Origin of the sequence: Brumimicrobium sp., from assembly GCF_048268645.1 — a bacterium.
In the GTDB taxonomy this organism is placed as follows: Bacteria; Bacteroidota; Bacteroidia; order Flavobacteriales_D; family Crocinitomicaceae; genus Brumimicrobium; species Brumimicrobium ulvae.
Genome location: NZ_JBLWVE010000016.1, coordinates 1 through 57,671, shown reverse-complemented (window position 1 = coordinate 57,671; position 57,671 = coordinate 1). Strand labels below are relative to the sequence as shown.

The following is a 57,671-nucleotide window of genomic DNA, read 5'->3' as shown; positions in this document are numbered from 1 at the left end:
GAATAAATAATTACGTTTCTTCCACTATCACGATCCATTAAAACGGACATATAGATTTCAGACGGCTCACTTTCACCAGGATAGTATACATCCTCAGCGATCATCACTTTATTCACTTTTTTAGCTACACCGTTTGTTTGTGCAGTTTCTAAATGTCCTCCTAAGATTCCCTTTACAACCTCTTCAACTTTATCGATTCCTTTGGCTAAAACTACTCCGTGTGAACCTGTCTCTTCGATGATTCCTTTTCCACGACCTCCAGCGTGAATTTGTGCCTTAACAACATACCATTCAGTACCTGTTTTCTCTGTTAACTCTTTTGCTTTGCTTACAGCATCTTCAACCGCGTCAATCACTACGCTTTCTTGAATTGCAACTCCAAAACTCTTTAAAATCGATTTTCCTTGATATTCGTGTAAATTCATTATTTTACATTATTAATTTCGGCACTAAAGTAATCTTATTTAATACAATTTTCAAGCATAACTGCTAAAAAGTAATAAACAACTCAATATAAATTCTTTATACCTTTAAATACCTAAAAAGTACCATTAAACAAAAAAAGTCCACCTGTTGCTGATGGACTATTATCAATATTATTCTAATTCCTAGCGCTTAGCTAACTTATCACTAGAAACTGTAAGTCTTTTTCTTCCTTTACGACGACGAGCAGCGAGTACTCTACGACCATTTTTTGTAGCCATACGACTACGGAATCCATGCTTATTTCTTCTCTTACGTTGTGATGGTTGAAACGTTCTTTTCATGACCTATTTTATTATAATTTAAAAATTCTCTTTCCGTTTAAGGATGGCAAAGGTAATTCTTTTTTGATTTAAACAAAACTCAAATGCAAAAATATTCTTTTTTTAATCGTTATCCACACTTCTTCCATTAACTTTGCAATCCAATTTACATTTTATACTGTACAAAGAATGCTTAAACCAAAAAATAAAAAGAAGGACCGTGTAAAACTTAGCAAAGAATCAGTTCAAAAAGCGAAACGCATCTTTAGTTATTTAAAGCCTTATCGTTTATACTTTTTTATTGGCTGGATCTTTTTAGTACTCTCCTCTTCTGCAGGATTGTTTTTCCCCTACTTGTTAGGCCAGCTTTTAGGAAGTGACCTACCTTCTGAAACCGGTACCCCAAGCAATCAAGAACTTTTAGAAGGGATTGACTTGAACAACATCAATAGTGTTGCCTTAGCTTTATTGGTTTTATTGGTCATTCAAAGCGTGTTCTCTTTCTTTAGGGTAGTTATTTTTACCCAAGTCACAGAAAAAACAATGAGAGACATCAGAAAAGATGCCTTCGATAAATTGGTTTACATGCCTATGGATTTCTTCAATAAAAACAAGGTTGGTGAACTAACAGGTAGAATTGCAGCTGATATTACCCTAATTCAAGATACGCTTAGAACTACCATCGCTGAATTCTTTAGACAAATCATCATTATTATTGGTTCCATTATTTTCATTACAATCGTTTCTTGGAAACTGGCGCTAATTATGCTAGCGACCGTCCCGGTAATGGCCTTAATCGCAGTAATATTCGGTCGATTCATTAGAAAGTTAAGCAAAAAAGCACAAGATTATTCTGCTACTTCAAACGCTATAATCGAAGAAAGCTTAATGGGCATCACTAATGTAAAAACCTTCACCAATGAAGCTTTTATGATTGCTAAATACAGAAAATCAATCGAAACGATTAAAAAGTTAAATATTAAAAGTGGAAACTGGAGAGGTCTCTTTATTTCATTTATTATTACATGTCTTTTTGGTGCAATTATTTTTATCATCTGGCAAGGACTCCACATGACAGTTGGTCCTGACGCAACATTAGACAAAGGAGATTTCTTTTCATTTGTTATGTTTACTGTATTCATGGGGGCCAGTATCGGGTCTATTCCTGATTTATATGCAACAATGCAAAAAGCAGTTGGAGCAACAGAACATTTAATGAATATTATTACTGAAGAAACGGAAGAAATGATCCATAAAGGAACAAAAACAACTCCAATACACGGTGATGTTGCATTCAATGATGTTTCTTTCTTTTATCCGCAAAGAAAAGATTTTAAAGTACTCGACCATCTTACGTTCTCAGCAAAGAAGGGAGAGAAAATCGCCTTCGTTGGAGCTTCTGGAGCAGGAAAAACAACCATAGCTTCCATACTTCAACGTTTTTACTCTCCAACTTCAGGAACTTATACCATCGACGGAACTGATGTGAGTGAATTTTCATTGAATCACTTAAGAAGCCACACTGCTCTAGTACCTCAAGAGGTCATTTTATTCAGCGGGAGTATAAAAGATAATATTCGTTTTGGAAAACAAGTCGCTACAGATGAGGAAATCATTTCTGCAGCCAAAAAGGCCAATGCCTTTGACTTCATCTCTTCTTTTCCTGATGGATTCGAAACAGAAGTTGGTGACCGTGGAATTCAACTTTCGGGTGGACAAAAACAAAGAATAGCCATTGCGCGAGCAATATTAAAGGACCCAACAATTCTTATTTTAGATGAGGCTACTTCTGCTTTAGACACGGAATCAGAACGATTGGTTCAAGACGCTTTAGACAACTTAATGGAAAACAGAACTTCTTTCATTATCGCCCATCGCCTATCTACCATTCGTAAGGTAGATACAATACTGGTGATGGAGCACGGTAAGATTGTTGAAAAAGGGACACATGACGAGTTGATCAATAAAGTAGATGGAGTTTATGCAAACTTAAATGAAATGCAGCTAAACTAATCACATGTACACTTTGAAATTCAAAGCTTTAATCGTATACTGGCTGTTCAGTGGATTAATAATATTCTTGATATTCTGAATAACCTTTTTATATTTGTAATGTTAAATGCTAAAGCAACAGACAACTTAATGCAATGAGAAATTACTTATTATCTCTCAGCTTATTGATTTCAAGCCAATTATTTGGACAGATGAGTTCCAACTTTAACTCTTCGAAAAATTGGTCAATGAATAAGCATGAGGTCTTCTTCGCTGTTGGACCTACCTTCTTTTTAGGAGATTTAGGAGGACTAAACAAAGAAGGAACACAGAAGTCTATCGTAGATCTTGATTTTTCAAGTACAAGGATTGGTGGCGGACTAGGTTACCGATTTAGATTTCACCCAAGATGGGCCACTTCAACACAATTGTATTTTGCTTTAGTTGATGGAAAAGATTCTAATACTGATGAAATTATTCGCCGAAGCAGAAACCTTTCCTTCCGCTCCCCTATCTTAGAGTTAAGTCAACGCTTAGAACTAATTATCTTAGCCAACGAAAAGGTGGGGGCCAGATACAACATACGTGGATTAAAAGGAATGCGCCCAAGAGCAGATGTACTCTATGTTTTTTCAGGAATTTCTGGGTTCTATTACAACCCTCAAACACAAATCAATGGGAAATGGACCAACCTTCGCCCCTTAAGAACCGAAGGCCAAGGACTACCTGGAGGCGCAGATGAATATGGAATGTTTAGTTTAGCGATTCCCTTTGGTGTCGGCTTTAAATTTGGTATAGGTCAATTTTGGAGACTAGGCATGGAAATTTCCTACAATAAAACATTTACTGACTATATAGATGATGTGAGTACCGTTTACTATAGCCCAAGCACATTGGCTTCTGAAGTTGGTTCTGACGCTGTATATGCAGCCAATCCAGCCATAGAAAATCATTCCTGGTTTGGGGAGGGAATGCAACGTGGAAATTCTGAAGATAAAGACGCTTATCTTTTTGCGAATATTGTACTTACTAGAAACATTACTTATCCTAAACCAAAACGTGGTTCAAGGGTAAAATGGAAAGGAAGAACAAAATTTTAATCGAATATAAAATAATATTAAGGTGAGCGAATGGCTCGCCTTTTTTTATTCCTATTTTTGTCAAAACATTTATGCTATGTACGCTTTAATTAAACGCATTTTCTTTCTTTTTGACCCAGAAAAGATCCATCATTTCACCTTCAAATTAATCAAGTTTACCTTGTCCATTCCAGGGATGAAATCTCTGTGGAAAAAATGGTACGTTGTAGAAGATAAAAAATTAGAGAGAAAATTATTTGGATTAACTTTTAAAAACCCTGTTGGACTTGCCGCTGGGTTTGATAAAAATGGAAAACTATTTAATGAATTAGAATATTGTGGGTTTGGTTTTATAGAAGTAGGTACTGTAACGCCACTTGCACAAGAAGGGAATCCAAAAAAACGCCTGTTCCGTTTAACTGAAGATGAAGCGATCATCAATAGAATGGGTTTCAACAACGATGGATTAGAAACCCTAGTTGAACAGCTAAAAAAACGAAAAACAAAACTAATCATCGGTGGTAATATTGGTAAAAACAAAGTCACACCAAATGAAAATGCCGTTGATGATTATGTGGCATGTTTCAACGCACTTTATCAGCATGTGGATTACTTCGTAGTCAACGTAAGTTCTCCAAACACTCCTAATCTAAGAGCATTGCAAGACAAAGCTCCTTTAACCGCCTTATTGAAAACTTTAAAAGACCTCAATCAAACCAAGGAAATTCAACGTCCTATTCTATTAAAAATTGCACCAGATTTAACCGACAGTCAACTGGATGATATCATAGACATCGTAGCAGAAACAAAAATAGAAGGCGTTATTGCAACCAACACAACTATCGACCGATCTGGATTAAAAACTGAAAATGTCGAAGCAATAGGAGCTGGAGGAGTATCAGGAAAGCCATTAACCAAACGTTCTACAGAAGTCATCCGTTACCTGCACGACCAATCCAACGGTAGTTTTCCTATTATTGGTGTTGGTGGAATTCATTCAGCGAAAGATGCCTTGGAAAAAATTGAAGCAGGCGCCTCGTTACTCCAAGTTTATACTGGTTTTATCTATGAAGGTCCTAAATTATTAAGAGAAATCAATGAAGCGCTGTTAAAATAATAAGCTTTTCTTATATTAGTAAAATGGAAGAATTAAAAATTATAGAGTGTCCTCGTGATGCAATGCAAGGTATCAAGGAGTTTATTCCCACAACAACAAAGATTTCATATATCAATGAACTTTTAAAAGTAGGATTCGATACGATTGATTTTGGAAGTTTTGTTTCGCCTAAGGCTATTCCCCAAATGAAAGACACAGCAGAGGTGCTTAAACACTTAAACCTATCTAATACCCGTTCGAAGTTGTTGGCCATCGTAGCCAATGAAAGAGGTGCCCAAGATGCTGCTCAATTTGAAGAAATCAATTATTTAGGATACCCCTTTTCTGTTTCAGAAACATTCCAACAACGCAATACCAACACCTCTATTGAAGGTAGTTTAGGGAGATTAGAAAGTATTCAAGAAATAGCAGTAAAATCCAATAAAAAATTAGTGGTCTATCTTTCAATGGGCTTTGGTAATCCCTACGGTGACCCATGGAATGCTGAAACTGTTTTAAAATGGGCTTCTCGATTAAACAATGAAATGGGGATCGAAATTTTATCACTTTCTGATACTATCGGAGTTTCGACTGCTGGGTCAATTACCAGTATTCTCAATGGAATAACTCCAGAATTGCCCAATGCAGAGATTGGTGTTCACCTTCACACAACACCAGACACTTATCACAAAAAAGTCAAGGCAGCCTATGATGCTGGATGCAGACGATTTGATGGTGCAATTAGAGGGTTTGGAGGTTGTCCAATGGCCAAAGATGACTTGGTAGGAAATATGCCTACTGAAAAAATGGTGGCCTATTTTACAGAAAACAACATTCGCACAAATATTGACAATGGAGCTTTAGAAAGAGCTGTGCAACAAAGTAATTACGTTTTTTAAGCTTTATGATATGAAGAATATATTTTTAATGATTACATCTTTATTTTTTATCCATACAGCGATAGGAAAAGAAACAACTGCATATGAATTATCAAACTTCGAATCCCTCGTTGTAATTGGTAATTTCCCCGTAGAGGTTGTACAGTCTGATCGAAAAGAAGCCATTGTGAACAAACACAGCGATAAAGTAGATCTAAACAACCTTTCTTTTTCATACACCAACAAAGTTCTTACAATAAAATACAGCGGTAGCTTTGTTGAAACAATTGACTTACACATCATCATCTACACTCCTTCACCGATTGCTAATGTTGAAGCAAGAAGAGGTGCTGAGATTAGAATTAATGAAGCTGGTGATTTTGAATCTAACGTTAGTTACAAAGTGGATTCTGGCAGTAAAATGCTTATTGAAAACATCAATGCTCCAACGGTTAAGGCTGAAATCACAAAAGGAGGATCAATTCGCATTACAGGAAAAACAGAATTATTTGAACCTACTGTAAAAACGGGAGGTATAATTGCTGCCGTGCGCTTAAAATCAAAAGAAGTCATCGCAAACATTACTTTTGGTGGCGAAATTATCTGCGGGCCGACAAAAATTCTAAACGCTAAAGTTACCAGCGGCGGAACTATTAACTATACTGGAAATCCTGATATTACTCAAAAAATCACACTAGGAGGTACAATTGAAAAGATATGATATTAAGACTTATTTCTGTTTTTAGCGTGTTTTTTATTTTTGCCTGTAGCAATGACAGCGCAGAAAAAAGTGAATCAACTCCCCCTTTAAATAAAGAAAATACCGAGGGAAATATTTCTGATGGGGAGGAAGTTTCCACGACAGGAGACTCCACTACTGATACAATAAAAGTAGAAACCTTATTTAACGCCTCAGGTTTCGATGACAAAAAGTATTATGAACTCTTAATCGAAACCCATTTATGTAATCCCAACTTTGATGCTTCTGCACAAGATGGCACAACACCTTGCAGTGCTAAATTCTTCGAGTTTCATCCATACAATCACAAAAGAAGCATTGAAGATGCATTTCTGTTGCAAGTCAAAGCGGGAGTTAATAATTATCCCTACCGACGCTTATTGATTTTCGTAAGAGAAAAAGGCAAACTGGTTTTAATGAATGGAATTGTTGGTTACTTGGTTGAACGCATAACTACTCCAAATGAAATTGACGACCTAATCGTTGCTATTTTTGACGATTTAGGAAACGATAAATTCGATCGTTATGATGTTCTGATCAGATACAAAGAAGGTAAATATCACTTTGTAGAAGCCGTTGGTGATTTACATGGAACATTTGATACACCTGATTTAAAACAAAGGGCCTCAAAGGCAATTCTTGAACGTATCAATGAAAAGGAACTGATCTTTTGAGAAGCTTTATTTTTATCATATCATCCATACTGCTTTCTGCCTGTATCAATGAATACACCTTAGACTCAAATTTCCCAACTCACCATATTCATTCCAATAGTGCAAAAGTATGGGTCCTTAATAATACCGATGATTTAAAGTCAAAAAAGGTTTCAAAACTGAAGGCCTACAGAAAAACATATACTTTTTATTTAAACGGCACATTTAGAGAACAAGAACTCATCCATTTAGGAAGTGATGCTGGTCTTGTTGGTCATTACAGAATAGAAAATGATCATAAAGACCGCTCTAAACTAATCCTTGACTTCAAGGACAGCCCATCAGAATATTACGAAATAATAAAAATCACCAACACTTATCTTGAGCTTAAAAGTACTGGTGAGAACCCAGAGACTTGGCGTTTTAAAACCCTAAAACCTCCTGTATTATGATTTTAATTATCGATTGTGGTTATTCATCGATTTATAAATTGGAGGATTTGGTAGATCAATACAGCGATTATACTACAGTCTCTATTTACGATATTCAATACGAAGAAATTCAAAAGTTAAATCCTAAAGGAGCTATTATTTCTCACGCACATATTTCAATTCACGAAACCAACGTAGAAAAATATATTGAGAAAATAAAGGAAGTTTTAAAACTTGAGATACCTGTACTGGGAATTGGAGTCGGACACCACTTATTGGGCGTTTGTTTTGATGCGCGTCCTGCTTATGAACCCTACCGAAATGAACTTGTGGACATTGGGCTTTTAGAAACTGAAGGACTTTTTGACAAGCTCCCCTACGAAGTACAATTGATCAAAGACAATGCAGGCACCATTTCCATCCCTCCTGGATTCCAACTTTTAGCCAGTTCAGATTACAGCATTAATGAAGCCATGAAAAAACATGATGCGCCTATTTACGGAGTACAATTTCTACCTGAGGTTTCCGGAAATTTAGGGGCAGTCATTATGGATAACTTTGTGAATATTTCTATGGGGAAAGCAAATTGATTCCAACTTATTTTTAGAACTTAGCAATTATGTTATTAAATCGCTTGTGGATCGGATTGTTTATGTCAGCATTGGCTGTTGGATTAGGAAAACTAATCTTCTTTGGTGATTTAATGATTTTCAAGGAAATGGTCAACGAGCTATTCGCCAGTGCTGAACTTGCTTTTAAAATTGCTCTGTTCTTAACTGGTGCGCTTTGCCTTTGGATGGGGATAATGGAAATCGGTGAAAAAGGTGGTGCAATTCGCATTTTAACAAGATTGGTTTCTCCATTATTTGGAAAATTATTTCCTGACATTCCAAAGGATCATCCTGCCGTTGGTTCGATGATGATGAATTTCAGCGCCAATATGCTTGGATTAGACAATGCTGCTACTCCTCTTGGACTAAAGGCGATGGGACAGTTGCAAGAGCTTAATCCAAAGAAAGACACTGCTTCTAATGCACAAATCATGTTCCTGGTCATGAACACCTCTGGGTTAACCATTATTCCTGTGAGTATTTTAGCCTACCGTAGTGGAGCTGGATCTACTTCCCCCTCGGAGGTCTTTTTACCAATTCTTATTTCTACTTTTTTCGCATCACTGGTTGGATTAATGGTGGTGGCCTACAAACAAAAAATCAACTTACTGAATAAAGTTATTCTTGGATATTTAGGAACACTGACCGTACTCATCGTAGGATTATTGGTTTGGCTATACAACAATCCTGATTGGGTTGAACCGGTCTCCAATGTCGGCGGAAATCTACTTTTATTCTCAGTAATTATCACCTTCTTGATACTAGGTATTCGAAAGAGAATCAATGTCTACGAAGTTTTTATTGACGGTGCAAAAGGAGGTTTCGACGTGGCCATTAAAATCGTTCCTTATTTGGTCGCTATTCTTGTTGCAATTGGTGTTTTTAAAGCTTCTGGAGCCATGGAAATACTTTTTGATGGTGTTCGCTACCTCTTAAAACTTGCCCATGTGGCCAACACTGAATTCGTAGAAGCTTTGCCGACTGCATTTATGAAACCCTTCAGCGGAGGTGCTGCACGTGGAATGATGTTAGAGACATTTGCAACCCATGGTGTTGACTCCTTCATTGGTAAAATGGCGGCTACTTTCCAAGGATCAACCGAAACAACATTTTATGTTTTAGCAGTATACTTTGGTTCTGTGGGCATTAAAAAAACCCGTTATGCTGCTGGTGCAGGATTAATTGCAGATGCTGCTGGAATTATAGCGGCTATATTTATCTCATTCTTATTTTACACCTAATGAGAAAAAAGCTAGATCAACTCAAGCCAGAAGATGCAATTCCATTATTGGTAAGACTCAAAACGCTTATTCTTGGAAAAAATAAACCTGATGGATTTACACGGTTGATGTTTACCTCCTCTTTGTTCTCGTGGTTGTTACTTACGATTTGGAATGCCGTGAGCTACTTTGTGTTGTTAACTTCTGACATTATTGAAGAGAATAAAGGCTTTTCGGTTAAAGATGTGATTATCAAAAACGGACAAAACCTCGGATTTAACGGAGAGGAATTTCTTTCCTCTATCACCACGTTTTATTTCAACAGCCTATTTGTTTGGCTATTCATTTTCTTCGGATTGGTATTGATGTATCGTAAAAAACGAATTTACACTTTAGTGGTTTTAGGCGGATTGGCATTTCATTTTATCTATATGTTTTTCGTTCTCGGTTTTCAGTATTTCATTGAAGACGTTTCCTTTTTTGATAAAATTCTCTACGGTATTTTAATTGTCGTTGCAATGATTCATTCATTATTAATGAGCAAAGAAAAAAATGCTGTATTAAATGAGGAAGATGAGATTGCGGATTACAATTAATCCCCCAAACTCCATTCAATAAATGCATTCATAACATTCTTCCACTCTCCATTTTTATAATCTGGTTTTCCATCAACTAATGGAAAAAAGTTATGTTCTAATCCAGGATAACGTTTCACAACATAATTCATTTTGCCTTGTTCGATAAAATATAATGGAATCATGTCTGAGTTTACACAACCAATATCTTCGGAGCCGTAGACAATATAAACTGGTATTTTCAATCCTGCCAATTCATGAAGAGATGATTTCGAAAACGACCTCCAAGAAGTTAAATGTGGCCTTGCTTTTAAAGAATCATCATTGTGCACACGGGCATAAAATGCATAACGATTGGCTTGCAAAGAATCAGCTTCCTCCCAAGTAATCTCACCTTTTTCAGCACGGACCCTAATTCTCCGTAAAATCTCATGCATCCTTGGTTCATAACTATAGGCTGATAATCCCAAATGCGTGACATGCTCATTATCATCTGCAAGTGCAACTGCTACTCTACTGCCTTGAGAATGACCAAAAACTACAATTTTTGAAGTATCAACATAATCCTCATTCATCATAAATTCAATCACTGTATTTGCTCTTCTCACATAATTCTCAAGGTAATCCGCCAATGAAAACTCATCTGTTGGATTTCTTCTTCCAGAATTTCCAATATAAAAGTATTGCTCTGAAAGCTCTTCAATTTTTGGAACTAATGGAGTTTTGGGCATTGAAATAACGGCCACATGATAATGTTTTTTCATGTTTTCTAAATCGAAATTTCCAAATTGAAGTGGTGCTATTCTATGGTTTCCAAAATCGACAAACAATGGAACGGGCAAAGAACCTTGACAGAATAATAACAATGGTTTTTTAACATTTAAAACCGTATCAGCAATCACGAAATCTATAGTATCATTTTCTTGTTCAATACGAAAAGAAGTATAATCTGTTCCTACTACTCTAGTTTGAGACAATGAATAAGGGATTGAAACTAGAAAAGTTAAAAATAGTATTACATTTTTCATGAATAATTAAATTTACAATGATGTAACTAAATTAATCATTCTTTCTTTACTGTTGGTATTTACCTAATCCAAAACTCTAATTGAACAAACATTTCTTATTTTTGTAATGATATAGATTTTTTAAACATTTAACTTTAAATCCTTGATCGATAAAGCCAATTACTGGTTTTACCAAATGCGATTATTTTAAGGTTAAATACAAGCCCAAATTTGAATGGTTCTAACAACTGAGAATATTTTATTGATTGGTTCCCTCCTGCTTTTTATTAGCATTGTTATTGGAAAAACTTCCTCTAGATTTGGAGTGCCTACCTTATTATTATTCTTAACAATAGGGATGATTGCTGGATCGGACGGACTTGCAGGAATTAAATTTGACAATCAACAAATTGCTCAGTTTATCGGTATAGTATCTTTGAACTTTATTTTGTTTTCAGGTGGACTAGACACGAACTGGAATACCGTAAAACCAATTGTAAGAGAAGGAGTTGTACTTTCTACCCTTGGAGTCTTACTGACTGCTGTTTCATTGGGGCTTTTTGTGCATTGGTTAACCGATTTTACAATTTATGAGAGTCTTCTTTTAGGGTCTATTGTTTCTTCTACTGATGCCGCCGCTGTTTTCTCTATTTTACGTTCAAAAAGTATTGCACTAAAAGCCAACTTACGTCCAACCCTTGAATTAGAAAGCGGAAGTAACGACCCTATGGCTTATGTTTTGACTATCTCTTTCCTGACCCTCGTTATAAATCAAGACCAAAGTTTAGTGTCCATCCTTCCCATGTTTCTCTTACAAATGATCCTTGGTGCAATTGCAGGATTTGGATTTGGAGTCTTAAGTAAATACCTCATTAACAACATTAAACTTGGTTTCGAAGGACTTTATCCTGTCTTGGTAATCGCTTTAATGTTCATCACCTTTTCTGCAACCGATTCTTTAGGTGGAAATGGTTTCTTAGCCATTTATATTTGCGCCGTGTATCTAGGTAATCAAGATTTAATCAACAAAAAAACCATCTTAAAAATGTACGATGGATTAGCGTGGTTAATGCAAATTATTTTGTTCTTAACACTTGGATTACTCGTCTTCCCTTCTGAAGTTATGCCGTTTATGGGAATAGGGTTATTGATTTCTTTATTCCTAATTTTTATTGCTCGACCTTTAGCTGTCTTCATTAGTTTGATTCCGTTTAAAATGAAATTAAAACGACGTTTCTTTATTTCATGGGTCGGACTTCGAGGCGCTGTTCCAATCGTTTTTGCCACCTACCCCCTAATTGCAGGTATCGATAAAGCAGATATGATGTTCAATATCGTTTTCTTTATTTCTGTGACTTCCGTATTATTGCAAGGAACGAGCTTAAGTCTTGTTGCGAAATGGCTAAAAGTAGACTTACCTGAAGATCAAAAAATTGTTACAGAATACGACCGATTTATTACAAATTCCCCTAAATCTGTACTGCATGAAGTCCATGTCACCGACAACTGTATTGCCATTGGAAGTAAAGTTGTTTCTTTAGGTTTCCCCAAATCTGCGGTGATCGCCATGATTAAAAGAAATGACCATTTCATTACTCCTGATGGATCTACCATTATTGAACCCAACGATATATTGGTCGTGCTTTCAGATCATGAGAAAGATTTCGATCAAATCAGCAATTGTCTTAAACAAAAAATCGTTGAAGTTCGATAGCTTTAAACAGCTTTTTTTGTGTAGTAAATGCTTTTATTTTACAAGCAAAACTAAACACCACCGTTTAACTTGCCATAGCACATGAATTGTCCGAATTCAATGCCTAAATGTCGATAGAAATGACTACATTTGAATCATTAAATTTTGAATATGTCAGACGATAAAAAAATCATTTTTTCAATGATGGGTGTGAGTAAATCTACCCCAGCAGGAAAACAAATAATAAAGGATATTTCATTGTCCTTTTTCTATGGAGCGAAAATCGGAATTATCGGTTTAAACGGTTCTGGTAAATCAACTGTAATGAAAATCATTGCAGGAATTGATAAATCTTTCATTGGAGACTTAACTATTTCTGATGGATACACTGTAGGTTATTTACCGCAGGAGCCTGAATTGGATCCAAGTAAAACAGTAAAAGAGATTGTAATGGAAGGGGTTCAGGAAACTGTTGATATCCTTAAAGAATATGAGGAAATCAACAATTCGTTTATGGACGAAGAAATCTTGAATGATCCAGATAAAATGGAGAAACTAATTGCTCGACAAGGTCAGGTTCAGGATCAAATCGATGCTGTTGACGCTTGGGAATTGGACGCACAACTTGACAGAGCTATGGATGCATTGCGTTGTCCTCCTGACGACCAGTCTGTTGAACACCTTTCTGGAGGTGAACGCCGTCGTGTGGCCTTGACAAGATTATTGTTACAAAAGCCAGATATCTTATTGTTAGATGAGCCTACCAACCACTTGGATGCAGAGTCAATTCACTGGTTGGAACAACATTTACAACAATATAAAGGAACTGTAATTGCGGTAACTCACGACCGTTACTTCCTTGATAATGTAGCAGGATGGATTTTAGAACTTGACCGTGGGGAAGGAATTCCATGGAAAGGAAACTATACATCTTGGTTGGAGCAAAAATCTAAACGTTTAGAACAGGAAGAAAAACAAGAGTCTAAACGTAAGAAAATGTTAGACAGCGAGCTTGAATGGGTACGTATGAATCCTAAAGGACGTCATGCGAAGAACAAAGCGCGTCTGAGCAACTACGACAGGTTAATGGCCGAAGATGCTAAAGAAAAAGAAAAGAAATTAGAAATTCCTATTCCTAATGGACCACGATTAGGAAACAATGTGATCGATGCTGTTAACGTAGCTAAATCATTTGGAGACAAACTCTTATATGACGATCTTAACTTTAGCCTACCCCCTAACGGGATTGTAGGTATAGTTGGTCCAAATGGTGCTGGAAAAACAACCATTTTCAAGATGATTATGGGTGAACTAGAACCAGATGCTGGAGAATTCAAAGTAGGAGAAACAGTGAAATTAGGTTATGTCGATCAAGCACATGAAGATTTAGATCCTGAAAAAACTATTTATGACGTGATTTCCGGAGGAACAGACTTAATTGAAATCGGAAATCAAAAAGTAAATGCAAGAGCCTATATGTCAAAATTTGCATTTTCAGGTTCTGATCAAAGCAAAAAAGTAGGTGTGCTTTCTGGTGGAGAAAGAAATCGTTTGCACTTAGCCATGACGTTAAAAACAGAAGCCAACGTACTCCTTTTGGATGAGCCTACCAACGATATCGATATCAATACACTACGTGCTTTAGAGGAAGGAATCATGAATTTTGCTGGTTGTGTCGTTGTTGTTTCTCACGACAGGTGGTTCTTAGATAGAATTTGTACGCATATTCTAGCATTCGAAGGTGACTCTAAAGTCTATTCCTTCGAAGGAAGCTTCTCTGAATATGAAGAAAACAAGAAAAAACGATTAGGTGACCACACACCAAAACGACTAAAATACAGAAAATTAACAGTAGACTAGGGAAGTTATAAAGTTTGGAAGAGTTATCAAGTTGTCAAATTTGCATTAGTTAAGTGTAAAACTTGATAACTAACAAACTTTCTAACTAACAAACTTGATAACTAACAAACTTGATAACTAAAAAAAACAAAACATATGTCAAACGAAGTAAGAGCACTAGAACCTAAAGCCATTTGGGAAAACTTTGCTGATTTAAACGAAGTACCAAGACCGAGTAAAAAAGAAGAACGCGTGATTCAATTCATGGTGGATTTCGGGAATAAATTAGGTTTAGAAACAGCAACCGACAAAATTGGAAATATCATTATAAAAAAACCTGCAACAGAAGGAATGGAAGACCGTCAAACGGTAATTCTTCAATCTCATGTTGATATGGTACATCAAAAAAATAACGCTACTGAATTTGATTTCGATAAAGAAGGAATCAAAATGATAGTTGACGGTGATTGGGTAAAAGCTGATGGAACAACACTTGGGGCTGATAATGGTATCGGTGTGGCTGCAATCATGGGACTTCTAGCGAGTTCAGACATTCCACACCCTGCATTAGAGGCAATGTTTACAGTTGATGAAGAAACTGGAATGACCGGGGCTAAAGAACTAGACCCTTCTTTTTATGAAGGTACTATTTTGTTGAACCTTGACACTGAAGACGATGATGAAATTAGTATTGGTTGCGCTGGAGGTATTGATACCAACACAAGCTATGAATACGAAACGGAAGATTCAAAATCGGATGTTGTAACTTATAACGTTGAATTGAAAGGACTAATGGGTGGACACTCTGGAATGGACATCGACAAAGGAAGAGGTAATGCCAACAAAATGATGGCAAGATTACTTGTTGAATCTCCAGTACAAATTATGTTGCATGACATGAATGGCGGTGGACTACGTAATGCTATTCCTAGAGAAGCTGTTGCAACTATTTCTGTTGATTCAAATGATTCAGCAAAGTTCGAAGGGCATGTTAAAACAATGGCTGAAACCTTTAAAGTTGAATATGCTCCGGTAGAAACTAAAATCGATTTAAGCGTAACAAAAACTGAAACACCAAGTAAAATGGTGGCTAATCATGACAAAGAAGCAATACTCTTTGCATTAAATGCTGTATTCAATGGGGTGTTTAAAATGAGCTTAAACTTCGACAACCTTGTGGAAACCTCTAGTTCATTGGCACAAGTAATCATCAAAGATGGTAGGTTTGAGACTAAATCTTTACAAAGAAGTAGTGTTGAAACAACTAAAGACGACGTCGCTAGAACAATTAGAAGTGTATTCGATCTACTGGGTGCCGATGTCGAACAAACTGGAGATTACCCAGGATGGGAACCAAATCCAGACTCTTCGATTTTAAAAACAATGCGCGAAATGTATGAAAAACGTTTCAATGAAAAACCAAATGTTATGGCTTGTCACGCAGGATTAGAATGCGGTATTCTAGGAACACACTTGCCTAATGTTGATATGATTTCATTTGGACCTAATATTCGTCACGCTCATTCTCCTGACGAATGTGTTCAGATCAGTTCTGTGCAGAAATTCTGGGGTTTCCTTTTAGAGGTTCTTAAAGAGACACCTAAAAAGACGGCTTAATCTGATGAAAGAATTAAATTAATGAGTAATCAACAAGAATTAATTGATTTAGCTAACATGAGAATGCCTTTTGGAAAATTCAAAGGGCTTCTCCTTGTTGAAGTTCCCGAACCTTACTATGTTTGGTATAACTCAAAAGGATTTCCTAAAGGAAAGCTGGGCAATCAAATGCAGTTAATGTATGAAATTAAAGTGAACGGATTGGAACATCTTATTCGTCCATTAATTAGGAAGTAATATTTTACTGAATATTTTCTTCAGAAATTTCAATAGAATGTCCACAGTCGAAATGACCTAGTGGACATTTTTTATGCCCATGAAAACCACAAGGTCGACAATCTAAATTTTTGGTTGTTTCAATTACCCTTGCGTTTTCAGCAAGCGGACCAAACCCAAACTGAGGAACAGTAGAACAAAAGAAGGCACGTGTTGGTGCATTCATCGCAGAAGCAATATGAAGCGGGCCTGAATCATTCACATAATTCATACGTGCATCTTTCATCAATGCTGCGCTTTGCAATAAACTTAATTTACCCGCTAAATTTTGAACTCCTTTCGGAAAGGCTTTTTGAATATCACCACATAAATCAATATCAGTTGGACCTCCTAAAAGTTTCACCTCCCCTCCCTTCTCTAGTAACAATTCAATTAACGTCGTCCATTTTGAGGTCGGCAGCTTTTTGGTTTCCCAAACAGACGCAGGCGCAAGACAATAATAATGACCCGACTTATATTTTTCAACTTCTTCAAAATCATCCTCTGAAGGATACATTTCTGGTCGAAGTAATGAATGGGCATTATGGTGTGCTATAAGCTTTAAATTTCTTTCCACTTCATGGGTTCCGTCCTCTAATGAATGCGGAGCTGTAATCGAATACATACCCGAAAATGCATTCTTGTCAAAGCCTACTCTACTTTTCGTTTTTGCAAATTTCGTCATCAACCCTGCATTCGCATAACGCTGTAAAGTTATAACTTCATCGTAGTTATTCTTTCGAATGCCTTTGATGGTCTTTAACAAACTCTTGTACTTCCCTTCTTGTTTATTCCAAACAAAAACATGATTGATTTTAGGATTATTCGCTAATAATGACTCGTTTCCCTTCCTTACAACTACATCAATCTTTGCCTCAGGATAAATTCTATTCAATTCTGAAATGATAGGCGTTGAAAGAATGACATCTCCCAAAAATGCGGTCTGTATGATTAAAAATCTTTGCACAGCTCAAAGATAATAAACTCATGCAATAGTCAACATATGCCATTTAAAATTAAACCTCCCCCTCCTTTTGCATTTATACTTTTTTATGAAAATTCTTTCTTTAATTCTTTTATAGGCTTCTATTTCTTTTATCTTAAAGCAGAGCCTATTGACTTTAGGCGTCATGACAGAATATCATGATAGATTGACACCCGTTTGCTAGCGTAGTCATGACAAGGCTTAGAAACCTAAATGCTATTCCAAATTAAAGAAAAAACTCAGTAAAATGAAGCTTTCTGGAGATTAGAATGGTTGTTGCACAATAAAGGAAAATTAAAATAACAAATAATAAAGTACATGAAATTATTAGTAATCGGTGGTGGAAATATGGGGCTAACCTATTCAGAAGGGATGTCTCAATCTCCATTATTGAACCGTAGAAAATTAATGATTCAGGATTTAAGTCCTGATACACTAAGTCGATTAAGACAGAATCCAGACTTTGAAGTATACGCCAATTTAGAAGACTGTCTACCCAAAGCAGATATTGTCTTTATAGCTGTAAAACCTTACCATTGTGTCGAGCTTTTTGAAAAAATGAAAGGCATGATCAATGACCAACAGGTTTTTGTTTCACTTATGGCAGGAGTCACCATTGATTTTATAAAAGAGCAATTGGATGTTTCAAAAGTAGTAAGAACAATGCCCAACCTACCAGCCAAAGTTGGTAAAGGAGTTACTTCATTTACGGCTTCTAAAAATGTATCTAGAGTTGAACTTCTTATGGTTAGAAACTTGCTTGATACAACTGGAGCGTCAATTCATGTAGCTGATGAAAGTTTTATCGATAAATCAACGGGAATTTCAGGAAGTGGACCAGCCTATGTGTTCTATTTTATGAATTCAATGCTTGAAGCAGCGAAGAAAATGGGATTCTCAGACAACGATTCACGGGTATTGGTAAGCTCTACATTTGAAGGTGCTGTTACACTCTTCAATGAATCAGATATTTCTGCTCAAACTTGGATGGAAAGAGTTGCTTCTAAAGGAGGAACAACACAAGCCGCTTTAGATTCAATGGAAGACAACAATGTCGAAGAATTGATAAAAGAAGCAGCATACGCGGCATTCAATAGAGCAGTTGAACTTGGAAAAGATCCAGAATAATAACACATCACTTTTATAATCAATCAGTAAATAATAAACACAAATTAAGTTTTGCAAGAATTCAAAAAAAGAGTAGTAATAAAAGTAGGAACAAACGTAATGACCAACAAAAACAACCGAATCGTTGGTCCAATTTTAAAAAATCTAGTCAGACAAATCGCCTATCTGTACGAACGTGATATTATCACAATCCTGGTTTCTTCTGGTTCCGCAATTGCCGGAAAGGAAGTATTAGGAGACTGTTCGGCAGTAGATCCAACCACACGTCGTCAGGTGTTTTCATCGGTAGGTCAGCCCAGATTAATGAGACACTACTATTCAATGTTTCATGACTTTGGAATGCGTTGTGCACAGGTACTGGCCACAAAACGTGACTTTGCTCCTGGTGTATACAGAGACAATATGATCAACTGTTACGAGGCATTATTGGACGAAGGAATCGTACCAATTGCCAATGAAGACGATGCCGTTTCACTCACCAAGTCTATGTTTACAGACAATGATGAATTGGCCAGCTTAGTCGCAGAATTAGTTGATGCAGATATGCTCATCATGTTAACTGATACAGATGGACTTTACACAGGGCATCCTGATGCTGATGACTCCGAATTATTACACCATGTAAATGGAGATCAAAACGTAGAAAAATATGTTCAAGCTTCAGAAAAAGGTGAGGGAGAAGGACGTGGTGGAATGGGCTCTAAATTAAAAATCGCCAAATTAACCGCCAATAAAAACATTCCTACCTACATTGCCAATGGTAAAGAAGATGATATCATTATCGATATTCTAGAAGGGAAAAAAGTAGGAACAAAATTCGTTTAACAACAGACGCATTCAATAGAAAATTACAAATTATTACATAAAACAGACAATAGAAATGAAATTTTTAGATACCAAAACAAAAAACAACGTATTACAATCGATGATGAACATTATCGATTCCAAAAGAGAAGAAATTCTTGCAGAAAATAAAAAAGACCTCGATGCTTTCGAACGAGATGACCAGGCACTTTACGACCGCCTTGTTGTAGATCAAGACAAAATAAACGGAATGATCAAAGCCATTCGTGAAGTAAAAGAACAAGAAGACCCAGTGGGAAAGAACATTTCAGAAATGAAGCTTGAAAATGGCTTAGAAATCATCAATAAAACAGATCCATTTGGTACAATAATGATTATCTACGAATCACGTCCAGATGTTACCATAGAGGCTGCAGTACTTGCATTTAAAGCCAATAATAAAATTTTGCTCAAAGGTGGTCGTGAAGCATACCATAGCAATAAGGTACTCGTAAAATGTTGGCATGAAGCATTAGCGGAAAACGGACTAGATAAAGACTGGATCAAAATGTTGGAAATGAACCGAGAAGAAACTCAGGAATTTTTAAGAAATCCAACAGAAAAGCTGGACCTTATTGTACCAAGAGGTGGTGAACGTCTGATTAACTTTGTGAAACAACATGCAAAATGTGCTGTTCTCATTTCAGGTAGAGGAAATAACTTTATGTATATCTCACCACAAGCCGATTGGGACAAAACAATGAAGGTAGTAATGAATGCAAAAACGGATAAAACTTCTGCATGTAATGCATTGGATAATATTCTTGTCGATAGTAGCATTCCTTCCTACGAGGCGAAGTTAAAAGACCTAGAGTCTACTTTAAGCAAAGCTGGTGTTGAAATAATTGTAGATGAAACAACACAAAAGGTACTTGCTGGAAAAGAAAAGTTAGCCAATGAAGAGGTCTGGAAGGAAGAGTTTTTAGCCATGAAAATATTGATAGGTACTGTCGACTCGAAAGATGAAGCGATCGAAAAAATCAATGAACATTCTGGAAAACATTCTTCGATAATAATGACCGAAGATAGAGATGAAGCAATGACTTTTATGGAGCAAATTGACAGTGCGGCTGTGTATCAAAATGCATCTTCTCGATTTACAGATGGTGGAGCAATGGGAGTTGGTGCTGAACTAGCGATTAGTACAGATAAACTTCACCACAGAGGACCATTAGGTTTAAAGCAATTAACGACAAATAAATATTATGTATTTGGTGATGGTCAAATCAGATAAATCCTATGAAAACTCCTTCGTTAAATTAACGGAGGGGTTTTTAATAAACCTACAAGAATAAGACGGTATTTGAAGCAATCTAAATTTCACTAAATACGTCATTCACCTCCCAAAAGTACCGTTTTAACCTAAAAAACATACCACTCATCAGATAAGACTGAAACACAGTCACTTCTAAAAAGAGAAATGTTAATAGACTATATTTTTCTATTTATATTAAATATTAAGTATATATTTGGAATATACTGATCAAAAAATAACTATGAATTGCAATAAAGAATATGACAGCCCCGTGGCAAATATAAAATGGGATAAACGTGGCTTTTTTGTGTTTACATTAAAAAACACGAATGCAATTTATGATATAGAAGAGACCATAAATCAATTCAATTACTTTTTGGAGCAAAGCAATGGTGAACCTTATAAGGTACTTTTGGATTCTACAGATAGCTTGGTCTTCCCAACGGATTGTGCCTTTGAATATTTCTTCGAGAAAAATAAAGAAGAAAATGCAACTGCTATTATTGCAACAAGCTTACCCATGCAAATATTAATGGGTCAAATGTTGAAAGGTTCAGAAGTAACCAATACAAAGTTATTTAAAACGGAAGAACAAGCCATTGAGTGGTTGATGAACTTTAAACAATAGCGGTCAATTCTAACAGTTTCATTAGAGACGATACATCTTGCTGATCTCTATAGACAATAATCTTTGCTTTTGAATAAAACACTTCCCTTTCTAAAAGTTTCACTTCAATATATTGCAACAACTCTGCATCACTCTTGCCAGTTAACAAAGGCCGGTTTTCTTTACTGTTTTTAAGCCGATGAAACAACTCTTTTGCAGGTCTGTGCAAATAACAAGTTGTTCCTGAAAGATTCATTAACTCTATGTTATTATTGTAACACGGCAACCCACCTCCTACCGATAGGATAGCTTGCGGAAATTCCTCAATAAGCTTTTCAAGCATTTTGCTTTCCTCCTTTCTAAAAAAAGCTTCTCCATATTTTTCAAATATCGATTGAATACTCAATTGAAAATAAGCTTCTATTTTTTGATCTACATCTACAAAAGGTAACCCTGATTTATTGGCCAATCTTTTTCCTAGGGTTGTTTTACCTGCCCCCATAAATCCAATCAAAAAAATTCGTTTATTCTGCATAACAACAAATGTAAATATTCCACTTAGATTTATTCTTTAAATGAAATCAAAAAATATTCGATTCTTTTACCGCTTAAAAATCAGCAAGTTCAATTACTTATAAGAAATAAAATCAAAAAAAAATCGTTTTCCCCTTGTCAGTCTAAATAAACACTCTATATTTGCACCCGCAATCGCGCTATAAAAAACACAAAAACAACGGTTTTTGTAGAGCAAGTAAAAGACATGATTCCGTAGCTCAGCTGGTAGAGCATTACACTTTTAATGTAAGGGTCCTGGGTTCGAACCCCAGCGGGATCACTAAAAGCCAATTTGTTTTAAACGAGTTGGCTTTTTAATTTGAAAATTTTAAGTCAATTATTGACACCAAAAAAATAAATGTCAAAATCACTATTTTATTCTCCTTTAATGGTTGAATTTAAAACAATAATAGTAATTTTATCACCACTTAAGAAAAACGTTTCTAAGTAAAAACATTTGATTCCGTAGCTCAGCTGGTAGAGCATTACACTTTTAATGTAAGGGTCCTGGGTTCGAACCCCAGCGGGATCACTAAAAGCCTCTCATTCGAGAGGCTTTTTTTGTTAAATACAACCAAATATAATGGAAAGCCTTATAAATAGAGGGTTTTACATCAAACCACAAAATCAATCAAAATCAATTGAATAGATAAATCTCTTGGTCTATGTGGTGGTCAAAATTAATACTCTTTTGGATCAAGACTAAATGCTGGGGATTAAGCATAAATACTTGTCAATCTGAATTAGGATTATTCAACGATTTGTATGCCCTATAGCTAGACTTGAAAGTTTTTTCAACAATTGGAATAAACTAAATCATCAATATTTTAAGCATAAAAGTAGTTAAATCCATCACTCGCTTGTTGAATAAGTGAGGAATGAATCCTCCCCAACTTTTGCGACTGATCCGTTTTGATGCTGATTTGGATGATTTATTGCTCCTAAACAGTGGCCTTTATCTCAAAATATCTCTAAAAAGGCAGGAAAGTAATAATTCATATATTTTCCATCATATTCTTTTCAGTAGCACTTTATCAAATCAAACCAATACACGTCATTTTTTATGGATTACTTAAAACATCGATTGAAATTGATCCCAAAAAACTACAAAAATAATTAGCGTTACTTCTTTGTTCTTTTTTTAATTTCTATTTGCATCTAATCAATTATAAAAATCAATATGAATATATCAGTTTTAACAGAGGAAGATTTGCAAGCGTTTAAACATTCAATGATCGAAGAGTTTGAAATGGTGTTAAAAAAACACATCGAGAAGGTAAATAAGGAGCCTGAGCTCGTTCTATTAAAATCTCATCAGGTTCAACGTATGTTAGCAATTTCACCAGGGACTTTACAGAACATGCGGACAAACGGAACCTTACCGTTTTCAAAAGTGGGTGGAATTACATATTACATCAAAGATGACATTCTTAAAATTATACAAGACAACAAACGCAACGACTAAACAGTAGTTCTTCCTACAATTACTGCCTTATCAACACACTTTTAGCGAAAAGTCAGGGGTTTAGTGCTTGGGATTTTTCGCTAAAAGCTGAGAAAGATTCAAACGCCCAAACTCAGGTCTGGATTTGAAAAAAGAATTTCAACTCAATAGGATTCTTTTAAATTAAAATAATTAATTGAAATTGATTTGTATCTATTTTGATAGGTTAACAAAACGAAACATTCACCTAATCAACTTATAAAACGACCTCTTAATCCCTGCAGAAAGCGGTTCTACAAATCGTTTATCTGTTAAAGAATCTACTTCATTATTCAGCTCCGGATATTTCTTAGCAATCTGAACAATCACCTCAAATGCTTTAATTCTCACAGACGACTGTTTTTTGATGTCCAACCAAATAGCTACGCAAGAATCAAACAGTAAACCTTCGTATTCTTCAGGAATTTCCATTTTTAGCAGAATGTTGATCAAATTTCGCTGCTGTCCTTCTTTAAAAGAGTTGAGTTGCTTTATCATTGTGGAAACATGCGCTTGAACACGCACATCATTTTTCTCCATGCAACTCCACAACAACCAAGTTGCTCGCCACGAATAGGGTTGTTTATCGGTCACAGACAATTCAACCAACTCCATAAAATCAGCTGGATTAGCTTTCATGTAGGATAGCATTTCCTCCTTGTAGGACTTGGTGAGGATGGATTCTAAGGGAGTTGTCTGCATTTTTTTGGTGTGAAGATAAAGAAGTGTAAGGGAAAATAGTTGATCATTCGCAAAGTAATTTTGATGGAAGCTTAGTGAGAGGAAATATTAAAAAATTAAATATCTCTTTAAGGATAGAAGACATAAATCTGAGTCTGATTACCGCATGATTGTATTTAAGAAGTTAAAACCATAAAACATCAGTATAAAAACATCACTTTCCATTCAAATCCCCAAAAATCAACTCCTCAATCTTTAGATTATCACTTTTCGACTGCACATGTTTTGAATTTTCAAGGAGCAATTCCCTTTTTAACGATGGGAAGATTTTTATTGCTCGTTTCAGCATTTTTTCACCTGGGAACATTACATCGTTTTTGGCTGCAATTAATGTAATTGGCGTTTGAATGGCCTGTGCTTTTTTTGTTGTAATAACTGGTACAGGAGTAAAATCCATGTTAAAATGCAAGAACACTTTAGATAAAAATTTAATGGCAAATTCATCGCGATCGGTAAACACTTCTTTGAGGAATTTCTCCACGTATTTCTCCTTCTTCGTTTTCATAAATCGTTTCATAGGAATGAAAAATTTGAAAATCGCCTTGATTGGGTTTCCATTCACAATGTAGGCTGGTGCAGATAAATACACTTCCTTGATTTTACTTTCATTAAATTCCAGTGTCTTTAAAATTATCAAACCTCCAAAGGAAAATCCGGCTAAAGTTACCTTCTCAAGTTTCAATTGATCGATAATTTCATTTACCCATTCTCCATAAGATTCATCTTTCATGCTTAATCTCGTTTCGGCACTTTTGTTGGGTTGCGCCAAGACATCCACGGCATACACACAGAATTGCTGACTTAAATTCGGATAGGTTTCAAGGGCAATTGGCGCACATCCATTCGATCCATGCAACAATAAAATTGGTGGATTTTCTGGATTCCCCGTGACAATGATATTCGTTTCTCCGAATTTTGTTGCAACTGTTTGATAGGTAAAATCAATATTTAATTCTTCTAATTTCTCATTGTAAAGACTTAAAATTTCACTTTTCCCTGCTGAAGATTTAAATAATGATTCCATTTTGATTAATTTTAGGACAAATTTACTAATTATTTATATTTAGGACAAGTTTACTAATGAGTAAAACCAAAAATAAAATCTTAAACACCGCGAGAGCATTATTCAATTCATCAGGATATAGCAATGTTACGATTCGTATGATTGCCCAAGAATTAGGAATGAGTTCTGGGAATTTAAATTATCATTTTAAAAAACGAGAAGATATTCTGGAAGCTTTGTACTTTGAAATGGTTTCAGCCTTTGATGCCAGAGTGGCACAACTTGGAGAACGAGAAATTAACTTTATGAATATTCAATCTGATATTCTAACGAGCATGGAAAGAATGGTTGAATATCGTTTCATTTGGACGGATTTGTACCATATTCTACAACTGAATAACAAAATTAAAATTCATTTTGAAAAAGTGTATCACGACCGAAGTAAAGGCTATGTTTATCTCTTCGAAACTTTAAAACAACGCGATTATTTAAAGTCTTTTGCGTCTAAAAAAGAGCAAGAATTACTCATCGAAAACATGCTTGGGTTCAGCAATACATGGATATACAATTCCATTTTATATAATAACGAAATGAACAAAAATTATATGAAAAAGCAGTCCGAAAGTTTATTGCTAATGTTGTATCCTTATCTCACGGAAAAAGGGAAAACAGAATTTAAAAAGGTGGTTTCAATTTTCTAGGTCATTCAGCCAACCTCCTATATCACATGAAGTAAACATGCTTGTTAATCATTTAATCTCATAACTACTCGTCACTTTAATATCCGGATGCAAAGATAAAATTGCCGAACAATATTTCGTAATTGCTAAGTTAATCGCACTTTCTAATTTGTCAGAAGAAATTTCTCCAGTAAGAATATAATAAAGGTGAACGTTTGTAAATTCTTGTGCAGGACTTGATGATCTTTCACCCGAAGTTTCAATTCTAATATCACTCACCAGCTGTTTTTGTTTCTTCAATATCAGCAATAAATCTATCGTAGAACACGATGCCATTCCGGAAAGCATTAATTCCATTGGTCTAAATCCTTTGTTTTCACCACCTATTTCTGGAGAGCCATCAATTTCTAGACTTAATCCTGATTCGTTTTGCGCTGTAAAATGGAAAAATTCATTTTTTCAGTTTAATGTGATTTTCATAAGAGTTCTTTTATTTTCTATTATTCAAACTTAAAATAAAATTTGAAGCTTAAACAGTTTTCGACTCATATTACAAGCTTAATAAAACCTCCTCCACCAGTCCTTCACTATACCCATTCACCTTCTCATGACTCGGCATCCAGCCTTTCAAAAATCGCATGAAATCTGCAACGGCGATGGGATACATTCCCCTCCACTCCTGCTCTAGTTGTTGAAATTCGGCTGGAGATAGCTTTTCTTTACTCGCAATTTTAAGCTCCATAAAATAGAAATCTAACGCTTCCGATTCATGCTTTTCACATTCTTCTCCCGAAAGACAACTCCCTAAAAAATAAGCCACGTCTTTCATTCCACAACCGCCTCCAACATATTGAAAATCGACGGCAGCAACTGAGTTTCCATCATTCGAAAAACAGAAATTGGCTACTTTGGCATCGCCATGAACGAAGGTTTGATATTGACAATTGTTTAAGATTTTATCTATGACTTTGGCTTTATCTTTTAAATCCGAAGCTTTCATTGAAGCAAATTCATCAGGACGAGTGGCGAGATGCCAATACGTTCCTATTTCCCATAATCCTTCAGGCTTTTCATTGAGAAATGTAGCATGAAAATTCGCCAACCATTTTAGACAGACTTTTACTTCTGGAATTGTTAAATGATGTTTTCGAAGAGGATATTGAGTATCCAAATCTTCCAAAACAATCCACTGGTCTTCATCTTGCGAAAATGAACCTAAAAACTGTGGAGTTCGGCAATCACTTGTACAGCGCTGATTGTAATTTTCATACCAATTTGTTTCAACTTGATAGGATATTACCTTTCTGTTGTGTGAAATGTTGGTATTCCACCCTCTTGGATGTGCTTCAACTTCATTTAGAGAAATGTGTTTAACCACAACTGTTTCAAACGCTGCTCCGTCCAATTGAATTCTAACGATTTTTCCATATCCACTCCATAGAGATTGAATGACTTCAATTTCATGAGCTTGTTTTGCGTTGGTTATTTTAAGCAGAAATGCTTTAAAATCGGATTGCAACATTTGATTCTATTTAAAAACGTTGAAGCACAAAGTTAACCATTTTGAAATGTCAAAGCTTCAATGATCAGCAACAATATACTAGTAGCAATCCATTAAAATTCTACCTTTTTCTATAAAACTTTCTAGTGGAGCTAATTTTTCTTCCTCAAGAATGACTTTTAATTCTTTCAATACTCCGTCTCTCATTTTTAATGATCCACAAATCATGATGCTGCCCTTCTTCTTGAGTAAGTAAACCACTTCTGCCCTATTTTCAATGACTAAATCCTGAACATAGCGCTTATTCCCCTCATCTTTTGATAGTGCGAAATGGAGTGTATTGAATAATTCCGTGGATTTGTTGTGTTGGATAAATTTATGGTACAATTTAAAACTCAATGGATTTCTACCGCCTAAGAAAAAGGTTTTTTTCTGCTTCGAATACATCGAGGTCATTCCCAGGAAAGGAGCAATTCCCGTTCCGTTGGCAATCATCAATACATCCCCCTTTTTAGGTAAATGAAAGGATTTGTTTTCTTTGATATAGGCAGGAAATGAGTCTCCTACTTCTTTTTCAAATAAGTAAGATGAACATTCCCCTAGGTGATGCTTTTTGATGCTCAGTAAAATAGTTCCTTCTTCTGTTTTTCCTATGGAATAGTAACGGACTAAATCATCTCCTGGAGGAGCAACGGCTAGTAGATCTCCAGATTCAAAATTTTGATTTTCCACTGCTTGTAACTCTAAGGTGAAAGTCAAGGCGTATCCATCATCAACAATTTGCTTTTGGTGAACGGTGAAAGAGCTTAAACTGACTGGTTTTCGTTGATTTTCACTTGGAATTTCAATATTTATTTCATGGCGCTTCTTCCATTCCTCAATGGACAATGAAAAACTCATGTAGGAACGACCGTCAATTAATGTGGGCGGTGTAGCGACTTCAAAATCACTGTGATTTGATAGTCTTGAATGAATATCAATTGCAAACTGACAGAATTTCGGGTAGATCATGGAACCAAATCCAATGACATGCGTTTTCAATTTGTTTTCTTGCGAAATAGCATTGATTTTGGATAGAAAATTCCTTGCATTAAAAGGCGCTTCTCCATCGCCATAAGTAGAAGTCAGAATAATTAAATGTTTTGCCTTTGGAAATTCCTGATAATGATTCATCTCTGAGGTAAAGACTGAATTTCCAGATTTCAGCAAAGCGGCATGAAGTGTTTGTGCAAACTTACGTGTTGAACCGTTTTCTGAACCGACCAAAATAATAAATTCCGCATCCTTTGGACCGACTTTATTTTTGGTTTTCGATGACAGTCTTTCCCATGCGATCTTGGTTCCTGAGTACATGAAGTACAGTAGATTGATTGAAATTATGCCCAAAACAACAGCCCAAATCCAAGCGCCTTTTCCAGTGTGTAAGGTCAAGGACAAAGCTGTTAAATTTTGCACCCAAGTTGCATTTTGCTCACTTACTATTTGACCTGTAAATTGATGAATTTTTAATTTTGTGTCGCTTAACTCCAAATAAAAAAAATCCGCTTCGTCTTCTGAAAATGGAAACTCTAATTTTTTGACCGCAGATAATTTTGTTTTTTGAAAGATGGGAAATTCGGCAAGTGAAATTTGCTCTGCTTGATTTAAAACATGTTCCTTTTCAATGGGTAAAGCGGAATCGAATTGCGTATTTAAAAACAAAACTGTTCCTGAAAGAGACATGATGACGATGGGAACAAATGTCAACCGTCCTAATAAAGTATGGTAATAGCGAACACTACTCTGTTTCTTAATCTTTGCGAAAATATGTTTTAGTCCGTTGGTACGCTTAATGACCAGAGCAATTCCTGAAGTGGCCATCAAAAAGAGCAGGAAAACGGTAATTCCCATAAGTACTCGTCCAGTATTGTGAAGAAAAAGTGACCTATGAAGTGTTGTTACCCAAGAATAAACCTCGTTTTTCGGAGGAATTTCAGCCAATTTATCACCTGTACTCGGATGAATATAAAACGCTCCATCTTTTTCTTCATCAAAACCTATAACATCAATTTTTACTGCTTTTTCATCATCAACAGCCAAAGAAAAAACTTCGATATACTCCTCTTTTAATTGAGGAACAATTTCAGATAAACTTACAGTATCCGCTGCGACTTTATCGCTTGGGGAATTAATGTGCTTGGCTATCGGTTCAGTCGAGAGAATAATTCCGGTTACCGAAGCAATCAACAAAAAAACACTTGAAAACACTGCTAATAGCAAGTGACTGGTCCTCCAAAACTTAGTCAACATCGTCTTTAACCTGGATTATTTAGCAACAGAAATTAACCTGACTTGACGAATATATCCATCTTTACCTTCAAATTTACCCAGTTTCAATTGCGCACTCGTTAAAGGAACTACAACATCCTTTGTATGATAATTTTTGTCTTCAACCGCTGTTTCAAATCGTAAATCATAGCCTTTGTCAATGTATTTTTCCGCAATCGAAAAAGTGACTACAGCGCGTTCTCCGCTGGCAATTGTAGCTCCTGTTACACCATCCAATCTGGGTTGATGCCTGTTTTTGTCTCTAAACGCATACCATGACTTAATGTCAGGATACCATTCATGGTCATCTCCCAATACCCGAAGCGTTTCAACATATTCTCCCTTAGCAGTGACAATAGAAACTACTATATATGCTCCTTCTCCTTGGTAATTTTTAAGTTGAATCAAACATTTGTAATCTCCACCTAAAGTTTGCGCTTTTCCTTCAAAGCTTCCCAATACCAACATACCTAACATGAATACAATTACATTTCTCATTTTGCTTACTTTAAAAATTCTAAATCATCTCCTAATAATTCATTGCTTTTGGCCAGTTCATAAACCGACTCATCAAAATCAGTCTTAATTGATTTATCTGCTCCTTTACGCAATAAAAACTTAAGGAAATCCGTGTGATCACCTTTCATTGCAGCCAATTGTAACGCTGTTATTCCGTCTTTATTCCTAGCGTTGATGTCCACACCAGCATCTAATAAAGTATTGACCAAGAATTCATTTTCAATTCTTGTAGCTAAATGAAGGGTTCTATTTTGAACTTCAACTCCTTTCATAACAGAAATCTTAAAATACTCTGTAAAAAACGATTTGTTTTTTTGCTCGTATGTAGCCACCAAATGCGTAATCAAATTGTCACCTGATCGATCTACCAATTGAAAATCAGCTCCGTTTACGATCTGTTGCGCAGCTAATTCTGAATTTTTATTTCTGAGCGCGAAAGTCAGCAATGAATGTCCTTTTTCATTCACCAAGTTTTTATCTTTGGTTAATTCATACAAGGCGTTTATTCCAACTTTATTGTTTCTTTCTGCGGCATTCATCAAAGGCGTATTCCCTTCATCATTTACCTTTTGAAGGTCAACATCTTGTTCAATAAAATAATTGAAAGGTCGCTCATTTTTATTACTAGAAGCAAGATAATGCAAAAGATTATTCCCTGAACTATTGATTAAATTAGGATCTATTCCTTGCCCTACTAGGTATTCAAAAACTGGAAGTTCATTAGAAAAGCGTCTTTTTCCTCTGGCAGCAAAAAACAAAGCATTTTCATTATTTTTATTTATGACTTTAGGATCTAAGCCTTCAGCAATCAATTGATTTAACAAATCGATATTTCCTTGAGCACTGGCATAATGAAAAACTGTGCTTTCATTCTTATCCTTAGCACTAATATGCAAACCATTGTCTATAAAATATTTGAAATCCTCCACATCTTCAATATGTTGCGCTAAGTAATGTAGAATTGTAGCTCCTGTTCGATTTGGAGCATTCAATTTTAAACCATAAGCTTTAAATAACTCATAGATTCTTTGATCTGTAACACCGCCCATTGCAGTAAAAGTTTGCAAATTATTGCCTTTGTCATCTACAATGCGAATATCAGAGCCTTTTTCCATTAAAACTTTCGTCAATTCATAATTTCCTCGATGGGCTGCCCACATTAAATAATTCCTAGCATCATGCGTGATTTTTGTCACCTCGTTCCCCTCTATATCCAATAAAAACAAGAGCGTTTCTAGAGGAGAATTATTCAAAATAGCATACGCGGTTGCATCAAAGTTAAATTCAGAAAATGCTACAGGATCATTTCCGTTTTTTATTGCCTCTTTAACTTGCTTAATGGTTGTTTCCTCATCCCAAAAATCATTGTGCAGAAAAATATTCTGTTGGGCGTTTACACTGAGTATTCCTAAAAATAGGAAAGCACTGATTATTGTCTTCATACTAATTAGATTTATTCTAAATAAGGCAAAGGTAGAATAAATATACGTCCGAAAAATAGATTTTTAAAAAATACCATAAACAGGGTATTTTACCCAAAAGTCAATGATTACCTACATTTTGGTATTGCTCCTCCGAGACACTCGCTCTACCTTTGCAACTGTTATTTTTAATTAATCTAAATAAGAACAATGAAAAAAAGTATACTTATAACAGCATTACTATTGGTAGGAAACCAATATTCGAAGGCTCAAATGACTTCAGAAACGGTAAGTATTGGATCAGGTTACACAAATGAAACTTGGTACAGTCTAGAAAATGGAGATCAAGGTTCGAAATTGGCCAATGCATGGGATTTATCCTTTGACGTAAGTGGTTTTGGAACTTCAATAAGAGCAAATAATGGAAACGGGGTTTTAATTTATCCTTATCCAAATGGTGATATTACCGATTGGAATAACGTTGATACAACAGGGTTGATTGGCTGGACACCAAACTACAACGATGAAACGACATGGTTTAATGGTGCTTTAGACAAAAATGTTAATCCAAACGATCCTTTTGATGTGGGTTGGGGTAATTATGACATGAATACACACATTATTTCTGGAGATTCAATTTTCATTGTCAAATTAATGGACGATTCTTACAGAAAGTTACGTATTGACAATATGGCCAGTGGGGCTTTCAACATCACACATGCCAATCTCGACGGTACAAATGAAGTCCAAGCAACAATCAACAAAGCAGACTATCAAGGCAAGCTTTTCGGTTATTATTCAATTCAAAATGAAGAAACTGTTGATCATGAACCAGTAACTGTTGAAAACTGGGATTTATTCTTCGGCAAATACACTGGTTTTATTCCAACGCCATACAATTTAACTGGAATTATTGCAGGACCAAACACCGAGGTCGTTCAAATTGATGGCGTTACGGATGTTGCCAACTATAACGATTGGGGAGCCGAAACATTTACTACTGACATCAGCACAATTGGAGCAGATTGGAAGGAGTTTGAATTTTCTACCATGAGTTATGTTGTTGTCAATGACCGCGTTTACTTTGTAAAAACACAAGCCGGAGATGTTTGGAAAGTCATTCCTACAGGATTCGGAGGAAATTCAAACGGAAATTTTGAGTTTACAAAAGAAAAGATTTCGGCTTTGTCAACAGATGAAAATGGATTACCTAATGCAGAAGTCTTGGTTTACCCTAATCCTGCTTCAGAAAGTGTTTCATTGTTGCTCAACAACATGATTTCTAATTCAACAGTTGTGGAAATTATGAACATGGAAGGAAGACTCATGTACGAAAAGGTTTTTGTTGAAGATTCTAACTTTGATGTGAAACATATTCCAGTTCATTCTTTCGCGCCAGGTGTTTACATGGTGAATGTTACTTCTGGAAGTAAACAATTCAATCAGAAATTGATAATTCATTAAAAGATCTATCGGGAAATTATGCCGTAAATTAAAATTGTTTTTCCCTCCATTGTCGTACGGCGCTGTAATGACACGCGGATGCTTTGAGCTTACACAGCAGAACTGCAAGCAACGCGGATAATCACGGATTTCACCATTGGTGAATTAGAATTGTAGCGGATTTTAATTTTACCATAATAGCAAGTTGATTTTTTTCTTTCAACTAAAATACAATGAATACAAGCACTTAGATAGAAATTATTACTAGTTAAAAGTTGAGCTTTTCAAAAGCACAAGATTTACGAAATTCTCGAAAAACAAACATTAAAAAATAAATAATAGACAAAAAATAAGTTATGAAAAAATTACTCTTTATCGCCTTAGCTTTTACAAGCACAATTGCCTTTGCTCAAAAGGATAAAAAAGAACAAGACAGAAAATCGATTTTAGCAATGGAAGGTTGCTATAAGGTCACTTTCGATTTTGCAGAGACTTTCTCTCCAGATACAGGATATGTGAAATATGATAATTATTCTTCTCACGGAATTGAATATGTTTTTGCCATAGAAAACGAGCCAGACTTCATTTCTCTACAGCATATTTTAGTGGTCAACGACACGTTTATCGTAAAGCATTGGCGACAAGATTGGTTGTATGAAAATCAAACGATTCTAATGTATGACAAAGACAGAACTTGGAACAACAACGAAATTTCTAAGAAAGAAGCCAAAGGAACTTGGACGCAAAAAGTTTTTCAAGTCGATGATAGTCCTCGTTATGAAGGATACGGAACTTGGGTTCATGTCGACGGAAAGCACTACTGGGAATCTGTAGCAGATGCACCATTACCAAGACGAGAATTAACAGTAAGACAAGACTACAACGTTACCAAACGTCACAGTCGCATGGAACTTACAGAAAACGGTTGGTGGCTAGAGCAAGACAATGAGAAAATTTACCGAGACGAAAATGGAGATGACCATTTAATCACTTGGGAAAAAGGGCATGAGATCTTCACCCGTGGCGACTACAATTGTCAACCAGCAATCGATTGGTGGAAAGAACACCACAGGTTCTGGGCAGATGTTCGAACAGTATGGGGAAAAACAATTGCTGCAAATAAAACGATGAAATTCGAAAGAAAAGTAGACAAAAAGTTGATGTATGAACACTTGTTTGGTCTTGGAGAGCAATTCAAAGGAGAACAATATGATCAAGCAGCAGCAAAAAAGGAAATTCAATCTGTAATCAACGCTTACCTCAATCAGAAATAATCAATTCATAATTCAGAAATAGTAAATATTGATGTTGTCTAAACTTTCTGTGTTAGAAAAGAAAATAACTCAATATCAAACTCAAAAACCAATAAGGGTTGACTATCAAAAGAAAAACAATGAATACAAAAGCGAATTTTAAAAACATCTTCTTTACATCTATTTTACTATTGTGTTTAAGCACCTTTGTTAGTGGTCAAACCATTACGGTGATTTCGCTTGAAGATAGTCAGCCCTTACCTGGTGCTCGAATTGACATTCATTTGAATGGTCAAACTCATCACTACAGTACGCAAATCAATGGGGAATTTAAAGTCAATGAAACTTTAATCAATAAAAAGTTGAGCATGACCATTTCATTTGCAAGTTATGAAACGAAGCGATTGGAGAATTTAGTTATTTCAAAAGACACCACAATTGCTTTAGCTTCTTCCGTTAAAGAGTTTGAAGAGGTAGCCATTACCGCTCAATACAAATCACAAGTAGTTGAAAAAGCAGTACACAACATTAAGGTTATTGATCGTCAGAAAATTGAAGCCATGGCGGCACAAGACTTAAAAGATGTACTGACTAACGAATTAAATGTTCGATTGGGGGAAGACAACATCTTGGGCAGCAGTATGCAATTGCAAGGAATTGGTGGGGAAAACGTAAAAATTCTTGTCGATGGTGTTCCTTTAACCGGAAGATTAAACGGAAATATCGATTTATCTCAAATTCCATTGGAAAGCATTGAACGCATTGAAATTGTTGAAGGTCCACTTTCTGTTAGTTATGGAACGGATGCTTTGGCAGGAACCATAAATATCATTACAAAGAAGAATCAAGCCCGAAGGTTTGAAGTAAATTCAAATAACTATTTTGAAAGCAGCGGAAAAGTGAACAATACAGTTTCATTGGGTTGGCAGCTTAAAAAACATCAAATTCGATTAGAAGGTGGTCGTCACTTTTTTGATGGTTGGGACCCTTCTCATAAAGCGTTTCATTTTGATCCTCATCCAATTGCTGATAGTTCACGTGTGATGCAATGGAATCCGAAAGAACAAGTTTTTGGTGGAATGAATTACCGTTACAATAGAAAAAACACCTTGTTCAATTATAGCGGACAACTTTTTAATGAAAATATAATCAATCGTGGAATGCCTCGTCCACCTTATCAACAAACAGCCTATGATGATTATTATAAAACCACACGAATAAATCAACGTGCTAATTTTCAATACCGTTTTAAAAACAACTACCGTCTTTCATTTATTGCGGCTTACAATGGCTATTTCAGACAAAAAAACACGCAAATTCGTGACTTAACAGAAATAAGCGACGTAATTTCAGGGAACCCTAATGATCACGACACTTCATCTTACCACAGTTTTATTGCGCGAGGAAGGTTCATTCAAACCAAAGTCAACAGCAAAATTAATTACGAAATTGGTTACGATATTCTTTACGAAATTGCCAATGGAGAACGAATTTTAGACCAACAACAATCCATTGGAGATTATGCACTTTACGCCACTGCAGAATATTCTCCATTCAAGTCTTTGATTATTCGTCCTGGAATTCGATATGGCTACAATTCAGAATATAAATCGCCTGTGACTCCTTCAATTAATATCAAATATGATTTCTTTGAACGTGAAAAGCAGCAAATGAGTTTACGTGCTTCCTACGCCCGAGGATTCCGCTCCCCCTCCATTAAAGAATTACATTATGTTTTTGTAGATATTAACCACAATATCGTAGGGAACCCAAATCTAGAAGCAGAATATGCCAATCATTTCAACCTTTCTATACATCAAAATGTTCGCTTAAAAAAGTTGAAACTGAAAAATAAAGTGGTTTTATTTTACAACGACATTCACCAGTTGATCACCTTAGCACAATCCTCAGCCACAGAATATTCTTACTTCAATTTAGACAGATATACAACTACCGGATTACAAGTAGAAAGTAATATCAATTACAAAGACATTACAACAGGAATTGGGTTGGGCTACATTGGAAGGTACAATGATTTAAAAGCGGATGATTCGAAATCGATCAACTTTTTATTTTCGCCAGAGGTCAAATTTAACCTCCAATACAACTGGAAAAAAGCAGGAATTCAGACCGCTGTATTTTATAAGTACACAGGAGTTTTACCCAATATCAGAACCAATGAAGAGGGAGAATTGTACGAAACACAAATCGACGATTATCACATGACAGATTTAACAATTTCCAAATTTGTGTGGAACAAAAGATTGAAGTTTACAGCAGGAGTTAAAAACCTGTTTGATGTGACTTCAATCACAGGTTCTGCAAGTGGCGAAGGAGCTCATGCTGTTAGCTCTGGAAGTGTGAGCATAGGTATGGGAAGAGTTTATCATTTAGGAATTCGACTTCGACTTAATTCAAAATAAAATTATAGAGAGATGAGATTAACAATACTTTTTATCAGCACTATTTTATTGACTTCTTGTTTAAAAGAAGAACGTCCAGTTCCTAAAAGAGAGGCTGGAGATATTATTTCCAATCAAGTAAGTATAGGCTCAAAATATGAACATCAAGCCTACTTTGATCTATCGACCAACCAAATGACAGGTAAAAACTCAAAAGACATTTGGGACATTGGTTTTGAGGCAGGAGAAAATGGGAGTCGGGTAATCATCAATACGGCGAGAAACATGATGGTATACAGCACAGACAAAACAAATCTTGCAGACATTACCAGTGAGAATGGCTATATCACAAACCCAAAATTCGATAATGCTACAGGAAACTTAGATTCAACAGGAATCGGGAATTGGCAAGATGGTTTTGTTCGTATTATCGACATGGGATATTCTGCAGCAGGCTCACCTATTGGTTTTTATAAACTGAAAGTCCTCGATGTTACGCCTACTACTTACACTTTTGAATTCGCAAGCATTGCCTCTACAACATCAACCTCCGTGACGCTATCCAAAAAAGTGGAATACAATTTCACCTACTACAGCATGCTTGACAATGCAGAAAGAGAAGTCTCTCCAAAAACCAAAGACTGGGACCTCGTTTTCACGCAATACATTCATCAATTTTATGAACCCGTTGAAACCCCCTATTTAGTAACAGGTTGCATTACCAATCGAATAGACACCAAAGTAAAAATGATCACAGCAGTTGACTTCGATGATATTGATTTGGCCTATGCTTCCACCCTAGCCCTCTCCGAAAACACCAATACCATTGGATTTAGTTGGAAAACATTGGTCGGAAACAATTATGAAATCAACACCAACATCTCTTATGTTATTCAAGATCATGAAGGAATTTACTTCAAGTTAAGATTTATCGATTTCTATTCAGAGACAGGCGAAAAAGGGAATCCTGTTTGGGAGTTTGTGGAGTTGTAAAAGCTTCCTTACCTCTTTTAATATACTGAAAAACTGAGCATTTTAAATAAAACATCTAAATCATAAGGCATAGAAAACCTGGTGATTTACTAAGCAGAAACAGCTAAGGTAAATTCTGAAGTCTATTTTTTATTTGGCCACCTTTTCCGCCTGCTACCTATAATTCGCTTGTTGTTTTTGGCAAACAATGCTTTTTTCGGGAGCTTCACAAGGTCGCTCCACAAACTAGCTTGTTTCCAACAAACCAACTTCACAAAGCTGCCGGTTTCCGTCGGGATGGGAATCGAAGCTTCGGATTTTGGTTTTTAGCCGTAGAATTACACCTCTAATTATACCCTTACAAACGCTTATTACCTTTTGATTCAATCAAGAACATAGCGGTTTGCAGCTGATAAAAGGAAATTGTTGTTAAATTTGAATGAAAATGTATAAGTTGGCTAATCGTAATACGATTAGCTGATTGTTAGTAGCAATTGACCATTATGTTAAAAGAGATTACAATAAAATCAAGTAACCATTTGCCTACTGACTTAGGTCAAGTTGCGGAATGTATGCTTTTCTATGAAAGGGTGAATTTAATTTGTAATTTTGGTTTTTTCATAAAATTAATAAATTCAAATCAGGTGTATTCCTTCATTGATTTGATGAAAACAGAGGGCTTGAATGTGTATATTTCAGATAATGTTTTTGCTTTTGGTAATAGCAAAATCATACCTGACTGGAATAATATTGTTCTAACAAGTAATTCAGCCCACTTATCACAGTTTGAACGGTTAGAAAGAATGATTGTCAAGACTACTGGTAGAAGAGGATATGGACGACGTTTAACTTCTAAAATCATAGATAATTCTTCACCTTTTGAAAACAAAGCAGAAGTAATGCAACATGTTCTAGCCGACTTTGAAGATAACGTTTATATGAAAAGAGCCATTGCTTATTCCGCTAATGAGTATATTGTCAATGGCAAAATAGAGTCGGAACTTGTCGAGTTCGATTTAAAAAAAATTAATGGTGGAATTCTGTTAAAAACTAATCTAAACACTGAGTTTATTGAAAGTAAAGAAGGTCAAAGGGCATTCGATAATATAACTATTCTAGGTAATGTATTGGATACTAGAGCGGATGCTAATATTGCAACTGAATTTGGTTCTGATATCTCGACTAGTAATATTAACACCTTACTTTTAGAATATAAGGTTAATGATATTCTCACGAGATCGTCAAAAAACAGAACTTCCTTAAATAATTTCTCAAAATTATATTTGCCAAATGGAAAACCTATTCGAAATGCAATAAATAGCAATGAACGCAGTCTCACTGAATTTATGAGGTTACTTGAAAAAGCCGATAAATTTAAGAGTTGGTTGAATAATTTTGATGGAGATAAAGATATTCTGACTGAATATTACAATGCAGTTTCAAAAGAAAGTTGGGTTGACAAGCTTCCTGCCAAAGGCTTTAGGTGGACATTTTTTACTGGTGCCGGTATCTTGTCAGATATTGCTGCTTCAGGAGGTCTTGGGACATTAATCGGAATCGGTTTAAGTCTTGGTGACACTTTTTTATTGGATAAAATGATAAAAGGTTGGAAACCAAATTCTTTTATTGATAACGAAGTTGCGAAATTTTTAAATTATAAGGAATAAATGCTACTAACATCAGCTAGAAACAATAAACCAACCCACCTAACCGTTTTTACGTATTTTTAGCATTAACGTTAGCTGTAATTGGATGAAGACTTTAAGAGACATATACTTTGATACAATGCTGAACATAACATCTGATGAGTTTATTATTTCTAAGTGTTTTGATGAAATCATTCATGCCTATGAGAGTGAAGGAAGGTACTATCATAATCTTGAACATCTTAAAGATTTGTTTTCGGAATTGGAGCGAGCAAGTCATTTGATTGATGATTTTAATCTGGTTAATATAGCTGTTTTTTATCATGACGTAATTTATAATCCTACAGCAAACAATAACGAGGAGAAAAGTGCTGAATTTAGCTCAAATCATTTAAAATTAATGAGGGCTTCGGAGCAGCTGATTAAAACTGTTTATGAGGCTATTATTGCTACTAAAAAACATTCTGAATCAGAAAACAACAACATTAATATATTTACTGATGCAGACTTGTCAATTCTAGGAACCAACTCTGAACATTATAAAAAGTATTCACAAAAAATCAGATACGAATACATCACATATCCGAGTTACCTGTTTGATAATGGAAGAATTCAGGCACTGAAACAGCTCATGGATACTGGAAGATTATTTAAGTCAGAGTATTTCTACAAATTGAATGAAAAACAGGCATTGGATAACCTTCAAGCTGAATTAGACTCACTAGTTAAAAGAAACTATAAATCAGAACGAGAAAATGGAGAATATGTGCAATATTTAGAATGGGATGGTGATTTAAGTGAGTTTTTCTACAAATCTGTTGAAATACTTGACCACACTAAAGACGTACACAAAATTAATTATTATCCAGGTTGGTTTGATAGTGGATATTACAGATTCACCTATAAAGGAATTTCTCTTCATCTTGAATACGATGGTATGCTAGGTACATATTTAAAAACTGAACCAAATTCATCCCAGAAAGAAAGGCAAGTAGCAGAAGAAATCTTTGATAAGCTTCTTGAAGTAAGACTTGAAGAAAAGGAAATCAATCAATTAAAGAGTTATTTGAAAAAACAGCTAACAAAACCTAAACTGCATTAAAACGCCGCATATTCTCTCCGCTATCCTAATAAACACTCCAACAAAACAAATCAGAACCACCAAAACTTAACTCCAAAAGAAAAAGATTAAAGAAACACCAAAACAATGAACAACTCCTCTTTCAAAGCTGAATTAACCCAATGGCTAGCCCATTCTAAAAAAGCATTGCAAAACACCAACTCTTTCTCTAGCGAAGAAGTGCAAACCATTCAAGCTGAAATAGAAAAAAGAGAAGCGTTGGCCAATGAATTAAAAACTGCTAATTCTTCTAAAAACGCAGTAGCGTTTGAAGGGTCTTACAACATTATTGGGTTGAATCAGGATGAAAGACAAGGTCGTTATTTTGGTTTTCTCCATATTTCAAAAGTTAGTGAGATCAGAGTAAATGCAGAATGGGTCATCAGTGGAGAGCAGGTACAGCAAGGAAGTGGATTTTATCATGGTGATACGCTCGTCATTAATTTCTCTTACGAAGGCGAAGTAGAAAATGCAGGTAAAACCTACAAAGGTGTTGTCGTTTACAAACTGATCAACGATTCAATTTTAACAGGGTTTTGGTCAGAAAAACATGGAAATGATGAGTTTCTTGGGTTTGAAGAAGGACGGAAATTGAAAGCTTCTGAAACAATTTGGGAACAAGCAAAAATGAATTGAGATAACTATTGGAGGAAAGTTTAGCGCTTTTTTCGTGACTTTGGACTGATTTAGTAGAATAAAGGAATTTTCTATTTTCAAAAAGTTGTTTGCAATTATTAATTCTTTCTATATAAAATAGTAATTCAACTCAGAACTCCTCATTACTTTCCGATCAATAAACACAAATCTTCCTTATACCATTTTAGATATTCCTCCACCTTCAACAATTTCCCTTCCGAAAGGTTTTAAGGCCAGCTTCGCCATTTTAAAATGTTGTCTTGCCCATGGAATACCTACCATCGAAATAGCAAAGATGATTCCCAGAACAAAATGGGATAAAAAGATCCAAACTCCTCCCACCAAGAACCAAATTACATTCATGGTTATAGATAAACCTGAGTTTGAATTTTCAATCACTCGCGTTTCTCTACCAAATGGCCATATAGCTAAACCTGCCAATTTTAAAGTTTGTAAACCGAAAGGAATTCCAATAATGCTTACAAAAAGCAATAGACTTGAAATAAGATATTCTATAGCAATAGCAAGTCCTCCAAAGATTACCCAAATAAGATTTCCTATAAAATTCATGTAATAAAGGCTTAAGTCTAACTTTTATTTACACTAAAGTTAGACAATCCTTATTTGATTTAATCATTTTTAATGAAAAATCATTAATAACAATACTGCGAACAATATTGAAAACCTCGTACAATTCTATCCCAAACGATAAATCTCTTTGATTTCTTTCAAGATGCTATCAAAATCAATATTTAGATCGATTAATTTACCCGAATGAATATCAAAAACCCAACCGTGAACAGCTATTTCTCTGACTTTAGAAGCTTTTTGAACTGCAGCAGTTTTAATTACGTTGATACATTGCTCCTGAACATTCAATTCAACCAAACGCTTATACCTTTCCTCTTCGTTCTCGATGGCGTTTAATTCTTTTTCATGGATTCTGTAAACATCTCTAATGTTTCTCAACCAAGGATTCAACAATCCTAAATCTGCCGGTTGCATGGCCGCTTTAACTCCTCCACAATAGTAATGTCCACAAACCACAATTAATTTAACCTCAAGGTGTTTTACCGCATAATCTATAACTGACATTGCGCTTAAGTCTGTGTTTGGAACCATGTTGGCAATATTCCTATGAACAAAAGCATCTCCTGGGTCTACTCCCATTAACTCCTCTGCTGTAACTCTACTGTCTGAACATCCTATGTAAAGAATCTCTGGATTTTGACCTTTTGATAAGTTCTCAAAATACTGAGCATCCAGGTTTAATTTTTTCTGTACCCAACTTCTATTGTTCTTGAAAATTTGTTCAATATCCATACGCGTAATTTTTATCTTGTAGATTTTTTAAATATGAAACAAAAATAAATCGTTTTCAGTGAAATCCTAAGTAAATTGCAATAAAAACTGTTGATGATAAAAATATCTAGTTTTATCTTTACGCATTCTAATAGAATGATAAGTATCGAAAAAGTCTAAGGTAAATGTTAGGGTATAAATAGCATGTAATCAGAATATATTTAGCAATAAAGAAAGTTAGCTCCTTAAAATCAAAATTTTAACAGATTTCTTCTCCGTTTCTCAACTTTTTTTACTTATGTTTGTTATTATTATCAGCAATGCTAAAAAGAATTTTATCCATATCACTGATGCTCGTTATCCTCGTTTTAAACCTTGGACTAACGCACATTACGCATTATTGCGGAGATGAAGCGGTAGAATCTGCCTTTAGTTTGGTTCATTCAGATATAAGTTGCGGTATGACTCCATCAGAAATGGAAGACTGCGCAAATGTTGACTATAACGAACACAAAGAATCCATTCAAAAGAAAGGATGTTGCGAAAACGAATACACTTCAATTGCTGCAGACATTGACTATAATCAAAGTCAAGTTACTTCAATTCCACATTTAGACTTTAAATTTGTGATGGCATTTGCTTACTCTTTTGTAAGCAACAACTTGTTTTTGAAAAAAGACAAACCTTCATTTGAATCTTATCGCCCCCCTAGTCTTGATCGAGATATTTCTGTCTTGCATCAAGTATTCATCATTTAGAATAACAAAAGATTAAACTTTCATCTGATCTAGATTGAAAGAAGAGGATGTTTTTCGCATTCCTCAATGAATATATTTTTCATTTTTAATTATTTGTTATGTTGAATAAAGTTATTCGGTACTTTCTTGAAAACAAGTTAGTAACCTTTTTGATATTAGTTTTATTTATAGGATGGGGTTTGGTCACTTCTCCTTTCAGTTGGAACATTGGGTTCTTGCCCTCAGATCCTGTAGCCGTTGATGCTATTCCAGATATTGGAGAAAATCAACAAATTGTTTTTACCGAATGGATGGGAAGATCTCCTCAAGATATCGAGGATCAAATTACTTATCCTTTAACGACTTCTTTACTGGGAATTCCAGGAGTAAAGTCGATTCGGAGCTCTTCCATATTCGGATTCAGTAGCATCTATATTATTTTCGATGAAGATGTTGAATTCTATTGGTCAAGATCGAGAATAATTGAGAAGCTGAATTCGCTTCCTTCAAATTTACTTCCTGATGATGTTCAACCTGCTCTGGGACCTGATGCTACGGCGTTGGGACAAGTATATTGGTACACACTAGAAGGACGTGACAAAGATGGGAATCCAACTGGCGGTTGGGATTTGCATGAAATCAGAACGGTACAAGATTTCTTTGTGAAATACAACCTTAATGCGGTGGAAGGAGTTTCTGAAGTGGCTTCCATTGGAGGTTATGTTCAAGAATATCAAATCGATGTAGATCCCGATGCCTTGAAAACTTATGATATCCCACTTTATGATGTGATGAATGCTGTAAAGAAATCAAATCGAGATATTGGAGCCAAAACCATTGAAATCAATAAAGCGGAGTACTTGGTAAGAGGTCTTGGATATGTGGAAAGTATCGAGGATATCGAAAAAGCTGTGGTTACGGTAAATGACAATGTTCCCATTAGAATCAAAGACATTGCGGTGGTAAACTTGGGACCTTCTACCCGACGTGGATTATTAGATAAAGACGGTGCTGAAGTTGTAGGTGGTGTTGCTGTGGCAAGATACGGAGCTAATCCTTTACAAGTCATCAATAATATTAAAGATAAAGCAGATGAAATTGCCAGTGGATTACCCAAGAAAACCTTAGCCGATGGAACAGAAAGTCAATTGACTATTGTGCCTTTCTATGACCGAACGGAACTCATCAATGAAACCATTGGAACCTTGGAAGAAGCATTGTCACTCGAATTATTGATTGTGGTTTTAGTCGTTGTGGTGATGGTACTCAATTTACGCGCTTCCATTCTTATTTCAAGTTTGCTTCCTGTTGCCATCTTGATGGTTTTTATTGCCATGCGCTATTTCAATGTCGATGCCAATATTGTAGCCTTATCGGGAATTGCAATTGCCATTGGAACCATGGTCGATTTGGGAATTATTCTCTCTGAAAACGTCATAAAACATATTAAAGAATCTCCCAAAAGCCAAAAACTAATTGATACGGTCTATAATGGAGTGGCAGAAGTAAGTTCAGCTATTTTGACAGCGGTAACCACAACAATCGTAAGTTTTATTCCTGTTTTCACTATGCAAGCAGCAGAAGGAAAGTTATTTCGACCTTTGGCGTTTACCAAAACCTTTGCTCTTATTGCTTCATTAATTGTGGTTTTGATTATTCTTCCCACCCTTGCTCATTTAGTTTTTAAAATTAACATCAAGAAAAACACCAAAGGAATTGTACTCAATACACTGCTAATTGTAGGTGGGTTATTTGTTGCTATGTGGATGAGTTTGTGGGGCGGTTTAACTTTGTTGGCTTTTGGAATATCTTGGTTTATCACCGAGTACAGCAAACAAAATCGAATCTCCAAAAACCTTACGGTATATATCACCGTGGTTTCTGTAGTTTGGTTGTTAGCCAAATATTGGATGCCACTAGGTCCAAGCAATTCTCTTTTAATGAATTTCTTATTTGTAGGAGTTATTGTGAGTCTCATTTTGGGGGCATTTTATCTATTGGAAAAATACTATACCCACATTTTAAACTGGTGTTTAGACAACAAAGTCAAGTTTTTATTGATTCCCACTTTTGTAATTCTTTTTGGTTCAACAGCCTGGTTAGGATTTAACACTATGTTTGGCTTTGTTGCCACTGGATTTGACAAAATTGGGGTGAATATTCGAACGACTTCAGTTTGGTCTGGACTCAACCATTCTTTGCCTGGATTAGGAAAGGAATTTATGCCATCCTTAGATGAAGGAAGCTTTTTATTGATGCCGACCTCGATGCCTCATGCAGGAATTGAGCAAAACAAACAAGTAATTCAACAATTGGATATGCTTTTGGCTAATATTCCAGAAGTTGAATTGTCAGTGGGGAAAATGGGAAGGGTTGAGTCTGCGTTAGACCCTGCTCCTATTTCGATGTATGAAAACGTAATTAATTACAAATCTGAATACATTCTCAACAAAAAAGGTCACCGTGAACGCTTTAAAGTAGATGAGGACAATAACTTTATTCTAAAAAATGGCGATACACTCAGTACTGAAGAAGCAATTCATAAAAATATTGGCCGAGAAGACTTAATTTCAGACGATTCAGGACAGTATTTCCGAAATTGGAGAGAGAACATTCGTTCTCCAGATGATATTTGGGATGAAATAATTAAAGTGACAAATATTCCAGGAGTAACTTCTGCACCAAAACTTCAACCGATTGAAACACGATTAGTGATGCTTCAAACGGGAATGAGAGCACCAATGGGAATCAAAGTTTTTGGTCCGGATCTCGAAACAATTGAAGATTTCGGAATGGAGTTAGAATCAATTTTAAAGGAAGTACCCACCGTAAAGAAAGAAGCTGTATTTGCGGACAGAATTGTAGGTAAACCTTATTTACATTTCGATATTGATAGAGTTGCTATTTCCAGGTATGGATTGAATATTGAAGATGTGCAACAAACCTTGGAAACGGCTGTTGGTGGAATGGAAATTACGTCAACTGTAGAAGGACGTAAAAGATTTCCTGTGCGTGTACGCTATCCACGAGAACTCCGCGATGATCCTAGTCAGCTGGAGAAAGTATTTGTACCCACTCCAACGGGAGTTCAAGTTCCATTGATTGAATTGGTGGATATTGAATATGTTCGAGGTCCACAAATGATAAAAAGTGAAAATACCTTTCTCGTAGGTTTTGTACTCTTCGACAAAAAAGATGGCGTTGCGGAAGTAGATGTTGTGGAAGATGCACAGCGTTTTATTAAAGACAAAATCGATAATGGTGAATTAATCGTTCCAAGCGGAGTGAATTATGAATTCTCTGGAAATTATGAAAATCAAGTGAGGGCTGAAGAACGTTTGGCGATCATTGTTCCACTGGTGCTTGTGGTGATTTTCCTCATTCTTTACTTCCAATTTAGATCGGTAAGTACTTCCCTGATGATTTTCACAGGAATTGCCATGGCATTCAGTGGTGGATTCATTATTCTTTGGTTCTACGGACAAGATTGGTTCTTGAATTTTAACTTCTTCGGAATGAACATGAGGGAACTCTTCCAAATGAAAGCCGTGAACATGAGTGTCGCTGTTTGGGTTGGTTTCATTGCCTTGTTTGGTATTGCTACCGATGATGGAGTTTTAATGGGAACTTACCTCGATCAAAGTTTTAAGAAACACAAAACCACTACTTTACCTGAAATTAAAGAAGCGGTAGTGATTGCTGGACAGCGTAGGATCAAACCTGCAATAATGACTTCAGCAACGACCATTATTGCTTTACTCCCGATTTTAACCTCAACAGGAAGAGGAGCCGACATCATGATTCCCATGGCAATCCCCGCTTTTGGTGGAATGCTATTGGCTTCGATTACCTATTTTATTGTTCCAGTTTTATACTACTGGAAAGAGGAACGTAAATTTAAAAAAGAAACGAAATGAGAAATTATATAAACATCTTATTGGCTTTGGTTATAGGAATAAGCGCTAATGGAAGTGCTCAGTCTTTGGATCAATATCTAACAGAAGCCGCAGAGAACAATCCGCTTCTAAAAGCGAAATATGCAGACTTCGAAGCTTCAGTGCAAAGGGTTGCGCAAGTGAATTCCCTTCCAAATCCGAGCATTTCTTTCGGCTATTTAATTAGTCCCTCGACGCCACATCCAGGAACTGAAAAAGCAAGTATTGGCATTCGACAAACGATTCCATGGTTTGGAACGCTAAAAACTTCAGGAAGTGTTTATGAACTTCAGTCAGAAGCTATGTATCATGAATTTATCGATGCGCGAAATGAGCTGTTTATGAAAGTGAAATCGGCTTGGTATCCTTTGTATGAAGTCCACCGTGAAATTGAACTTCATAAGGAAAACCGAAAGGTTCTGGAGAGTTACAAACAACTCGCTACGACAGGATTCAAGGTAGGAAAAAACAGCATGTCAGATGTTATTCGAGTAGATCTGCAGATTGAAGATACAGATACGAAAATCAAATTGTTGGAAGATAAAATCAAACCTTTAACGGTTCAGTTTAATCGCTTGCTCAACAGGGAAGATAATTCCGAAATTGAAATGGTAGAGTCAATTGAATTGGTAGAAATTCCGCTGAATTACAGAAGAGACAGTCTTTTGGTGAGTAATCCGACTTTGCATTCGCTGGACCTAAAACACCAATCCGCACAGGCTTCGGAAGTACTGGCGAAGAAAGAAGGTTTACCAGGATTTGGAGTAGGTTTGGATTACGGATTTATGCCCGACGGCAGAAATATGATTATGCCAATGATTAGCGTCACCCTTCCGATTTACAGAAAAAAATATAAAGCTTTTGCGAAAGAATCACAGTTGAAGCAAGAAGCAATTGAGCATTACAAAAGTGATGTTGAAAATACTTTGATTTCAAGTTACGAGCTGACTTTCTATGAATTGAAGAGTGCAAAAGAACAATTGCTTCTCTACGAAAGGCAAATTGAAAAATCAAAACAGATCATCACCCTACTCGAAAAAGAATACAGCAATTCAGGGGAAGATTTTGTCGAGATTTTACGCATGCAACAAGAATTAATCAACTACCAAATCGCAGAAGCTACAGCGACAAAGAATTTCTTTATTGCTTTGGCAAAACTAGATTATTTAACAGCAAAATCAGAATAAAATGAAAAATAGAAAGACAATATATATCGCGATCGCCACTCTTGTTTTAGGTTTATTATTGGGTTGGATGATTTTTGGATCAGCAGCTAAGTCAGGTCAGGCAGAAGCCCACGATCATACTGAAGACACCATTTGGACGTGTTCCATGCATCCTCAAATTCGAGCAAATGAACCCGGAGCTTGTCCTTTGTGTGGAATGGATTTAATTCCTTTGAGCACGGATTCTAACGATGATGGAAATCCTTTAGAAATTCGAATGTCTCCAACGGCTATGCAATTGGCGAATGTACAAACTTCAATTGTGACCAAACAGAAACCGGTCAAGGAAGTGCGGATGAATGGAAAAGTGAAAACAGATGAACGCAATGTTTATTCTCAATCCTCACACATTCCAGGGAGAATTGAAAAACTGACAGTAAACTTTACTGGGGAAACTATTCAAAAAGGACAAGTTTTGGCTTACATCTATTCTCCGGAATTAGTTGCAGCACAAGAAGAGTTGTTTGAAGCGCATAAAATAAAGGAATCCCAACCTTCTTTATTTAGTGCCGCTAAAGAAAAACTAAAGAATTGGAAGTTAACAGAAAATCAAATCAATAAGATCCTTGCAAATGGAGAAATTCAAGAACAATTCCCAATTCTAGCAGACGTTTCTGGAGTTGTTACCGACAAGAGAATCAACCTTGGGGATTACATTCAAAAAGGACAATCGTTGTATGAAATAGCTGACATCAATACGGTTTGGGTACTGTTCGACGTTTACGAAAGCGATATTCCTTGGATTAAACAAGGTGATAAAGTAGAATTCACCGTTCGTGCACTTTCCAACGAGAAATTCAAAGGAGAAATATCCTTTATCGATCCTGTGATTAATTCTAATACACGAGTTGCTTCGGCCAGAGTTATTCTTAAAAATCCTGGACAAAGATTAAAGCCAGATATGTTCGTTCAAGGGATAATCGAAAGTCAACTGGAGGTGAACGAAGAGGTGATTGTCGTTCCAAAATCTGCCGTAATGTGGACAGGAGAACGTTCTGTTGTTTACGTAAAAAACACAACTTCGGACAAGGTCAGTTTCTTGATGAAAATGGTCACTTTAGGACCTTCATTGGGTGACGGATACCTTATTAAAGAAGGATTAGAAGTCGGTGAAGAAATTGCAACAAATGGAACATTCAGTATAGATGCCGCAGCACAATTAGCGGGTAAGCCAAGTATGATGAGTCCAGAAGGAGGAGTTCCTGTTTCAGGTCATAATCATGGAGGAGCTTCTCATTCTGAAACTATGACAATGGAAGAAATGTCCATCGGTCAAAAGGAAAAAGATGCCTTGTCTCCACTTTTTGAAGCGTATTTTACATTAAAAGACAACTTAGTCAATGACGATTTCAATCCTGGAATTTCAAGTGCAAAGCAAATGTTTGAAACACTAAATCAAGTTGATATGAAAGTCTTTACAGGCGATGCACATGACTTTTGGATGAAAAGAAATGACCAACTAAAAAGTCAATTGAAAAATGCCGCAGCAACAAAGGACATTCAAAAGCTAAGGATTTTCTTTGAACAAATCTCTGAAGAAATGATTCTCCTTTTGAAAACTTTTGGAGCTATGGACAAAGCTATTTATATTGAACATTGCCCTATGGTAAACAACGACAAAGGTGCAGATTGGTTAAGTTTAGAATCAGAAATTAAGAATCCATATTATGGAGCAGCGATGTTGAAATGTGGTGAGGTAAAACAAGTAATTAAATAGTTAATTAATAATCAAAAATAAATAAAATGAAAAAAGTAAATTTAAAAGTAATGTCAGTATTAATGGCAGGAGGCTTTTTCATACTCACAAGTTGTGCAGGTAGTGATTCTACACCTACTGAAAAACCAACAGAAACTACAGAGCAAGTGAATTCTTCTACACAGACAGAAGAAGTAACGAAAAAGGACAACCTTTCTTCAATACTCAATAGCTATTTCGAAATGTCAGAAAACCTTACAAATGATTCTGCCGACGACGCAGCAAAATCAAGTGAGAAGTTATCAAATGCATTAAAAGACTTTCAAGGTGATCAGCTTTCAAACAAAGAATACAAAGAAGTTGATGAGATCATGAATAGTTCAATTGAACATGCTGAACATATTACTGAAAACGCTGGCGATATTCACCATCAACGTGAACATCTAGTTTTGCTTAGTGTAGACATTAAAGATTTAATAGAGATTGTTGGAACAGACCAAAAGGTTTACGAAGCTTATTGTCCGATGGCAAATAATAACAAAGGCGCTATTTGGGTAACAAATAAAAATGAAGTTGAAAACCCTTACATGGGACAAAGTATGCCAAAGTGTGGAAAAATAAATGGTGAAATCAAATAAAATGAAGTCTTATATTAAATGGATAATATATAGCTTATTGATACTGCTGGTTGGGATACAATTTATCCCAGCCAGTACTAATCAACAAGAAATCACACCGTACACTGATATACGAAAAGTGTATGCTATTCCAGATAATGTATTATCAATTCTTGAAACCTCCTGTTATGATTGTCACAGCAACCATACTAACTATCCTTTATACAGTAAAATTCAGCCAATGAGAATGTTAATGGACAAACATGTTCGCGAGGGAAAAGAAGAATTGAATTTTAGTGAGTTTGGAAACTATTCAGATAGAAAAAAAAGAAATAAACTATTCTCTATACAGAACCAAGTTAAAGATGGTGAAATGCCACTTTCCTCCTATACACTAATGCACAATGATGCCAAATTAACAGCGAATGAAAAGAAGCTGATTGAAGAATGGATTACTAATTTATAGAAAGATGGATGTCATAACAAAAGAATTTAATGTTAAAGGAATGCTTTGCAGTCGTTGCTTAAAAGTATTAACAACTGAATTTAAAGAATTAGACGTCAAAATCATTGACATCTCTCTTGGAAAAATTGTATTACGCTACAATCCAAAGAAAGTCAGTAATTCAAAAATCGAAGAGATCATAAAAAACAATGAATTTGAAATCATTGGTAATAGTGAAGATATTCTTGCAGAGGAAGTTAAAAGGATAATTATTGAATACGTTTGGTCTTCTGATCTTCAGCTAAAGTTATCTGAATATATCACCAAGAGAATAGATTTAAATTATGATTCCTTAAGCAAATTATTTTCAAAAACATTCAACAAAACGATTCGTCAATATAGCATCTTATTAAAAGTTGAGCGAGCAAAAGAATTAATTGAAAATGATGAATTAAACTTTTCTGATATAGCCTACAAATTAGGTTATCAAAACTCTTCTGCATTATCTCGACAGTTTAAAAATGTTACTGGAATTAATTTATCTGAATACAAAAACCATGAGAAGAGTAAGCGCATTCCCATAGACAAAATATGATATTCATTAAATGTAAAATGGTAAACAATAAAGTTAATACTATTATATATTTGTTTAGCAACGATTTAGTAACAGATAGCTTGAACTATTATAAATTATAAAAGTAAATAAAATGAAAAATATACTTGTACCCACAGACTTTTCGAAATGTGCTCAAATTGCATCAGAGCTTGCCTTAGAAATGGCAAAAAAAGCAAATGCAGAAATTCATTTCCTTCACTTGCTCATGACTCCAGTAGATTGGGTTGAACTTCCAAAAGAAGAAGAGGATAATTTTCATGAGACCAAGAAAAAGATCGGTTATGCAAAAAGTGAATTAAGCAAACTCAAAAGGAAAGCTGAGAAAATGGGGTTAATAGCCAAAGTTTTTCTAGTTTTTGATAAAGGTCGTGAAGAAATTGATTTGCATACTCAGCATCATCACCACGATTTTATAGTAATGGGTTCAAATGGTTCTAAAGGCTACAAGGGTGTTTTAGGTTCAAATACACAACGTGTAATTAGAAATTCATCTGTACCAGTATTAATTGTGAAAGGAAAATTTGATGACTTTAAAATAAAGAACATTCTTTTCGCTTCAACATTTGAGAAATCGGCTGAAAAACATTTCAAAACAGTAACAGAATTAGCAAACGTACTCAATGCTAAAGTTCATCTATTAAATGTAAACACTCCGCATAACTTTAAGGAAACAGATGCTGCTAATGAAAATATCGACACGTTTTTAAAACCTTATCCAAAAGGTGCTTATCCAATAAATATCATTAATGCATTGAACGAAGAAAGAGGAATAATCAACTTTTCTCAAAAAAATGAAATTGATGTTATTGTTTTAGCTACCCATGGGAAGTCAGGGTTGAAGAAATTAATCTCACCAAGTATAACTGAAAGTGTAATCAACAATTCAGATATTCCCGTTATTACATTTCATTTATGAAATCCACGACACAAATAAATATCGTAAAATACAATAATGATGTCGTTCCTTTTGATGTCAATAAACTCATGAATTCTCTAAGGCGCACCAATGCAGCTGAGAATATTATTCAGGATATTGCCCATAAAATAGAAGATCAAATTGAAGAAGGAATGACCACAAAAAAGATTTACCAATTGGCTTTTAAAATGCTAAAAGGTAAATCTAGTGTCAGTGCCTCAAAATACAAACTTAAGAAAGCACTTATGGAATTGGGACCTTCGGGTTTTCCTTTTGAAAGATTTGTGGGAAAAATCCTAGCACATGAAGGCTATGAAACTGAAGTTGGTGTAATTGAACAAGGCAATTGCGTTCAACACGAAATAGATGTGATTGCACAAAAAGACAATCAACATCACATGATTGAATGTAAGTATCACAGCAGCCAAGGTAGATTTTGTAATGTAAAAACTCCGCTTTATATTCATTCTAGATTCTTAGATGTAGAAATCAGTTGGAAAAAATTAAATGGTCATGAAAACAAAATCCATAAAGGAGGACTCTACACAAATACACGCTTTACAACAGATGCACTTCAATATGGTAATTGTGCGGGATTGTTAATGACGAGTTGGGATTACCCAAATAATAACGGATTAAAAGACAGAGTGGATAGATTAGGATTACATCCTTTAACTGCGCTTACAAACCTTACAAAAGCAGAGAAAACCAAATTGCTGGATAAAGGGATAGTACTCTGTAGAGAACTTCATGCAACCCCTTCTTTATTAACAGAAATAGGAATTCATCAAAAAAGACATAAAAATATTTTAAAAGATTCGGAAGAATTATGTAAAAGCGAAGATTAATACACAGTGATTACTAATCATAAATTATAAAGATTTCAATTATGAAACAACACGAACATCACAATCACGAGAAAATGGACCATTCAAAAATGGATCATTCTGGTCATGGAGAAATGAAACACGATCATCACAAAATGATGATACAAGATTTTAAACGAAGGTTTTGGATCTCTTTGATTTTAACTCTTCCTATTTTGGCCTTATCTCCAATGATTCAAGGAATACTTGGAGTAGAATGGGACTTCTCTGGAAGTAATTATGTGCTTTTCGGTCTATCGAGTATTGTTTACTTTTATGGTGGTTGGCCATTTCTAACTGGTTTAGCAAGTGAATTAAAAAGCAAATCCATTGGAATGATGACCCTTATTGCGGTCGCTATTTCTGCTGCTTACTTCTATAGTGTTGCGGTTGTTTTCGGGTTTGAAGGCCATACCTTCTTTTGGGAATTAGCTACACTTATCGACGTAATGTTAATCGGACATTGGCTTGAGATGCGCTCTATACTTGGTGCAAGTAAAGCTTTGGAAGCCTTAGCAGAATTGATGCCCAATGAAGCTAACTTGGTTGACGGTAACCAAACACGTAAAGTAAGTATTGGTGATTTAAAAGAAGACGATATAATTTTAATTCGACCGGGTGAGAAAGTACCTGCCGATGGAGTAATTGTTGAAGGAGAAAGTGACCTCAATGAAAGTATGTTAACAGGGGAAAGTAAACCTGTTACTAAAACGGTCAATGATGAAGTAATTGGTGGTGCCATCAATGGAAATGGTGTGGTGAAAGTCCGTGTGAAAGGAATCGGAGAAGGAGGTTATCTCTCCAAGGTGATCAATATGGTACAAACTGCTCAAAAGCAAAAGTCAAAAACACAGCGACTTGCAGATGTAGCTGCTAAATGGTTAACAGTTATAGCTTTGGTCTTAGGTTTTGGAACTTTTTTCACGTGGTTGGCACTGGGTGAAACAGTTGCTTTTTCAATGGAACGTATGGTGACTGTGATGGTTATTTGTTGTCCGCACGCCTTAGGACTAGCGATTCCACTCGTTGCTTCCATATCTACAAGTGTTTCTGCAAGAAACGGATTATTGATTCGCAATCGAACTGCTTTTGAAGCGTCTCGAAAAATCACAACCATCGTTTTTGACAAAACAGGAACTTTAACCAAAGGTTCGCATGAAATTACTCGTATGGTTTCGCTTCATTCTGACTATACAGAAACGGATCTATTAACTTATGCCGCAGCAGTAGAAAGTCCATCCGAACATCATATTTCTAAAGGTTTAACACGAAAAGCAAAGGAAGATAAATTAGAAATTCCTTCTGTTACTGATTTCAAGTATAATGCTGGAATTGGTGTTCGTGGAATCGTAAATGGAAAGGAAGTGCAAGCAGGAGGATATTTGTTGTTAGAGCAAATGGATCAAAAGATAGATGAGGATGAAAACGAAGGAATTGAAACCAAAATCTTCACTTTTGTGGATGGAGAATTAATTGGTTTCATCACTTTTGCAGATGAAATTAGAGAAAGTTCTTTTGATGCCATACAAACACTACATAATCATAACATAAAAGCTTCTTTACTCACAGGAGATAATGAAATTGTTGCTAAAGATGTTGCTGAGAAACTAGGACTCGACGATTATATGTCAGAAGTCCTCCCCGATCAAAAATTGGAGAAAATCAAAGAACTTCAAGCGAGAAATGAATTTGTTGCCATGGTGGGTGATGGTGTAAATGACGCGCCTGCTCTTGCCCAAGCGGATGTTGGAATTGCGATTGGTTCTGGAACTGATGTTGCTGCAGAAACTGCCGACATCGTCTTAATGGACAGTAACCCGAAGGACATTGTTAATTTAATATTATTTGGAAAAGCGACTTACAAAAAAATGGTTCAAAATTTAGTTTGGGCTACGGGATACAATGTTATCGCTTTGCCTTTAGCAACAGGTTTCATTCCAGGACTAATGATAAGTCCCGCTTTTGGAGCTGCTTTGATGAGCGTGAGTACTATAGTTTGTGCCTTGAATGCGCAATTGTTGAGGAGGAAGATTGGGGGGTAGATATTGAGGAATAATTCCATTAAATCGAGAGAAGTTAGAATCCCATATTGCAGAGCAGCAATATTGAATTGTGGTGAGGTGTTGTAGCTTGTGGAGTAAGGTGCTACCTGATTAACAAAACACCTTATTCAGTTAGAAACTATTGTTTTTTCAATATAATAAGGTGTTACTCCTCCCTTAAAATCCGATGTTTACACCATCCTCACCTTTGACTTACCGAAGCCTTTTCTAAAAGTATCACTCACAGTAAATTTACTTTTACCAATAGTAAGATTGCTTTTTCCGTAAGAATCAACTTTTTGAAGGTTGATGATTTATGAACGATTGATCTGCAAGCACATACTTTCAGGCAAAAAGGTTTTTACTTTTTTTAGTGTAATGTTGATTATAGATGCACTGTTATAAATTTGAATATTGCTCTCTCATAAAAATTAGACAACAACTTGTTACTCAAATATAAAAACGATGTGACTCTAAAATAAGTCAACAGATTGTTGACCAATCGAGGCAGAGTTTAAAAATGTGATTGATTTAAACTCAAATGATTATTATTTTGCCACCTTTTCCGCCTACTACCTAAAGTTTATTCCTTCTTTTTGGCAGTCAATGCAATTTGTGGGAGCTTCACAAGGTCGCTACACAAATTCACTTGCCTTGCAAAACAAAAAGAAGTTCACAAAGCTACCGGTTTTCGTCGGGGTGGAAATCGAAGCTTCGTGTTGGAATATTAAGCGTAGAATTAAACGTTTATTATACGTATAATTCTACGATTAGGAAGAGGTTTAAATATTTTACTTTTTTTACAATCAATTTAAAAGGCCTGTTGTAGTTGAGGTTTTGTGTTGAAATTAATGTTATATTTGGTGGAATGGATACAGTTCGGATATAGACTATTGTCGAAAGCCGATTGTTATGGTTAACTGAAGAACTAGATGCAAATAATAAGACCTGATATGCTCCCATTAATTGCAGGATTTATAATTCTGTTCTTATTCTTGGTTGGAATAATAGGTATGATTTTATTGTATTCTGGATTAAACACATTTAAACAGAACAAACTGAGTGCACCAATGATTGGAAAAATTGTTTTGGGTTGTTTATGTTTAGGATTTGTGATCTTTAATTGGATCGGATACAATTCAATATTCTCACAAAATGAAAAGCTAATAGCGGGTGAATATATCTGTTCTAATGCCAAATTGACCATTAATCCGGATTACACATGGAGAATTACAGGAGACAATGAATCTTCATGTAAAAGAGGAAAATGGGAGTATGTAATGTCCGAAGACTGGTGCTACTGGAATATTGAATCAGAAAATATGAAATGTAGAACTCAAATTGGAACTCCCAAAGAAGGTGACCTCAAAACAATTATTTTTAAAGAACAGAATTTAACTTTTGAAAGAATAAAATAACCATAACATGCGGTAAAAAAAATGGCGCACGATTATACTCGAGAGAAGCGCCACATTTCCTACCGCAGAACCGTTGTGCAACATATAAAGAAAGACATTGGGACTATCACAATACATAAAATTTAAAAGCGACTCAGTTGAACTTGAGAAGTTTCTTACCAAAGAAGGATTTCAAAAGGTCGGAAACACATTCACATTCAAGGGTTCGACAATGGAAATGACACTTTTCAAAGAAGACTACGGCTTATTTCTAAAAACGAGTGGAGACTACTTTAAACTTTATGGAAACTTAATTTCCGAATTAGGAACTGTAACTGAACAAGTCATTATCGAAGACTATTAAGAATTGAACCAAGAAAAACTAAATATCGAAATAGATAAACTTCAAAGAAGACGAAAGTTCTTTAGTGACCACTTTCCTGAAATTGAAGGAATGAAAGGACATAGCTTTGTTCAAGAACTTGACCTACCAAATACTTGTCCAGTCTGTGGCTTTTATTCGCTTGGAGAAAGAGACTCTTGGGAAATTTGTGGAATATGCTATTGGGAAGACGATGGACAGGATGAGTACACTAAAGACAAAGTGAAAGGTGGACCTAATGGAAAACATTCACTTTCGAGATATCGATCCGCATTCTATTCTGAAATTGAGAAATCAAAAGAAAGTCGGACGAAAAGCCTAATTCGAAAGTTTCATAAGCTCATTGAAGGAAAAGGAAAATTTGATGAAACTGAAATCAAGAATTTGATTAACCAACTTGAGAAAGAAGGGGACAAATTGATAAAAAATAAATAAAATACGTTGCATAGTCGAGTAGGTAAAGGGGAGTTTCACCCCTAAACCTCTCACAGAACCGTACGTGAACCTCTCGATTCATACGGCTCTTGTTATACAGTCGATACGGTCTGAATAAATTTAGACCA

54 protein-coding genes and 2 tRNA genes (1 of these 56 running past the window's edge) are annotated in these 57,671 nt (G+C 35.6%); 42 read left to right on the top strand and 14 right to left on the bottom strand.

Features of this window, described 5'->3' with window-relative positions:
* Both sucC and rpmH read right to left on the bottom strand, forming a co-directional pair.
* On the bottom strand, window positions 1-425 hold the 5' portion of the coding sequence (gene sucC / locus ACN0U3_RS12060; protein WP_299206177.1) for an ADP-forming succinate--CoA ligase subunit beta. It extends 787 nt beyond the left edge of the window; 425 of the gene's 1,212 nt are visible here — the first part of the coding sequence; its start codon is at window positions 423-425; its stop codon lies off the left edge, out of view.
* 183 nt (window positions 426-608) lie between these two features.
* The gene (rpmH, locus tag ACN0U3_RS12055; RefSeq protein ID WP_299206179.1) at window positions 609-767 is read right to left on the bottom strand and encodes a 50S ribosomal protein L34; all 159 of its coding nucleotides are present in this window, start codon (window positions 765-767) and stop codon (window positions 609-611) included.
* Window positions 768-935: 168 nt separating this feature from the next.
* On the opposite strand from rpmH, the gene ACN0U3_RS12050 reads away from it, so the two are divergent.
* From ACN0U3_RS12050 to ACN0U3_RS12005, 10 genes are all read left to right on the top strand, one after another.
* Complete coding sequence (locus ACN0U3_RS12050; RefSeq protein ID WP_417266418.1) at window positions 936-2,759, top strand: ABC transporter ATP-binding protein; 1,824 nt, start codon at window positions 936-938, stop codon at window positions 2,757-2,759.
* A 227-nt stretch (window positions 2,760-2,986) separates the two neighbouring features.
* On the top strand, window positions 2,987-3,838 hold the full coding sequence (locus ACN0U3_RS12045; RefSeq protein ID WP_299206183.1) for a DUF6089 family protein: 852 nt from the start codon (window positions 2,987-2,989) through the stop codon (window positions 3,836-3,838).
* Between the two features lie 76 nt (window positions 3,839-3,914).
* Window positions 3,915-4,934, top strand: coding sequence for a quinone-dependent dihydroorotate dehydrogenase (locus tag ACN0U3_RS12040; RefSeq protein ID WP_417266417.1), 1,020 nt, complete (start codon window positions 3,915-3,917; stop codon window positions 4,932-4,934).
* A 23-nt stretch (window positions 4,935-4,957) separates the two neighbouring features.
* Entirely contained in the window at window positions 4,958-5,812 is an 855-nt protein-coding gene (locus ACN0U3_RS12035) for a hydroxymethylglutaryl-CoA lyase (protein ID WP_299206187.1), read from the top strand.
* 10 nt (window positions 5,813-5,822) lie between these two features.
* Window positions 5,823-6,512, top strand: coding sequence for a GIN domain-containing protein (locus ACN0U3_RS12030; protein ID WP_417266416.1), 690 nt, complete (start codon window positions 5,823-5,825; stop codon window positions 6,510-6,512).
* On the top strand, window positions 6,509-7,204 hold the full coding sequence (locus ACN0U3_RS12025) for a hypothetical protein (RefSeq protein ID WP_417266415.1): 696 nt from the start codon (window positions 6,509-6,511) through the stop codon (window positions 7,202-7,204). Before ACN0U3_RS12030 ends, ACN0U3_RS12025 begins: the two co-directional genes overlap by 4 nt.
* Window positions 7,201-7,635 carry a hypothetical protein gene (locus ACN0U3_RS12020; protein ID WP_417266414.1) on the top strand — a complete coding sequence of 145 codons (435 nt, stop codon included), beginning with the start codon at window positions 7,201-7,203 and terminating at the stop codon, window positions 7,633-7,635. The genes ACN0U3_RS12025 and ACN0U3_RS12020 overlap by 4 nt, the downstream gene beginning before the upstream one ends.
* A complete protein-coding gene (locus ACN0U3_RS12015; RefSeq protein WP_299206195.1) occupies window positions 7,632-8,204 on the top strand; it encodes a glutamine amidotransferase-related protein in 573 nt (190 codons plus the stop codon). Before ACN0U3_RS12020 ends, ACN0U3_RS12015 begins: the two co-directional genes overlap by 4 nt.
* A gap of 29 nt (window positions 8,205-8,233) precedes the next feature.
* The gene (locus tag ACN0U3_RS12010; RefSeq protein ID WP_417266413.1) at window positions 8,234-9,466 is read left to right on the top strand and encodes a nucleoside recognition domain-containing protein; all 1,233 of its coding nucleotides are present in this window, start codon (window positions 8,234-8,236) and stop codon (window positions 9,464-9,466) included.
* Window positions 9,466-10,041, top strand: coding sequence for a hypothetical protein (locus ACN0U3_RS12005; protein ID WP_417266412.1), 576 nt, complete (start codon window positions 9,466-9,468; stop codon window positions 10,039-10,041). The genes ACN0U3_RS12010 and ACN0U3_RS12005 overlap by 1 nt, the downstream gene beginning before the upstream one ends.
* Here the strand turns inward: ACN0U3_RS12005 and ACN0U3_RS12000 are convergent.
* Window positions 10,038-11,048 carry an alpha/beta fold hydrolase gene (locus tag ACN0U3_RS12000; RefSeq protein WP_417266411.1) on the bottom strand — a complete coding sequence of 337 codons (1,011 nt, stop codon included), beginning with the start codon at window positions 11,046-11,048 and terminating at the stop codon, window positions 10,038-10,040. The two genes, ACN0U3_RS12005 and ACN0U3_RS12000, sit on opposite strands and share 4 nt — an antisense overlap.
* A 214-nt stretch (window positions 11,049-11,262) precedes the next feature.
* Between ACN0U3_RS12000 and ACN0U3_RS11995 the strand changes: the two genes are divergently transcribed.
* The 4 genes from ACN0U3_RS11995 (at window position 11,263) to ACN0U3_RS11980 (ending at window position 16,413) form a co-directional block, all read left to right on the top strand.
* The gene (locus tag ACN0U3_RS11995; RefSeq protein WP_417266410.1) at window positions 11,263-12,741 is read left to right on the top strand and encodes a potassium/proton antiporter; all 1,479 of its coding nucleotides are present in this window, start codon (window positions 11,263-11,265) and stop codon (window positions 12,739-12,741) included.
* 150 nt (window positions 12,742-12,891) lie between these two features.
* On the top strand, window positions 12,892-14,580 hold the full coding sequence (ettA, locus tag ACN0U3_RS11990; protein ID WP_417266409.1) for an energy-dependent translational throttle protein EttA: 1,689 nt from the start codon (window positions 12,892-12,894) through the stop codon (window positions 14,578-14,580).
* A 135-nt stretch (window positions 14,581-14,715) separates the two neighbouring features.
* Window positions 14,716-16,176 carry an aminoacyl-histidine dipeptidase gene (locus ACN0U3_RS11985; protein ID WP_417266408.1) on the top strand — a complete coding sequence of 487 codons (1,461 nt, stop codon included), beginning with the start codon at window positions 14,716-14,718 and terminating at the stop codon, window positions 16,174-16,176.
* Between the two features lie 21 nt (window positions 16,177-16,197).
* Window positions 16,198-16,413: a DUF3820 family protein gene (locus ACN0U3_RS11980; RefSeq protein WP_299207403.1), complete on the top strand. Its 216-nt coding sequence runs from the start codon at window positions 16,198-16,200 to the stop codon at window positions 16,411-16,413.
* 4 nt (window positions 16,414-16,417) lie between these two features.
* Here ACN0U3_RS11980 and ACN0U3_RS11975 read toward each other — a convergent pair whose 3' ends face one another.
* Complete coding sequence (locus ACN0U3_RS11975) at window positions 16,418-17,398, bottom strand: glycosyltransferase family 9 protein (RefSeq protein ID WP_417266407.1); 981 nt, start codon at window positions 17,396-17,398, stop codon at window positions 16,418-16,420.
* 336 nt (window positions 17,399-17,734) lie between these two features.
* On the opposite strand from ACN0U3_RS11975, the gene proC reads away from it, so the two are divergent.
* The 4 genes from proC (at window position 17,735) to ACN0U3_RS11955 (ending at window position 21,270) form a co-directional block, all read left to right on the top strand.
* Window positions 17,735-18,544 carry a pyrroline-5-carboxylate reductase gene (proC, locus tag ACN0U3_RS11970; protein WP_299207409.1) on the top strand — a complete coding sequence of 270 codons (810 nt, stop codon included), beginning with the start codon at window positions 17,735-17,737 and terminating at the stop codon, window positions 18,542-18,544.
* 51 nt (window positions 18,545-18,595) lie between these two features.
* Window positions 18,596-19,369 (top strand): glutamate 5-kinase, encoded by a 774-nt coding sequence (gene proB / locus ACN0U3_RS11965; protein ID WP_299207412.1) that lies wholly within the window; start codon window positions 18,596-18,598, stop codon window positions 19,367-19,369.
* 55 nt (window positions 19,370-19,424) lie between these two features.
* The gene (locus ACN0U3_RS11960) at window positions 19,425-20,621 is read left to right on the top strand and encodes a glutamate-5-semialdehyde dehydrogenase (RefSeq protein ID WP_417266406.1); all 1,197 of its coding nucleotides are present in this window, start codon (window positions 19,425-19,427) and stop codon (window positions 20,619-20,621) included.
* Between the two features lie 292 nt (window positions 20,622-20,913).
* Window positions 20,914-21,270: a hypothetical protein gene (locus ACN0U3_RS11955; RefSeq protein WP_417266405.1), complete on the top strand. Its 357-nt coding sequence runs from the start codon at window positions 20,914-20,916 to the stop codon at window positions 21,268-21,270.
* Here ACN0U3_RS11955 and ACN0U3_RS11950 read toward each other — a convergent pair.
* Window positions 21,260-21,784, bottom strand: coding sequence for a shikimate kinase (locus ACN0U3_RS11950; RefSeq protein ID WP_417266404.1), 525 nt, complete (start codon window positions 21,782-21,784; stop codon window positions 21,260-21,262). The genes ACN0U3_RS11955 and ACN0U3_RS11950 overlap by 11 nt on opposite strands.
* 227 nt (window positions 21,785-22,011) lie before the next feature.
* Between ACN0U3_RS11950 and ACN0U3_RS11945 the strand changes: the two genes are divergently transcribed.
* From ACN0U3_RS11945 to ACN0U3_RS11935, 3 genes are all read left to right on the top strand, one after another.
* Window positions 22,012-22,084, top strand: a tRNA-Lys gene (locus tag ACN0U3_RS11945).
* Between the two features lie 179 nt (window positions 22,085-22,263).
* Window positions 22,264-22,336: transfer RNA gene (locus ACN0U3_RS11940), tRNA-Lys, on the top strand.
* A 648-nt stretch (window positions 22,337-22,984) separates the two neighbouring features.
* The gene (locus ACN0U3_RS11935; protein ID WP_299207422.1) at window positions 22,985-23,269 is read left to right on the top strand and encodes a helix-turn-helix domain-containing protein; all 285 of its coding nucleotides are present in this window, start codon (window positions 22,985-22,987) and stop codon (window positions 23,267-23,269) included.
* Window positions 23,270-23,491: 222 nt separating this feature from the next.
* On the opposite strand, the gene ACN0U3_RS11930 is transcribed toward ACN0U3_RS11935, so the two are convergent.
* Both ACN0U3_RS11930 and ACN0U3_RS11925 read right to left on the bottom strand, forming a co-directional pair.
* Window positions 23,492-23,989 (bottom strand): hypothetical protein, encoded by a 498-nt coding sequence (locus ACN0U3_RS11930; RefSeq protein WP_417266403.1) that lies wholly within the window; start codon window positions 23,987-23,989, stop codon window positions 23,492-23,494.
* A gap of 193 nt (window positions 23,990-24,182) precedes the next feature.
* The gene (locus tag ACN0U3_RS11925) at window positions 24,183-25,052 is read right to left on the bottom strand and encodes an alpha/beta hydrolase (RefSeq protein WP_299207428.1); all 870 of its coding nucleotides are present in this window, start codon (window positions 25,050-25,052) and stop codon (window positions 24,183-24,185) included.
* A gap of 56 nt (window positions 25,053-25,108) precedes the next feature.
* Between ACN0U3_RS11925 and ACN0U3_RS11920 the strand changes: the two genes are divergently transcribed.
* The gene (locus ACN0U3_RS11920) at window positions 25,109-25,732 is read left to right on the top strand and encodes a TetR/AcrR family transcriptional regulator (protein ID WP_417266402.1); all 624 of its coding nucleotides are present in this window, start codon (window positions 25,109-25,111) and stop codon (window positions 25,730-25,732) included.
* A gap of 48 nt (window positions 25,733-25,780) precedes the next feature.
* Here ACN0U3_RS11920 and ACN0U3_RS11915 read toward each other — a convergent pair whose 3' ends face one another.
* The 5 genes from ACN0U3_RS11915 to ACN0U3_RS11895 all read right to left on the bottom strand — a co-directional run bounded on the left by ACN0U3_RS11915 (window position 25,781) and on the right by ACN0U3_RS11895 (window position 31,480).
* Window positions 25,781-26,098 carry an OsmC family protein gene (locus ACN0U3_RS11915; RefSeq protein ID WP_417266441.1) on the bottom strand — a complete coding sequence of 106 codons (318 nt, stop codon included), beginning with the start codon at window positions 26,096-26,098 and terminating at the stop codon, window positions 25,781-25,783.
* Window positions 26,099-26,261: 163 nt separating this feature from the next.
* Window positions 26,262-27,233, bottom strand: coding sequence for an oxidoreductase family protein (locus ACN0U3_RS11910; protein ID WP_417266401.1), 972 nt, complete (start codon window positions 27,231-27,233; stop codon window positions 26,262-26,264).
* A 78-nt stretch (window positions 27,234-27,311) separates the two neighbouring features.
* On the bottom strand, window positions 27,312-29,501 hold the full coding sequence (locus ACN0U3_RS11905) for a PepSY domain-containing protein (RefSeq protein WP_417266400.1): 2,190 nt from the start codon (window positions 29,499-29,501) through the stop codon (window positions 27,312-27,314).
* 15 nt (window positions 29,502-29,516) lie between these two features.
* Entirely contained in the window at window positions 29,517-30,017 is a 501-nt protein-coding gene (locus ACN0U3_RS11900) for a DUF2271 domain-containing protein (RefSeq protein WP_299207439.1), read from the bottom strand.
* Between the two features lie 5 nt (window positions 30,018-30,022).
* Window positions 30,023-31,480, bottom strand: a complete 1,458-nt coding sequence (locus tag ACN0U3_RS11895; RefSeq protein ID WP_417266399.1) for an ankyrin repeat domain-containing protein — start codon at window positions 31,478-31,480, stop codon at window positions 30,023-30,025.
* A 189-nt stretch (window positions 31,481-31,669) separates the two neighbouring features.
* On the opposite strand from ACN0U3_RS11895, the gene ACN0U3_RS11890 reads away from it, so the two are divergent.
* The 7 genes from ACN0U3_RS11890 (at window position 31,670) to ACN0U3_RS11860 (ending at window position 40,931) form a co-directional block, all read left to right on the top strand.
* Entirely contained in the window at window positions 31,670-32,923 is a 1,254-nt protein-coding gene (locus ACN0U3_RS11890) for a T9SS type A sorting domain-containing protein (protein WP_417266398.1), read from the top strand.
* 335 nt (window positions 32,924-33,258) lie between these two features.
* Window positions 33,259-34,176 carry a DUF6607 family protein gene (locus ACN0U3_RS11885; protein WP_417266397.1) on the top strand — a complete coding sequence of 306 codons (918 nt, stop codon included), beginning with the start codon at window positions 33,259-33,261 and terminating at the stop codon, window positions 34,174-34,176.
* A gap of 119 nt (window positions 34,177-34,295) precedes the next feature.
* Window positions 34,296-36,578, top strand: a complete 2,283-nt coding sequence (locus ACN0U3_RS11880; protein ID WP_417266396.1) for a TonB-dependent receptor — start codon at window positions 34,296-34,298, stop codon at window positions 36,576-36,578.
* A gap of 12 nt (window positions 36,579-36,590) precedes the next feature.
* Window positions 36,591-37,550 (top strand): HmuY family protein, encoded by a 960-nt coding sequence (locus ACN0U3_RS11875; RefSeq protein WP_417266395.1) that lies wholly within the window; start codon window positions 36,591-36,593, stop codon window positions 37,548-37,550.
* Window positions 37,551-38,032: 482 nt separating this feature from the next.
* The gene (locus tag ACN0U3_RS11870; RefSeq protein ID WP_417266394.1) at window positions 38,033-39,196 is read left to right on the top strand and encodes a hypothetical protein; all 1,164 of its coding nucleotides are present in this window, start codon (window positions 38,033-38,035) and stop codon (window positions 39,194-39,196) included.
* A gap of 118 nt (window positions 39,197-39,314) precedes the next feature.
* Window positions 39,315-40,277 carry a phosphohydrolase gene (locus ACN0U3_RS11865; protein ID WP_417266393.1) on the top strand — a complete coding sequence of 321 codons (963 nt, stop codon included), beginning with the start codon at window positions 39,315-39,317 and terminating at the stop codon, window positions 40,275-40,277.
* Between the two features lie 105 nt (window positions 40,278-40,382).
* The gene (locus ACN0U3_RS11860; protein WP_417266392.1) at window positions 40,383-40,931 is read left to right on the top strand and encodes a hypothetical protein; all 549 of its coding nucleotides are present in this window, start codon (window positions 40,383-40,385) and stop codon (window positions 40,929-40,931) included.
* A 174-nt stretch (window positions 40,932-41,105) separates the two neighbouring features.
* On the opposite strand, the gene ACN0U3_RS11855 is transcribed toward ACN0U3_RS11860, so the two are convergent.
* Together ACN0U3_RS11855 and ACN0U3_RS11850 are read right to left on the bottom strand one after the other, a co-directional pair.
* The gene (locus ACN0U3_RS11855) at window positions 41,106-41,501 is read right to left on the bottom strand and encodes a YccF domain-containing protein (RefSeq protein ID WP_417266391.1); all 396 of its coding nucleotides are present in this window, start codon (window positions 41,499-41,501) and stop codon (window positions 41,106-41,108) included.
* Between the two features lie 126 nt (window positions 41,502-41,627).
* Complete coding sequence (locus tag ACN0U3_RS11850; RefSeq protein ID WP_299207486.1) at window positions 41,628-42,254, bottom strand: carbonic anhydrase; 627 nt, start codon at window positions 42,252-42,254, stop codon at window positions 41,628-41,630.
* A 299-nt stretch (window positions 42,255-42,553) separates the two neighbouring features.
* Here ACN0U3_RS11850 and ACN0U3_RS11845 point away from each other — a divergent pair, with 299 nt between their 5' ends.
* The 13 genes from ACN0U3_RS11845 to ACN0U3_RS11785 all read left to right on the top strand — a co-directional run bounded on the left by ACN0U3_RS11845 (window position 42,554) and on the right by ACN0U3_RS11785 (window position 57,543).
* On the top strand, window positions 42,554-42,991 hold the full coding sequence (locus ACN0U3_RS11845) for an HYC_CC_PP family protein (protein ID WP_417266390.1): 438 nt from the start codon (window positions 42,554-42,556) through the stop codon (window positions 42,989-42,991).
* A gap of 98 nt (window positions 42,992-43,089) precedes the next feature.
* The gene (locus ACN0U3_RS11840; RefSeq protein WP_417266389.1) at window positions 43,090-46,887 is read left to right on the top strand and encodes an efflux RND transporter permease subunit; all 3,798 of its coding nucleotides are present in this window, start codon (window positions 43,090-43,092) and stop codon (window positions 46,885-46,887) included.
* Window positions 46,884-48,092, top strand: coding sequence for a TolC family protein (locus tag ACN0U3_RS11835; RefSeq protein WP_417266388.1), 1,209 nt, complete (start codon window positions 46,884-46,886; stop codon window positions 48,090-48,092). The genes ACN0U3_RS11840 and ACN0U3_RS11835 overlap by 4 nt, the downstream gene beginning before the upstream one ends.
* Before the next feature lies 1 nt (window position 48,093).
* Complete coding sequence (locus tag ACN0U3_RS11830) at window positions 48,094-49,848, top strand: efflux RND transporter periplasmic adaptor subunit (RefSeq protein WP_417266387.1); 1,755 nt, start codon at window positions 48,094-48,096, stop codon at window positions 49,846-49,848.
* A 26-nt stretch (window positions 49,849-49,874) separates the two neighbouring features.
* On the top strand, window positions 49,875-50,465 hold the full coding sequence (locus tag ACN0U3_RS11825; RefSeq protein ID WP_417266386.1) for a DUF3347 domain-containing protein: 591 nt from the start codon (window positions 49,875-49,877) through the stop codon (window positions 50,463-50,465).
* A gap of 1 nt (window position 50,466) precedes the next feature.
* Window positions 50,467-50,910 (top strand): heme-binding domain-containing protein, encoded by a 444-nt coding sequence (locus ACN0U3_RS11820; RefSeq protein WP_417266385.1) that lies wholly within the window; start codon window positions 50,467-50,469, stop codon window positions 50,908-50,910.
* A gap of 4 nt (window positions 50,911-50,914) precedes the next feature.
* The gene (locus ACN0U3_RS11815; RefSeq protein ID WP_417266384.1) at window positions 50,915-51,484 is read left to right on the top strand and encodes an AraC family transcriptional regulator; all 570 of its coding nucleotides are present in this window, start codon (window positions 50,915-50,917) and stop codon (window positions 51,482-51,484) included.
* A gap of 112 nt (window positions 51,485-51,596) precedes the next feature.
* On the top strand, window positions 51,597-52,421 hold the full coding sequence (locus ACN0U3_RS11810; RefSeq protein WP_417266383.1) for a universal stress protein: 825 nt from the start codon (window positions 51,597-51,599) through the stop codon (window positions 52,419-52,421).
* Window positions 52,418-53,269, top strand: a complete 852-nt coding sequence (locus ACN0U3_RS11805) for an ATP cone domain-containing protein (RefSeq protein WP_417266382.1) — start codon at window positions 52,418-52,420, stop codon at window positions 53,267-53,269. The genes ACN0U3_RS11810 and ACN0U3_RS11805 overlap by 4 nt, the downstream gene beginning before the upstream one ends.
* A 41-nt stretch (window positions 53,270-53,310) precedes the next feature.
* Complete coding sequence (locus ACN0U3_RS11800) at window positions 53,311-55,329, top strand: copper-translocating P-type ATPase (RefSeq protein WP_417266381.1); 2,019 nt, start codon at window positions 53,311-53,313, stop codon at window positions 55,327-55,329.
* Window positions 55,330-56,261: 932 nt separating this feature from the next.
* Complete coding sequence (locus tag ACN0U3_RS11795) at window positions 56,262-56,747, top strand: hypothetical protein (protein WP_417266380.1); 486 nt, start codon at window positions 56,262-56,264, stop codon at window positions 56,745-56,747.
* A 97-nt stretch (window positions 56,748-56,844) separates the two neighbouring features.
* Complete coding sequence (locus ACN0U3_RS11790; RefSeq protein WP_417266379.1) at window positions 56,845-57,090, top strand: hypothetical protein; 246 nt, start codon at window positions 56,845-56,847, stop codon at window positions 57,088-57,090.
* Window positions 57,091-57,093: 3 nt separating this feature from the next.
* On the top strand, window positions 57,094-57,543 hold the full coding sequence (locus ACN0U3_RS11785) for a CPCC family cysteine-rich protein (RefSeq protein ID WP_417266378.1): 450 nt from the start codon (window positions 57,094-57,096) through the stop codon (window positions 57,541-57,543).
* Window positions 57,544-57,671 lie beyond the last annotated feature (128 nt).

Bases quoted from the DNA above. Each gene is read 5' to 3' on its own strand.
- rpmH (WP_299206179.1), bottom strand. From the start codon at position 767: ATGAAAAGAACGTTTCAACCATCACAACGTAAGAGAAGAAATAAGCAT.
- ACN0U3_RS12050 (WP_417266418.1), top strand. From the start codon at position 936: ATGCTTAAACCAAAAAATAAAAAGAAGGACCGTGTAAAACTTAGCAAA.
- ACN0U3_RS12045 (WP_299206183.1), top strand. From the start codon at position 2,987: ATGAATAAGCATGAGGTCTTCTTCGCTGTTGGACCTACCTTCTTTTTA.
- ACN0U3_RS12040 (WP_417266417.1), top strand. From the start codon at position 3,915: ATGTACGCTTTAATTAAACGCATTTTCTTTCTTTTTGACCCAGAAAAG.
- ACN0U3_RS12035 (WP_299206187.1), top strand. From the start codon at position 4,958: ATGGAAGAATTAAAAATTATAGAGTGTCCTCGTGATGCAATGCAAGGT.
- ACN0U3_RS12030 (WP_417266416.1), top strand. From the start codon at position 5,823: ATGAAGAATATATTTTTAATGATTACATCTTTATTTTTTATCCATACA.
- ACN0U3_RS12025 (WP_417266415.1), top strand. From the start codon at position 6,509: ATGATATTAAGACTTATTTCTGTTTTTAGCGTGTTTTTTATTTTTGCC.
- ACN0U3_RS12015 (WP_299206195.1), top strand. From the start codon at position 7,632: ATGATTTTAATTATCGATTGTGGTTATTCATCGATTTATAAATTGGAG.
- ACN0U3_RS12010 (WP_417266413.1), top strand. From the start codon at position 8,234: ATGTTATTAAATCGCTTGTGGATCGGATTGTTTATGTCAGCATTGGCT.
- ACN0U3_RS12005 (WP_417266412.1), top strand. From the start codon at position 9,466: ATGAGAAAAAAGCTAGATCAACTCAAGCCAGAAGATGCAATTCCATTA.
- ACN0U3_RS12000 (WP_417266411.1), bottom strand. From the start codon at position 11,048: ATGAAAAATGTAATACTATTTTTAACTTTTCTAGTTTCAATCCCTTAT.
- ACN0U3_RS11995 (WP_417266410.1), top strand. From the start codon at position 11,263: ATGGTTCTAACAACTGAGAATATTTTATTGATTGGTTCCCTCCTGCTT.
- ettA (WP_417266409.1), top strand. From the start codon at position 12,892: ATGTCAGACGATAAAAAAATCATTTTTTCAATGATGGGTGTGAGTAAA.
- ACN0U3_RS11985 (WP_417266408.1), top strand. From the start codon at position 14,716: ATGTCAAACGAAGTAAGAGCACTAGAACCTAAAGCCATTTGGGAAAAC.
- ACN0U3_RS11980 (WP_299207403.1), top strand. From the start codon at position 16,198: ATGAGTAATCAACAAGAATTAATTGATTTAGCTAACATGAGAATGCCT.
- proC (WP_299207409.1), top strand. From the start codon at position 17,735: ATGAAATTATTAGTAATCGGTGGTGGAAATATGGGGCTAACCTATTCA.
- ACN0U3_RS11960 (WP_417266406.1), top strand. From the start codon at position 19,425: ATGAAATTTTTAGATACCAAAACAAAAAACAACGTATTACAATCGATG.
- ACN0U3_RS11950 (WP_417266404.1), bottom strand. From the start codon at position 21,784: ATGCAGAATAAACGAATTTTTTTGATTGGATTTATGGGGGCAGGTAAA.
- ACN0U3_RS11935 (WP_299207422.1), top strand. From the start codon at position 22,985: ATGAATATATCAGTTTTAACAGAGGAAGATTTGCAAGCGTTTAAACAT.
- ACN0U3_RS11930 (WP_417266403.1), bottom strand. From the start codon at position 23,989: ATGCAGACAACTCCCTTAGAATCCATCCTCACCAAGTCCTACAAGGAG.
- ACN0U3_RS11925 (WP_299207428.1), bottom strand. From the start codon at position 25,052: ATGGAATCATTATTTAAATCTTCAGCAGGGAAAAGTGAAATTTTAAGT.
- ACN0U3_RS11920 (WP_417266402.1), top strand. From the start codon at position 25,109: ATGAGTAAAACCAAAAATAAAATCTTAAACACCGCGAGAGCATTATTC.
- ACN0U3_RS11910 (WP_417266401.1), bottom strand. From the start codon at position 27,233: ATGTTGCAATCCGATTTTAAAGCATTTCTGCTTAAAATAACCAACGCA.
- ACN0U3_RS11905 (WP_417266400.1), bottom strand. From the start codon at position 29,501: ATGTTGACTAAGTTTTGGAGGACCAGTCACTTGCTATTAGCAGTGTTT.
- ACN0U3_RS11900 (WP_299207439.1), bottom strand. From the start codon at position 30,017: ATGAGAAATGTAATTGTATTCATGTTAGGTATGTTGGTATTGGGAAGC.
- ACN0U3_RS11895 (WP_417266399.1), bottom strand. From the start codon at position 31,480: ATGAAGACAATAATCAGTGCTTTCCTATTTTTAGGAATACTCAGTGTA.
- ACN0U3_RS11890 (WP_417266398.1), top strand. From the start codon at position 31,670: ATGAAAAAAAGTATACTTATAACAGCATTACTATTGGTAGGAAACCAA.
- ACN0U3_RS11885 (WP_417266397.1), top strand. From the start codon at position 33,259: ATGAAAAAATTACTCTTTATCGCCTTAGCTTTTACAAGCACAATTGCC.
- ACN0U3_RS11880 (WP_417266396.1), top strand. From the start codon at position 34,296: ATGAATACAAAAGCGAATTTTAAAAACATCTTCTTTACATCTATTTTA.
- ACN0U3_RS11875 (WP_417266395.1), top strand. From the start codon at position 36,591: ATGAGATTAACAATACTTTTTATCAGCACTATTTTATTGACTTCTTGT.
- ACN0U3_RS11870 (WP_417266394.1), top strand. From the start codon at position 38,033: ATGTTAAAAGAGATTACAATAAAATCAAGTAACCATTTGCCTACTGAC.
- ACN0U3_RS11865 (WP_417266393.1), top strand. From the start codon at position 39,315: ATGCTGAACATAACATCTGATGAGTTTATTATTTCTAAGTGTTTTGAT.
- ACN0U3_RS11860 (WP_417266392.1), top strand. From the start codon at position 40,383: ATGAACAACTCCTCTTTCAAAGCTGAATTAACCCAATGGCTAGCCCAT.
- ACN0U3_RS11855 (WP_417266391.1), bottom strand. From the start codon at position 41,501: ATGAATTTTATAGGAAATCTTATTTGGGTAATCTTTGGAGGACTTGCT.
- ACN0U3_RS11850 (WP_299207486.1), bottom strand. From the start codon at position 42,254: ATGGATATTGAACAAATTTTCAAGAACAATAGAAGTTGGGTACAGAAA.
- ACN0U3_RS11845 (WP_417266390.1), top strand. From the start codon at position 42,554: ATGCTAAAAAGAATTTTATCCATATCACTGATGCTCGTTATCCTCGTT.
- ACN0U3_RS11840 (WP_417266389.1), top strand. From the start codon at position 43,090: ATGTTGAATAAAGTTATTCGGTACTTTCTTGAAAACAAGTTAGTAACC.
- ACN0U3_RS11835 (WP_417266388.1), top strand. From the start codon at position 46,884: ATGAGAAATTATATAAACATCTTATTGGCTTTGGTTATAGGAATAAGC.
- ACN0U3_RS11830 (WP_417266387.1), top strand. From the start codon at position 48,094: ATGAAAAATAGAAAGACAATATATATCGCGATCGCCACTCTTGTTTTA.
- ACN0U3_RS11825 (WP_417266386.1), top strand. From the start codon at position 49,875: ATGAAAAAAGTAAATTTAAAAGTAATGTCAGTATTAATGGCAGGAGGC.
- ACN0U3_RS11820 (WP_417266385.1), top strand. From the start codon at position 50,467: ATGAAGTCTTATATTAAATGGATAATATATAGCTTATTGATACTGCTG.
- ACN0U3_RS11815 (WP_417266384.1), top strand. From the start codon at position 50,915: ATGGATGTCATAACAAAAGAATTTAATGTTAAAGGAATGCTTTGCAGT.
- ACN0U3_RS11810 (WP_417266383.1), top strand. From the start codon at position 51,597: ATGAAAAATATACTTGTACCCACAGACTTTTCGAAATGTGCTCAAATT.
- ACN0U3_RS11805 (WP_417266382.1), top strand. From the start codon at position 52,418: ATGAAATCCACGACACAAATAAATATCGTAAAATACAATAATGATGTC.
- ACN0U3_RS11800 (WP_417266381.1), top strand. From the start codon at position 53,311: ATGAAACAACACGAACATCACAATCACGAGAAAATGGACCATTCAAAA.
- ACN0U3_RS11795 (WP_417266380.1), top strand. From the start codon at position 56,262: ATGCAAATAATAAGACCTGATATGCTCCCATTAATTGCAGGATTTATA.